The sequence below is a fragment of the Paraburkholderia sp. BR10872 genome (assembly GCF_040965835.1).
GTDB lineage: Bacteria > Pseudomonadota > Gammaproteobacteria > Burkholderiales > Burkholderiaceae > Paraburkholderia > Paraburkholderia nodosa_A.
In genome coordinates this window covers 55,246-102,390 of the sequence record NZ_JBFRCN010000029.1, presented here as the reverse complement: position 1 = coordinate 102,390, position 47,145 = coordinate 55,246, and the positions used below count along the sequence as shown (strand labels likewise).

General features: G+C 66.2%; 39 protein-coding genes and 2 pseudogenes (1 of these 41 only partly in view). 13 read left to right on the top strand and 28 right to left on the bottom strand.

The window, feature by feature from the left end:
- Positions 1–123 precede the first annotated feature (123 nt).
- Both AB4Y43_RS22450 and AB4Y43_RS22445 read left to right on the top strand, forming a co-directional pair.
- A pseudogene (locus AB4Y43_RS22450) lies at positions 124–687 on the top strand (enoyl-CoA hydratase); the annotation flags it as partial.
- Positions 688–690: 3 nt separating this feature from the next.
- Entirely contained in the window at positions 691–1,839 is a 1,149-nt protein-coding gene (locus AB4Y43_RS22445; RefSeq protein ID WP_368728814.1) for an enoyl-CoA hydratase/isomerase family protein, read from the top strand.
- A 4-nt stretch (positions 1,840–1,843) separates the two neighbouring features.
- Here AB4Y43_RS22445 and AB4Y43_RS22440 read toward each other — a convergent pair whose 3' ends face one another.
- Both AB4Y43_RS22440 and AB4Y43_RS22435 read right to left on the bottom strand, forming a co-directional pair.
- On the bottom strand, positions 1,844–3,103 hold the full coding sequence (locus AB4Y43_RS22440) for a chloride channel protein (RefSeq protein ID WP_368728816.1): 1,260 nt from the start codon (positions 3,101–3,103) through the stop codon (positions 1,844–1,846).
- Between the two features lie 316 nt (positions 3,104–3,419).
- Positions 3,420–3,740: a pyrimidine/purine nucleoside phosphorylase gene (locus AB4Y43_RS22435; protein WP_342946715.1), complete on the bottom strand. Its 321-nt coding sequence runs from the start codon at positions 3,738–3,740 to the stop codon at positions 3,420–3,422.
- 235 nt (positions 3,741–3,975) lie between these two features.
- Between AB4Y43_RS22435 and AB4Y43_RS22430 the strand changes: the two genes are divergently transcribed.
- Positions 3,976–6,237 carry a TonB-dependent receptor gene (locus AB4Y43_RS22430; RefSeq protein WP_368728813.1) on the top strand — a complete coding sequence of 754 codons (2,262 nt, stop codon included), beginning with the start codon at positions 3,976–3,978 and terminating at the stop codon, positions 6,235–6,237.
- Between the two features lie 98 nt (positions 6,238–6,335).
- Here AB4Y43_RS22430 and AB4Y43_RS22425 read toward each other — a convergent pair whose 3' ends face one another.
- Both AB4Y43_RS22425 and AB4Y43_RS22420 read right to left on the bottom strand, forming a co-directional pair.
- A complete protein-coding gene (locus AB4Y43_RS22425) occupies positions 6,336–7,136 on the bottom strand; it encodes a family 1 encapsulin nanocompartment shell protein (RefSeq protein ID WP_342946713.1) in 801 nt (266 codons plus the stop codon).
- A complete protein-coding gene (locus tag AB4Y43_RS22420; protein ID WP_342946712.1) occupies positions 7,129–8,214 on the bottom strand; it encodes a Dyp-type peroxidase in 1,086 nt (361 codons plus the stop codon). Before AB4Y43_RS22420 ends, AB4Y43_RS22425 begins: the two co-directional genes overlap by 8 nt.
- A 347-nt stretch (positions 8,215–8,561) precedes the next feature.
- On the opposite strand from AB4Y43_RS22420, the gene AB4Y43_RS22415 reads away from it, so the two are divergent.
- A complete protein-coding gene (locus AB4Y43_RS22415) occupies positions 8,562–8,834 on the top strand; it encodes a hypothetical protein (protein WP_368728812.1) in 273 nt (90 codons plus the stop codon).
- Between the two features lie 16 nt (positions 8,835–8,850).
- Here the strand turns inward: AB4Y43_RS22415 and AB4Y43_RS22410 are convergent, their stop codons facing one another.
- From AB4Y43_RS22410 to AB4Y43_RS22390, 5 genes are all read right to left on the bottom strand, one after another.
- Complete coding sequence (locus AB4Y43_RS22410; RefSeq protein WP_069261747.1) at positions 8,851–10,929, bottom strand: VTT domain-containing protein; 2,079 nt, start codon at positions 10,927–10,929, stop codon at positions 8,851–8,853.
- A gap of 271 nt (positions 10,930–11,200) precedes the next feature.
- Entirely contained in the window at positions 11,201–12,415 is a 1,215-nt protein-coding gene (locus AB4Y43_RS22405; protein ID WP_368728811.1) for a CaiB/BaiF CoA transferase family protein, read from the bottom strand.
- A 57-nt stretch (positions 12,416–12,472) separates the two neighbouring features.
- Entirely contained in the window at positions 12,473–13,609 is a 1,137-nt protein-coding gene (locus AB4Y43_RS22400; protein WP_368728810.1) for an acyl-CoA dehydrogenase family protein, read from the bottom strand.
- 19 nt (positions 13,610–13,628) lie between these two features.
- Positions 13,629–14,825, bottom strand: coding sequence for an acyl-CoA dehydrogenase family protein (locus AB4Y43_RS22395; protein ID WP_368728809.1), 1,197 nt, complete (start codon positions 14,823–14,825; stop codon positions 13,629–13,631).
- A gap of 26 nt (positions 14,826–14,851) precedes the next feature.
- Complete coding sequence (locus AB4Y43_RS22390; RefSeq protein ID WP_368728808.1) at positions 14,852–16,975, bottom strand: 3-hydroxyacyl-CoA dehydrogenase NAD-binding domain-containing protein; 2,124 nt, start codon at positions 16,973–16,975, stop codon at positions 14,852–14,854.
- 147 nt (positions 16,976–17,122) lie between these two features.
- Here AB4Y43_RS22390 and AB4Y43_RS22385 point away from each other — a divergent pair, with 147 nt between their 5' ends.
- A complete protein-coding gene (locus AB4Y43_RS22385) occupies positions 17,123–18,031 on the top strand; it encodes a LysR family transcriptional regulator (protein WP_368728807.1) in 909 nt (302 codons plus the stop codon).
- 52 nt (positions 18,032–18,083) lie between these two features.
- Here AB4Y43_RS22385 and AB4Y43_RS22380 read toward each other — a convergent pair whose 3' ends face one another.
- The 11 genes from AB4Y43_RS22380 to AB4Y43_RS22330 all read right to left on the bottom strand — a co-directional run bounded on the left by AB4Y43_RS22380 (position 18,084) and on the right by AB4Y43_RS22330 (position 30,190).
- Positions 18,084–18,875: a DUF4397 domain-containing protein gene (locus AB4Y43_RS22380; RefSeq protein ID WP_368728806.1), complete on the bottom strand. Its 792-nt coding sequence runs from the start codon at positions 18,873–18,875 to the stop codon at positions 18,084–18,086.
- A gap of 289 nt (positions 18,876–19,164) precedes the next feature.
- The gene (locus tag AB4Y43_RS22375) at positions 19,165–19,557 is read right to left on the bottom strand and encodes a Na+/H+ antiporter subunit G (RefSeq protein ID WP_368728805.1); all 393 of its coding nucleotides are present in this window, start codon (positions 19,555–19,557) and stop codon (positions 19,165–19,167) included.
- A 9-nt stretch (positions 19,558–19,566) separates the two neighbouring features.
- Entirely contained in the window at positions 19,567–19,842 is a 276-nt protein-coding gene (locus tag AB4Y43_RS22370; RefSeq protein ID WP_069261755.1) for a K+/H+ antiporter subunit F, read from the bottom strand.
- A complete protein-coding gene (locus tag AB4Y43_RS22365; protein WP_069261756.1) occupies positions 19,836–20,330 on the bottom strand; it encodes a Na+/H+ antiporter subunit E in 495 nt (164 codons plus the stop codon). Before AB4Y43_RS22365 ends, AB4Y43_RS22370 begins: the two co-directional genes overlap by 7 nt.
- 1 nt (position 20,331) lies before the next feature.
- On the bottom strand, positions 20,332–21,996 hold the full coding sequence (locus AB4Y43_RS22360; protein WP_368728804.1) for a monovalent cation/H+ antiporter subunit D: 1,665 nt from the start codon (positions 21,994–21,996) through the stop codon (positions 20,332–20,334).
- The gene (locus AB4Y43_RS22355) at positions 21,993–22,346 is read right to left on the bottom strand and encodes a Na+/H+ antiporter subunit C (protein WP_342946704.1); all 354 of its coding nucleotides are present in this window, start codon (positions 22,344–22,346) and stop codon (positions 21,993–21,995) included. Before AB4Y43_RS22355 ends, AB4Y43_RS22360 begins: the two co-directional genes overlap by 4 nt.
- A complete protein-coding gene (locus tag AB4Y43_RS22350; protein WP_368728803.1) occupies positions 22,346–25,159 on the bottom strand; it encodes a monovalent cation/H+ antiporter subunit A in 2,814 nt (937 codons plus the stop codon). Before AB4Y43_RS22350 ends, AB4Y43_RS22355 begins: the two co-directional genes overlap by 1 nt.
- Positions 25,160–25,409: 250 nt before the next feature.
- The gene (locus tag AB4Y43_RS22345; protein ID WP_368728802.1) at positions 25,410–27,113 is read right to left on the bottom strand and encodes a lactate permease LctP family transporter; all 1,704 of its coding nucleotides are present in this window, start codon (positions 27,111–27,113) and stop codon (positions 25,410–25,412) included.
- A gap of 91 nt (positions 27,114–27,204) precedes the next feature.
- Positions 27,205–28,671, bottom strand: a complete 1,467-nt coding sequence (locus AB4Y43_RS22340; protein ID WP_368605730.1) for a LutB/LldF family L-lactate oxidation iron-sulfur protein — start codon at positions 28,669–28,671, stop codon at positions 27,205–27,207.
- Positions 28,668–29,387 carry a lactate utilization protein C gene (locus tag AB4Y43_RS22335; RefSeq protein ID WP_368728815.1) on the bottom strand — a complete coding sequence of 240 codons (720 nt, stop codon included), beginning with the start codon at positions 29,385–29,387 and terminating at the stop codon, positions 28,668–28,670. The genes AB4Y43_RS22340 and AB4Y43_RS22335 overlap by 4 nt, the downstream gene beginning before the upstream one ends.
- Before the next feature lie 11 nt (positions 29,388–29,398).
- Complete coding sequence (locus AB4Y43_RS22330) at positions 29,399–30,190, bottom strand: (Fe-S)-binding protein (protein WP_368682550.1); 792 nt, start codon at positions 30,188–30,190, stop codon at positions 29,399–29,401.
- Between the two features lie 207 nt (positions 30,191–30,397).
- Between AB4Y43_RS22330 and AB4Y43_RS22325 the strand changes: the two are divergent.
- The 3 genes and pseudogenes from AB4Y43_RS22325 to ppk2 form a co-directional block, all read left to right on the top strand.
- A pseudogene (locus AB4Y43_RS22325) lies at positions 30,398–31,051 on the top strand (FadR/GntR family transcriptional regulator); the annotation flags it as partial.
- Between the two features lie 240 nt (positions 31,052–31,291).
- Positions 31,292–31,672 (top strand): VOC family protein, encoded by a 381-nt coding sequence (locus AB4Y43_RS22320; protein WP_069261764.1) that lies wholly within the window; start codon positions 31,292–31,294, stop codon positions 31,670–31,672.
- 110 nt (positions 31,673–31,782) lie between these two features.
- Positions 31,783–32,712 carry a polyphosphate kinase 2 gene (gene ppk2 / locus AB4Y43_RS22315; RefSeq protein ID WP_256094475.1) on the top strand — a complete coding sequence of 310 codons (930 nt, stop codon included), beginning with the start codon at positions 31,783–31,785 and terminating at the stop codon, positions 32,710–32,712.
- 178 nt (positions 32,713–32,890) lie between these two features.
- Here the strand turns inward: ppk2 and AB4Y43_RS22310 are convergent, their stop codons facing one another.
- The gene (locus AB4Y43_RS22310; RefSeq protein ID WP_069261766.1) at positions 32,891–34,480 is read right to left on the bottom strand and encodes an inorganic phosphate transporter; all 1,590 of its coding nucleotides are present in this window, start codon (positions 34,478–34,480) and stop codon (positions 32,891–32,893) included.
- Between the two features lie 168 nt (positions 34,481–34,648).
- Between AB4Y43_RS22310 and AB4Y43_RS22305 the strand changes: the two genes are divergently transcribed.
- Positions 34,649–36,274: a diguanylate cyclase gene (locus AB4Y43_RS22305; protein WP_368605726.1), complete on the top strand. Its 1,626-nt coding sequence runs from the start codon at positions 34,649–34,651 to the stop codon at positions 36,272–36,274.
- A 43-nt stretch (positions 36,275–36,317) separates the two neighbouring features.
- Here the strand turns inward: AB4Y43_RS22305 and AB4Y43_RS22300 are convergent, their stop codons facing one another.
- Positions 36,318–36,722 (bottom strand): helix-turn-helix domain-containing protein, encoded by a 405-nt coding sequence (locus AB4Y43_RS22300; protein WP_028202557.1) that lies wholly within the window; start codon positions 36,720–36,722, stop codon positions 36,318–36,320.
- An 804-nt stretch (positions 36,723–37,526) separates the two neighbouring features.
- Here AB4Y43_RS22300 and AB4Y43_RS22295 point away from each other — a divergent pair.
- Complete coding sequence (locus tag AB4Y43_RS22295) at positions 37,527–37,925, top strand: hypothetical protein (RefSeq protein ID WP_069261888.1); 399 nt, start codon at positions 37,527–37,529, stop codon at positions 37,923–37,925.
- 59 nt (positions 37,926–37,984) lie between these two features.
- Positions 37,985–38,599, top strand: coding sequence for a hypothetical protein (locus tag AB4Y43_RS22290; protein ID WP_368728801.1), 615 nt, complete (start codon positions 37,985–37,987; stop codon positions 38,597–38,599).
- Positions 38,600–38,624: 25 nt separating this feature from the next.
- Here AB4Y43_RS22290 and AB4Y43_RS22285 read toward each other — a convergent pair whose 3' ends face one another.
- The 5 genes from AB4Y43_RS22285 to AB4Y43_RS22265 all read right to left on the bottom strand — a co-directional run bounded on the left by AB4Y43_RS22285 (position 38,625) and on the right by AB4Y43_RS22265 (position 44,485).
- The gene (locus AB4Y43_RS22285; protein ID WP_245623541.1) at positions 38,625–38,870 is read right to left on the bottom strand and encodes a DUF2964 family protein; all 246 of its coding nucleotides are present in this window, start codon (positions 38,868–38,870) and stop codon (positions 38,625–38,627) included.
- Between the two features lie 319 nt (positions 38,871–39,189).
- Positions 39,190–40,632, bottom strand: coding sequence for a flagellar filament capping protein FliD (gene fliD / locus AB4Y43_RS22280; RefSeq protein ID WP_368728800.1), 1,443 nt, complete (start codon positions 40,630–40,632; stop codon positions 39,190–39,192).
- A 157-nt stretch (positions 40,633–40,789) separates the two neighbouring features.
- Positions 40,790–41,383: a YigZ family protein gene (locus tag AB4Y43_RS22275; RefSeq protein ID WP_368728799.1), complete on the bottom strand. Its 594-nt coding sequence runs from the start codon at positions 41,381–41,383 to the stop codon at positions 40,790–40,792.
- A gap of 801 nt (positions 41,384–42,184) precedes the next feature.
- The gene (locus AB4Y43_RS22270; RefSeq protein WP_368728798.1) at positions 42,185–42,502 is read right to left on the bottom strand and encodes a hypothetical protein; all 318 of its coding nucleotides are present in this window, start codon (positions 42,500–42,502) and stop codon (positions 42,185–42,187) included.
- A gap of 312 nt (positions 42,503–42,814) precedes the next feature.
- The gene (locus AB4Y43_RS22265) at positions 42,815–44,485 is read right to left on the bottom strand and encodes an acyl-CoA synthetase (RefSeq protein WP_069261773.1); all 1,671 of its coding nucleotides are present in this window, start codon (positions 44,483–44,485) and stop codon (positions 42,815–42,817) included.
- Between the two features lie 173 nt (positions 44,486–44,658).
- Between AB4Y43_RS22265 and AB4Y43_RS22260 the strand changes: the two genes are divergently transcribed.
- Positions 44,659–45,411 (top strand): Crp/Fnr family transcriptional regulator, encoded by a 753-nt coding sequence (locus AB4Y43_RS22260; protein ID WP_342947159.1) that lies wholly within the window; start codon positions 44,659–44,661, stop codon positions 45,409–45,411.
- A gap of 119 nt (positions 45,412–45,530) precedes the next feature.
- Positions 45,531–45,887 (top strand): DUF4148 domain-containing protein, encoded by a 357-nt coding sequence (locus AB4Y43_RS22255; RefSeq protein ID WP_368605752.1) that lies wholly within the window; start codon positions 45,531–45,533, stop codon positions 45,885–45,887.
- An 8-nt stretch (positions 45,888–45,895) separates the two neighbouring features.
- On the opposite strand, the gene AB4Y43_RS22250 is transcribed toward AB4Y43_RS22255, so the two are convergent.
- On the bottom strand, positions 45,896–47,145 hold the 3' portion of the coding sequence (locus AB4Y43_RS22250; RefSeq protein WP_368728797.1) for a peptidoglycan D,D-transpeptidase FtsI family protein. 535 nt of this gene lie beyond the right edge of the window; only the last 1,250 of its 1,785 coding nucleotides appear in the window; its start codon lies beyond the right edge, outside the window — the gene reads right to left on this strand; its stop codon occupies positions 45,896–45,898.

The window sequence follows — 47,145 nt, the reverse complement described above, 5'->3', positions numbered from 1 at the left end:
GCCCGTTTGCTTCGCGGAGAGCGACATGAGAAGGGGTGAGCGCTCGTTCGCAAGCTCGGCCGCCTTTTCCCATTCGCCGACGGCTGCCGCCTGCTCGATGTCTTTCGTGATCTGCCAGATGCGATCGCACGCACGGCGGCGAGCGCGTTCGGCGCGGCATTCGAGGCGCTGCAGAAGGCGCGGCCCGTGGTCATCGCGGCGATCAACGGCTATGCCATGGGCGGCGGCCTGGAGTGCGCGCTTGCGTGCGATATCCGCATTGCCGAAGAGCATGCGCAACTCGCGCTGCCCGAGCCTGCCGTGGGGCTGCTGCCCTCCGGCTGCGGCACGCAGACCTTGCCCTGGCTCGTGGGCGAAGGCTGGGCCAAGCGCATCATCCTCACGGGCGAACGCGTGGACGCGCAAACGGCCCTGCGCATCGGTCTCGTGGAAGAAGTCGTCGCAACCGGCGGCGCGCGCGAGGCCGCGCTCGCCATGGCCGCGCGCGTGGCGGGCTTGAGCCCGCAGGCGGTCACCTTCAGCAAATCGCTGATCCATCAGGCGCGCGACGGCGTGCCGCGCAGCGCCGCGCTCGCCGTCGAGCGCGAGCGCTTCGTCGATCTGTTCGATTCGCCCAACCAGCGCGAGGGCGTCAACGCGTTTCTGGAGAAGCGCAAGCCACGCTGGCACATTGAAACGGAGAACTAGGCAATGAATGCAACACCCGCTTCCGCCCAGGCTGCAACGGAAGCCGAACAGGACGTGCTGTTTCGCGTGGTCAATCGCGTGGCGATCGTCACGCTCAACCGGCCCGCTGCGCTCAATGCGCTTTCGCACGCCATGGTGCGCGAGCTGGCTGTGCTGCTGGAACGCGTGCGCACAGACGACGGCATCGTCGCGCTCGTGCTGGAAGGTGCGGGCCCGAAAGGTTTTTGCGCGGGCGGCGACGTGCGCGCGATCTATCGGCTCGCACGCGAGAAAGCGCGCGAAGGCGCGAATGGCTGGCAACAATTCTTCGTCGACGAATATCGCCTCGACTACGCGTTGCACGCGTTTTCCAAGCCGCTCGTCGCGCTGCTCGACGGCGTGACGATGGGCGGCGGCATGGGTCTAGGCCAGGCGGCGGCGCTGCGGGTGGCGACTTCGCGCACGAAGATCGCGATGCCGGAAACGCGCATCGGGCTCTTGCCCGATGTGGGCGCGACGCACTTCCTCGCGAAGATGCCGGTGGAAATGGCGCTTTACGTGGGCCTGACCGGCGCAATGCTCAGCGGCGCGGACGCGCTGCATTGCGGCCTTGCGGATGCCTGTGTGCCGGGCGAATGGCTCGATGGCTACGAGGCGCGTCTGCTCGCCGCGCAATGGTCGGGCGATGTGCATGCTTCGTTGCGCGAAGTATTCGTCGCGCCGTGTCACGAGGCTAGCGATGGTGCGCTCGCTTCCTTCACGCCGCTCATCGTGCGGCACTTCGACCGCCGTCTGCGTGTCGAGCAGATCGTCGCATCGCTGCGCGCCGACCTCGAACGCGAACACGCGCAAGCCGAACGAGCGTGGCTCGAAGCCACACTCGAAGCGCTCACGCACTATTCGCCGACGATGCTCGAAGTCACGCGCGAAGCGCTGTTGCGAGGCCGCCAGATGACGCTCGCCGAGTGCTTCCGCATGGAGCTTGGCATCGTTGGCCGTGCGATCGAAGAGGGCGACTTCTGCGAAGGCGTGCGCGCGCATCTCGTCGACAAGGATCGCAAGCCGCGCTGGGCGCCCGCCACGCTCGTCGAGGTGCGGCCTGAACGCGTGCAGCATTTTCTTGCGTCGCCGTGGCGCGGCGAGGCGCATCCGCTGGCGGACCTCGGCGCATAACGGTTCAGTCGGAAGACTCGCGCGCCGAAGGCTCGCGCAGGGCGGCGAGGCGCAGTTCACGTTCGGCGCCAACTGCTGGCGTGCCGTGGGAGGGGCCCTGCGCACGCGTCAGCAGCCGCAGCGTGGCGACCGAACCTGCCACGGCGAGCAGCAGCGGGATCGCGAGATCGTGATTCGCGTGCGTGAATTCGAGAATCAGCACGGTCGCGGTGACGGGCATCTGCATTGAGGACGCGAGAAACGCACCCGCGCCGACGATCGCAAATGCACCCGGCGATAGACCCGGCCAAACATGGTTCACCAGCCCGGCGATCACGATGGCGAGCAACGCGCCGTTCGCGAGCCCTGGCGTGAGCAGGCCGCCCTTGGCGCCTGCGCGCAACGTGGTCGTCGTGATGAAGACGCGCAGCACGAGCAGCGTCGCCGCGAGGCCAATGCCGAGATTGTCGTCGAAGCTCAGGCCGGCCGCGCCCTTGCCGTTGCCGGGCAACTGCGGAAACCAGATGGCCAGCAGGCCAATGCCCGCGAAATTGACGAGCGTGTAGAGCGGCAGCCGCCAGTCTTTGGGCGAGGCGTCGCGCGCGCGGCTCGTCAGGCGCGCGAAACCGTGCGCGGCTGCGCCGAACACCGGCCCGCAGAGCACCGACCACACCACGAGCTGCGCATTGATGCCGTAGGCGGGCACGTGGTATTGCTGCGCGTCGCCGAGACCGATCCATGCGATCACGGCCGCAATGGCCGAGGTGCTGATCGCCGGCACCGCCACCGACCAGCCGAACGTGCCGAGCAGCACTTCGAGCACGAACATCGCGCCGCCCAGCGGCACGTTGTAGACAGCCGCGAGCCCCGCGCCCGCGCCGCACGCGATCATCACGCGGCGCTCCGCGGCGGTGAGGCCGGTGCGCTTCGCGAGCCAGCTCGCAAACGCGGCGCCGATCTCGCGCGGCGCGACTTCGCGCCCGAGCGGCGAACCCATCGCGACGGTCACGATCTGCAGCAGCGCGTGCACGGTGGTCGCAAAAATGGGCATGCGCTTGCCGCCCGGCTTGATCGCCGCGCTGATGCTCACGAGCGGGCGCGCGTAGCGATAGAGCGCCCACCATCCCCCTCCGGCGATCAGCCCGCACGCCACGAGTACCGCCACGCGCCGCCAGGGCGCGGTATCGGTCACGCCCTGCAGAAAGCTCTCCTCGCCGATGATGTGCCCCGCGCCGTAGCCGTAGGCGACGTGCTGGATCGCATGCAGCAGCAGCGCGAGCAGCATGCCGGAGAGACCCGCGCCGATGCCGGTGAGCACGGTCACGATCGCCAGCGTGACGAGCGGGCTGCGTGGCGGCGGACGATCGGCGTTGGCGCGAGGGCGCGGCGCGGGTTGGGGCGCGGGTTGGTGCGGGAAGGATGACACGGCGGGAAGACAGGCGTGGGAGTCGCCAGGCGACGGGCTGGCGCCCATTGTAGCGAGGGCATGGGGGCGGCGCGTCGAGCACGTTCGGCGCGCCCGGCACGTCCCCCCCAAGGTTCGGCAAAAGCGAAAACGCCCGCCGCGCGTCACGCGGCGGGCGTTCGAATCGATGCAGCGCTTACAGGTAGCTGCAAACGTAGTCGAGCGTCTCGACCACTTCGATGTCGAAACGGCTCTTGCCCGGCACGGAGAAAGACTCGCCGGCGCCGTAGGTCTTCCACTCGTCGGTGCCTTCGAGGCGGATGCGGCACTGGCCGGCCTGCACTTCCATCAGTTCGGCGGCGTCGGTGCCGAAGTTCAGCGTGCCCGGCAGGATCACGCCGAGCGTCTTGCGTGAGCCGTCGGCGAACAGCACGGTGTGCGACACGCACTTGCCGTCGAAGTAGACGTTGGCGCGTTTGATTACGGAAACCTGGTCGAATTGTGCTGCTGCCGTCATGGCGGTCTTCCTCTGTCGTCGTGAATGGAACCGGGCGCCGGGACGACTTCTCGTCCGGGGCGAGGCCGCCATCATACCGGCAGTCGGGCGCGGCGGGCGCATGGCATCGCCGTACAGCCATTCGGTTTGCGAATTGGATATTTACAAAAAAATGACCAGTTATTACAATCGCTATCACAAATGAGAATCATGCGCATTTGCAACTACGACAATTCGCCGACCAACTCGCCTACTCATGTCCGTCCATTTCCCGACGCGGATGCGCGCCATCGCCTCCGTCGCTGCGCTCTATTGCTCCGGTTTCTTCGCATCGCCGCTCGTTCACGCGCAAACCGCGCCCGCCGCCGATAGTCCTGCCGCCGCGAGTGCAGCGGCAGCAACGCCCGCATCGTCTACTGCGGCCACGGAAAGCACGCTGCCCGCCGTGAAGGTCGTTTCGGCGCCTTCCGAGATGCAGACCAAAACGCTCGGGTCGTACAAGTTCACCGCGCCGCTCATCGACACGCCGCGCTCCATCACGGTGATTCCTGAAGAGGTGCTCAAGCAGAAGAACGTCACGACGTTCCAGGACGCGCTGCGCACGGTGCCCGGCATCACGTTCCTGGGCGGCGACGCGGCGGCGAATCCGTCTGCGGACCGGCCCGTGATTCGCGGCTTCGAGTCGCGCAACTCGATCTTCGTGGACGGCATGCGCGACTCGGGCGTGCAGAACCGCGAAACCTTCGATGTGCAGAACATCAGCGTCATCAAGGGTCCGGACTCGGTGTATGCCGGGCGCGGGTCGGTAGGCGGCAGCATCGACATCACGACGAAAACGCCGCAGGACGACAACTTCATCAACGGCAGCGTGGGGCTTGGCACCGATAGCTACAGGCGCGCCACCATCGACTGGAACCAGACGCTCAACGACACCACGGCGTTCCGCCTGAACGCCATGGGCCACGACGCCGACCAGGCGGGCCGCACCGACGTGTACAGCAAGCGCTGGGGCGTGGCGCCCTCGATCGCGTTCGGCCTGAACACGCCGACCACGGTCACGGTGAGCTACTACCACCTGAACACCTACGACATGCCCGACTTCAGCGTGCCGTTCCGCTCGACGGGCGGCACGCCGGTGTCGTCCAACCGCGGCCAGTTCTACGGCCTGAACTCGCGCGACTACCGCTACGGCCAGACCGATACCGGCGAAGTGAAGGTGGAGCACCGCATCAACGACGCGTGGAAGATCAAGAACACTACGATGTTCGGCCGCTCGACACTCGACTACGTGGCGACCAATCCGCAGCTGACGAACGCGACCTCGAACCTGCTCAGCCTGCAGGCCAAGAGCGGCAAGTACGCGACCAACAGCGTCGCGAACCAGACCGAGGCGAACGGCAAGTTCGATCTCTACGGCATGCGCCACACGTTCACGGCGGGCGTGGAATTCAGCCACGAGCAGGACCTGTACGAGGGCTATCTCGTGACCGATTCGGCGGGCAACAACATCCGCTCGGGCGGCCCGTGCTCGGTTGCGTACAACTGCGCGTCGATCAACAACTGGAACCCGAATAACCCGTGGACGGGCAGCATCGTCCTCAATGGCGACAAGAGCTTCCCGGGACCTGCCACGCATACGCAGACGAATATCGCTTCGGCGTACATGTTCGACAGCGTGCAGCTTTCCGAGCGCTGGATCTTCAACGCGGGCTTGCGTTTCGACCGCTACGACGTGAGCGCGCAGCAGGCGGGCGTGGCCGATCTGTCGAACACGTCGAATCTCTTCAGCTACCAGTTCGGCCTCGTGTTCAAGCCGGTGCCGACCCTGAGCCTTTATGCGTCGTACGGCACCTCGGCGAATCCGCCGGGCTCGAATTCGGGCCTTGGCGGCGGCACGGACCAGATCACGGCCACGAACAAGGACCTCGCGCCCGAGCGCTCGCGCAATATCGAAGTGGGCGCGAAGTGGGACGTGCTCGATCAGCGCCTCTCGCTGACCACCGCGTTGTTCCAGACCGACAAGACGAACGCGCGCGTGAGCGACGGCCTGGGCGGCACGATCAACGCGGGCTCGCAACGCGTGCGCGGCTTCGAGTTCGGTTTCGCGGGCAACGTGACGAACAAGTGGTCCGTGTTCGGCGGCTATTCGTATCTCGATGCGATCACGACCGATGCCGGCCCGGCGAGCCCCACGCTCTCCGGCTTGCCGATGGTGATGGTGCCCAAGCACAACTTCACGCTGTGGACGAGCTACGACGTGCTGCCAAAGCTCACGGTGGGTGCGGGCGCAACGGTTTCGAGCCTGACGTATGCATCGGTTTCGGCGACGTCGCGCAAGTGGACGCCGGGCTATGCGCGCTTCGATGCTGCGGCGACGTGGCGTGTGTCGAAGAAAATCGATCTGCAGCTCAACGTGAACAACATCTTCGACAAGGCGTACTACCAGAGCGCGTATCCGATCTACGCAACCTGGGCGCCGGGCCGCTCGGCGGTGGTGACGGTGAACTTCTATCAGTGATCGCGCACGCCGCTAACGTCGCTTTCGGCGAGGCATGAAAAAAGGGGCGCTCGCAAGGAGACGCCCCTTTTTCGTGGCCTGCGAGAATCAGCGCAGGCTCACTCCGGCTTCACCGCCACCGAAGCCTCGGAGGTCAGCATCATGAACGTGAAACTCTCCTGCAGATACAGCTTCACGCTCTTGTCGTCATGCGACGAATACCCAATCGACACGTCCTGCCCGAGGTGGAACGCGAAATCGCCGCCACGCGTGCTCAGGATCGCGCCGCCCTCGATGGCCGGCGCCCAGATGATCTCGCCATTCACGAGGCGGCGAATGTGCTCGAGAATCGGATAACCCTGGTCGCTCGCTTCGCTCACCGCCGTGTACGCATCGGAGCCGAGCAGCACCGCATACGGGCCGTCCACGCCTTGCAGGCGCAACTGTTCGAGCGCCTTGGCGATGACCGTCGGGTAATCGGCGATATCGGCGGGCATCGGCAGGATCGGGTTCGACGAGCCTTCGCGGATGCCGGTGATCTGCGCGGCCGTGTAGCCGTCGAAAATCGCGCGGTCTTCCGCGAACGCGAGGCGCGTGGCCGCGTCCTTGGCCGGCTGCCAGTCGGAGTCTTCGGCGCCGCGCTCCACGTCGTCGATGGCTTCGCGCGAAAGCTCGAACGGCACGCGCAGTTCCACGATCGCCTTCACTTCGCGCTGGCGCGCGCGGATGCCTTCGAGCGGCGCTTCGATGCCGTTCTGGTGGCCGGTGCCGACCGCCGCGAGCGCGGGGCCGCCGGGGCCCTCGACGTCCACGACGCGGCGGCCCGCGAGCGAGCGCTTGAAGGTGCGCGCAACTTCTTCTTCGATTTGCGACCACGCGGCCGTGGAAATGGGCGCCAGCTCGCGATGGAGGTTATTCATACCGGGGTGCTCCTTTGAGGGATCCGATGGCGAGCGAGCCGTCCGCGCTGGGCGCGGCGGCAGACTCGGTTTCTGTTTCTGATGCGTTGGCGGCGCTCACCTCGATGGTGGGCGCGGCGCCCGGGTCGACTTCGGCGAGCGCTTCGAGCAGCGTCTGCGACGGCACGAAGAAGAGCCCCCCTGTGACGGCGCGGCTGAAGTCGAGCAGCCGGTCGTAGTTGCCGGGCGGCAGGCCGACGAACATGTTTTCGAGCATCTGTTCGATCGGCTCGGGCGAGCGCGCGTAGCCGATGAAGTAGGTGCCGAATTCGGCCGAACCGGGCCGGCCGAACGGCATGTTGTCGCGCAGGATCTTGATCTCGTTGCCCGCGTCGTCTTCGAGCGTGGTGAGCGAGCTGTGCGACCAGCTCGGCTTCACGGCTTCGTCCAGTTCGATGTCCTGGAGCTTGGTGCGGCCGATGATGTGCTCCTGCGCCTCCACGGAAAGCGCGTTCCAGCCTTTCATGTCGTGCATGTACTTTTGCACGAGCACGTAGCTGCCGCCGCAGAATTCGGGATCTTCGTTTTCGCCGATCACCGTGAAATGGACGGCTTCGTTGCCGGTCGGATTCTCGGTGCCGTCGACGAAGCCGATCATTGCGCGCATGTCGAAGTTGCGAAAGCCGTGCACTTCGTCCACGGTCGTGACCGCGCCTTCCAGGCGCGTCATGAGCTGGGTGGCCAGCTCGAAGCACAGGTCGGTTTCGTCGGCGCGAATATGCAGCAGGATGTCGCCGGGCGTGGCGATGGCCTTGCGCTCGCCCGTGCCGAATTCGCGGAACGGGTGCAGCCCGGCCGGGCGCGGCTCGCCGAACAGCTTGTCCCATGCGTCGGACGAAAAGCCGACCACGCACGACAGATTGCCGGCGGGCACGCGCTTGCCGACCGCGCGCACGAGGTTGGCGACGTCGGCGCACCAGGCGCGTACGGTGGCGCGGCTCGCGGCGTCGTCGTTGACGGTCGCGACGATGAAGAAGGCATTGCGCGTGACGGCGCTGGAGACGGACTGCGGTTCCTGCGTGAGAGAGGCCGGCGTCATGATGTGGGGTATCGCTCGTGAGTCCAGAGTCGGTTTGGGTTTTGCTGCGCCCGCATAGTTTAGCCAAACTCGGGGAAAACGGCCGTTTGCAGGCGAGTGGGTGCCGTGCGAGGATATTCACGGTGATATCGACGTGCCCTGATGGGCAGGCCGGAGTAAGCGCTGAAGCACTAACTCCGGGTCGACAGCGTTGCATGGGACGGAGTAAGCGCTGAAGCGCTAACTCCGGATCGACAGCGTTGCATGGGACCGGAGTAAGTGCTGAAGCACTAACTCCGGGTCGACAGCTTTGCATGGGACCGGAGTAAGCGCTAAAGCGCTAACTCCGGATCGACAGGAGACACAGCATGTGGGACCACACCGAGCATGAAGGCTTCGAGATCTGGGTGCTGCCGATTCCGGCGTTCGGGCCGCGCGCGCCCGAGCCGCTGTTCCACTACAGCGGCTACATCTGCCGCCACGGCGCGGACGCCCATGTCGAAGGGCGCAGCGTGCGCTTTCACGACATGATGCGCAACTACACCGGTCCCGACGCCGCGCTCGACGCAGCCTACGCCGACGCCCGCAAGCGCATCGACCGCTTCCACGCGACGGGGAGCTGGGCCGAGAGCACGACCTGAGCCTTCAATTTCCCTTTCAGCGGCCGCCCTGCACGATCAGCTTCACGGGCCGCCCTTCGCAGCTCACCTCGCCCGGCAGCGCGAGCGTACGCCAGCCCGCCGGCTGGCCGGGGGCGCTGAGTTCAGCGACGTCGTCGGGATAGGTCGTGACCACGTTGAACGGCCACGACCCGCGCCGCAGCCGCTCATGGACAAGCGAGCCGACCCAGATCGGCGTGGGCTCCCCGTCGCTCGCATGGCCATCGTCAGTGCCGTTTCCATTGCGCCGCGGCGCGAGCGCATAGCCCGAAGGCCAGAAACGCAGCACGTCGCGGCGGCTGCCCGGCTCGCCCGCGTCGTTCGGCTTCCCGTCGAGGCGCGCGCGGGCGAACACGAGCGGCGAGGGCAGGCCGTTGTTCAGCTTCGGCAGCAGCGGCAGCGACATCACGTCCACGTTCGGTGCGACGAGCGATAGCACGCTCCTCACCGAGATCTGCGGACCTTCGGCCCAGCCGGCGTCACGCAGCGCCGTGCGCAGATCGTCGGCGCTCGCTGCCCACTGGATCGTCATCGGCTCGCGGCGCGCGCCTTTCATGTCGAAGCGATAGCAAGCAAACGTCCTCCACAGCGAATCGCTCCACTGCATTTGCGAGAGGACGACAGGCGGCGCCGCAGCGGTCGTGGGCGGCGCGGGCGTGCGCCTGGCCGGCACCGTCTGCAGCAGAACGGCGCCGACCAGCACGAGCAGCACGATGGGCGGCACATAGGTGCGCTGCGGCGGCCGCTTGGGGTAGCGCCAGAGCGAGGTGAGCACCACGATCGCCACCCAGATGGCGGCGAAGGCCGCGCCGCCGATGGCATCCGAGAACAGGAAGCGGTCGAAATAGAGCCCCGCGAACGCCACCGCCACGATGATCCCGTTGCCGAGCGCGGCGACGAGCGCGGCCTCCAGCATGCTCGCGCGGCGCACGAGCAGGAACATCACGAAGCCGTAGACGATCACCATCGACGACACGCGGTCGCTCGGGAACACATAGGCCTCGACGGCCTGGCCGCCGCCCGGCGACGTATGGTGGATCACGAAGCGCAGGATGAGGATGAGCAACTGCGAAACGGCCGCGGCAATCATCCAGTAAGCGATGGTGCGCCAACGTCGCTCCAGCACCATCCAGATGCCCACCGTCGCGATGAGCGCCGCGAGCGTCCAGGTGCTGCCGAGCGTTTCGACGCGCGCGAGGGCCGCGTCGGCCCACGTGGTGCGGATCGACTGCAGGAACTGGCGCACGGACTGATCGATCTGCACGAGCGGCGCGCCGCGCAGCAAGTTGCCGAGCACATAGGAAAACACGGCCGCGCACACCGGCACGAGGCCCGTGATCACGATGACGGGGCCGAGCGCGGGCTGCGCCGGGTCGAGCAGGCGGGCGATGCGCTTCGAGGCGCGCCCGGGATGCTGCGCTGCCCACTGCGCCGCGCTGCGGCGCGACGCGCCGGCCCAGTTGTCGATGTGCAGTAGCAGCATGCGCACGAAGCGCCAGATGAGCCAGACCGCGAGCGCGACGATGCCGATGACGACCACCAGCCGGAACGACACCGCGCCCGCGAGCTGGAGCGAGGCGCCGAACACGACGCCCGGCACGATATGCGCGGGCGCCCAGACGAGCGCGGAAATCACGTTCATCATGAAGAAGCGCATGGGCTTCATGCCGGCCATGCCCGCGACGATCGGCACCACGGCGCGCAGCGGCGCGATGAAGCGCGCGAGGATCACGCTGCGCGTGCCGTGGCTCACGAAGTAGGCGTGTGCGCGCTCGAGAATGGCGGGGTGGCGGCTGAACGGCCACATCTGGGCCAGCGAGCCGCGGTAGCGATGGCCGATCCAGAAGCTGACGCCGTCGCCGGCCACGGCGCCCACAATCGCGCAGACGAAGAGCCAGCCGAGGTTGATCGTGCCGGTGGCGGCGAACGCGCCGGCAATGAACATCGCCGTGCTGCCGGGAATGAACGTGCCGATGAACGCGAGCGATTCGAGGAAAGCGGCGACCACGACAAAGGCGAGCGTCCACGTCGCGTGCGCGGCGAGCAGGTGCAGCAGATGATCGTAGGCGTGCTCCATGAGCGGGGCGGGTTCGTTTGCTGGGGCTCGCGGGACGGGCGCGAGATCGGGCGGGTGGCGGTCCGCACCGGCCGTGCGCAACTAGCCGCAAGCGGCGTGCGGAACCATCAGGCGCAATATAACCGGGCGCGCGCAACTACGTGCGACACGAGGCCGGGCGGGGCGAAGCGAGGGGGCGAAGGCGGCGGCCGCGTCGCGCGGCGGCGACGCGGAAGGGGGCGCGGCGTATAGCAGGCTGCGCCAGCGAGTCCGGGTACGGCCGTGACGAGGTTCAGATAACGCCCTTCTCCTTCAACGCGGCCAGTTGTTCCGCCGAATAACCGAGCATCGAGTGCAAGACCTCCTGCGTGCCTTCGCCCAGTTGCGGAGGCGCATGCCGCACGGGCAGGCGCTCGCCGTCGAAGCGCCACGGCGGCGCGAGTACCGGCGTCGTGCCGCTTTCGGTATGCGGATGCGGCTGCTGCGTGACGAGCCCGCCAAGCGTTGCGCGTGGCGACAGCAGCGCCTCGCGCAAGCCCGCCACTTCGCCGCACGGGATGCCCGCGCCCGCGAGCCGTTCGAGCAGGAGCTTGCGCGGACGGCTGCCCAGTTCGCGCGTGAGTTCGGGTACGAGCGTCTCGCGGTTCTGTCCGCGCAGGATGTTGGTCTTGTAGCGCGCGTCGTCGGTGAGGTCGGCGCGCTCGATCACCTCGCGGCAAAAGCGCTCGAACTGCGCGTTGTTGCCCACGGTGATGACGAGCGGACCATCGGCTGCATCGAACACGCCATACGGCACGATCGACGGGTGCGCATTGCCGTAACGCGGCGGGTCCTCGCCGATCAGCAGCGCTTCGAGGCCGTAGTAAGCGGTAATCATGAGGCCGCAGTCGAACAGCGCCATCTCGATGTGGCGCCCGCGACCCGTGCGCTCGCGCTCGTAGAGCGCGGCGAGCATCGCCTGTGCGGAATACATGCCCGTGAAAAGATCCACGGCCGCTACACCGAATTTGAGCGGCGGCTGGTGGGCTTCGCCGTTCATCGCCATGAGGCCCGTTTCACCCTGCACGACGAGGTCGTAGCCGGGGCGTGTCGCTTCGGGTCCCGTGCGGTCGTAACCCGAAATCGAGCAATAGATGAGACGCGGATTCTCGGCGCTCAACTGCTCATAGCCGAGCCCGAGCTTTTCCGCGCCGCCGAACTTGAAGTTCTGTACGACGATGTCGCTGGTTTTCGCCAGCTCGCGCACGATCTGCTGGCCTTCGGGCGTTTGCAGATCGAGCGTGATCGAACGCTTGTTGCGATTCACGCTGTTGAAGTACGCAGTCTCCGTCTTGCCGACGCGCACGCCCCAGTCGCGCGTGTCGTCGCCGCGGTCGGGATGCTCGATCTTGACGACTTCCGCGCCGAGGTCGCCGAGCACCATTGCGCTCCACGGCCCGGCCAGCACGCGCGAAAGATCGAGCACGCGCACGCCCGCCAGGGGCAAGCTGCTTTTGTCCGTCTGCATCAACAGGTACTCCTGGTTCGTTGTCGGGGCGACTGTATGCAGTCGCCCCCTCATGGCTCACGCCGCCTCACGCCCCAATGCGATGTAGCGCGCGAGATGATGATCCTCGTCGCCAAGCTGATGATCGATCATCACGAGCCGCTTTGCATAGTGCGCGAGCGGCAATTCCCACGTCATGCCGATGCCGCCGTGCAGCTGGATCGCCTCTTCGGCCACGCGCGCGCCAATACGCCCGATCGTGTACTTGGCGGCCGAAAGCGCACGTTCGCGCTGCGCGCGCGGCGCGTCGAGCGCCGCCACTGCGTTGATGACCGCCGAGCGCGCCTGCTCGATTTCGAGCAGCACGTCCGCCATGCGATGCTGCAGCGCCTGGAAGCTGCCGATGGGCAAACCGAACTGCTTGCGCGTGCGCAGGTAGTCGAGCGTGAAGTCACGCGCGATCTCCATTGCGCCCACGGCTTCCGATGCGAGCGCGATGATGCCGTAACCGCGCGCATGCTCGAGCGTCGCGAAGCCGCTGTCTTGCGCGCCGACGAGCGCATCGGCATGCACCTTTACGTTGTCGAGCGCCACTTCCGCTGCGCGGCCGCCGTCGATCTTGCGGTAGCCACGCAGGCTCACGCCCGCTGCGTCGCGCGGCACGAGGAAGAGGGAGATGCCTGCTTCGGCGAATGCATCGCCGGAAGTACGCGCCGAAACGAGCAGCACGTCGGCATGTTCGGCGAGCTGCACGACGCCCTTCGCGCCCTGCAGCACCCAGCCATCGCCGCTTTTCCCCGCGCGCGTCGCCACGCGTGCGTCCTCGTAGTGCGAACCCGGCTCGTCGTGCGCGAGCGCGGCGATTTGCGAGCCGTCGATGAACGATGCGATGCGCGCGCGCTGCGCCTCGCTGCCCGCGTGGGCGAGCGCGCGGCCGACGATCAGTGTGTCGAGGAACGGCTCGACCACGAGTCCGCGCCCGAGCGCTTCGAACACCACCGCGACATCGAAGCCCGCGCCGCCAAAGCCGCCATCGGCCTCGTCGAACAGCGCGCCGATCACGCCGAGTTCGGCGAAGCGCTGCCACATGTCTGCGCTAAAGCCTTCTTCGGAGCGCGCGATTGTATCGCGGGTATTGAAATCGTATTGCTCCGTGATGAAACGATTGAGCGTATCCGCGAGCATGCGGCGGTCTTCTGTGTGCTGGAAGTCCATGGCGTGCCTCTCAAAGATCTCAAAGACCGAGAATCATCTTGGAGATGATGTTCTTCTGAATTTCGTTGGAGCCGCCAAAGATCGACAGCTTGCGGTTGTTGAAGTACTGCGCGGCGGCGCTGGCGGCCTCAATGGGCCCGATTGCCTCGCCCGCATACCCTTCTTCGAGCGCTTCTTCGACGAACGGCGCGGCATACGGCCCCATCGCACGGCGCAGCAGCGAGGAAATCTCCTGGCGGATCTCGGTGCCGCGAATCTTGAGCATCGAGCTTTCCGCACCGGGCACGCCGCCGCCCGCCACCGCAGCGATCACGCGCAGGTTGGTCGTCTTCATGTTCTCCAGATCGATCTCGACCTTTGCGATGTGCGCCGCAAACTGCGGATCTTCTGCAAGCGGCTTGCCGTTGCGCGTGATCTTCTGCGCGGCGCGCTTCAGGCGAGCGAGCGCCGCCACCGAAAAGCCCACGCCGGCGATATTCGTGCGCTCGCAAGTGAGCAGATATTTCGCGTAAGTCCAGCCGCGGTTTTCTTCTCCAACGAGGTTCGCCACCGGCACGCGCACGTCGGTGAAGAACACTTCGTTGACCTCATGTTCTCCGTCGAGCGTGACGATGGGGCGAACCTCGATGCCCGGCGTGTTCATGTCGATCAGCAGGAAGCTGATGCCTTCCTGCTTGCGCACGTCGGCGGCGGTGCGCACGAGGCAGAAAATCATGTTCGCGTAGTGGCCGAGCGTGGTCCACGTCTTCTGGCCGTTCACCACGTAATGGTCGCCGTCACGAACGGCGGTCGTGCGCAGCGAGGCGAGGTCCGAGCCCGCGCCCGGTTCGGAATAGCCCTGGCACCACCAGTCCGAGCCGTCGAGAATGCGCGGCAGCCAGTAGCGTTTTTGCGCTTCGCTGCCGTACTTGATGAGCACGGGCCCGAGCATATTCACGCCGAACGGCACGATGCGCGGCGCGCCCGCAATCGCGCATTCGTTCTCGAAGATGAACTTCTGTACGGCGCTCCAGCCGGGGCCGCCGTATTCCCGCGGCCAGTGATTCGCGAGCCAGCCTTTTTCGTTCAGGATGGCGTGCCATTGCGCCATGTCGTCGCGCGTGAGGTGCCGCCCATTGCTCACCTTGCTGGCGAGGCGCTGTGGCAGGCGCTCGTTCAGGAACGCGAGCACTTCGCTGCGAAACGCCTCTTCTTCGGCGGTGAATTTCAGGTCCATGTGTGAAAAGCTCCTTCAGGGCACATTCAGGCCGATTGATTGAGGCTCGCGAAGTTCTCGCCGCGCTCGACCAGTTCGACGAGCAGCGGCGAAGGACGCCAGAACAGCGGATCTGCCTTCGCATACTCGCGGATATCGGCGAGCACGTTGGCGAGGCCCACGGTATCGGCGTACTTCATCGGGCCGCCGCGATAGCGCGGGAAGCCGTAGCCGTAAAGCAGCGTGACATCGACATCGAGCGGGCGCAGGGCGATCTTTTCATGCACGACGTTCGCGCCTTCGTTGATCATCGCCGCCATGTAGCGGCGCATGATGGCTTCGTCGCTGAAGCTGCGCGGTTCGATGCCGGCGCGCTCGCGCTCGGCGCGGATGATGGACTCGACTTCGGGATCGGGCGTGCCCGTGCGTGCGCCTTTGGGGTAGAGATAGAAGCCGCGGCCCGTCTTCTGGCCGAACCAGCCCCGCTCGCAGATGCGGTCGGCGATCTGCACGTAGCGCGCCTTCGGGTCGCGCGTGGCGGCGCGGCGCTTGCGCGTGGCCCAGCCGATGTCGCCGCCCGCGAGATCGACCACCTGGTACGGGCCCATCGGAAAACCGAAATCGCGCACTGCCTTGTCGATCTGATAGGGCGAAGCGCCGTCTTCCATCAGATGATCCGCAGCCGTGCGGAACACCGCGAGAATGCGGTTGCCGATGAAGCCGTCGCACACGCCGGCGCGCACCGGCACCTTGCGCAGCTTCTTCGCCAGCTCGAACGCGGTGGCCACGACATCGGCGCTCACCTGCTTCGGCACCACGATTTCCAGCAGCTTCATGATGTTGGCGGGCGAGAAGAAGTGCAGGCCCACCACGTCTTGTGGGCGTTTGATGCTGGCCGCGATGGCGTCGATGTCGAGATACGAGGTGTTGGTCGCGAGCACGGCGCCGGGCTTGCACACGCGGTCGAGTTCGGCGAACACGGCCTGCTTGACGGCCATGTCCTCGAACACGGCTTCGATGACGAGATCGGTGTTCCCGAGCGCGTCGTACGAAGTGCTGCCGCTAAAGCGCGCGAGGATCTGCGCTTTCGCTTCGGGCTTCATGCGGCCCTTGGCGATGAGGCCGTCGTAGACCTTCTCCACATGGGCGCGGCCGCGCGCGAGCGAGGCGTCGTCGCGCTCGATCATCGTCACGGGCAGGCCCGCGTCGAGCACGGCCACGGCAATGCCCGCGCCCATCGTGCCGCCGCCGATCACGCCGACGGTGTCGATCGCGCGCGGCTTCGCGCTCTTCGTTTCTGGGGCCTTCTGCACTTCGCGCTCCGCGAAGAATGCGTGCACGAGACCCGCGCGCTGGGGGCTTTCGAGGCATTCGAGGAACTGCTTGCGCTCGAAGCGCAGGCCTTCGTCGAACGACAGATCGAGCGCGGCCTGCACGCAATCGACGATCTTCAGCGGCGAGAACAGGCCACGCGACTTCTTCGCGGTTTCGGCGCGGGCGGCGTCGATCGCGGCTTGCGCCTGGGCGCGATCGACGAGCGCCTGGGCGTCGCGCGTGCGTCGCACCGGCGCGTGACCCGCGAGCAGTTCCTGCGCGTAGGCGAGGCCTTCGGCGAGTATGTCGTCGCTCGCGCCCACGCGGTCGACGAGGCCCAGCTTGTGCGCTTCCTGCGCGCTCGCGTGACGGCCGCTCAGCATCAGCGAGAGCGCCGCTTCGGCGCCGATCAGGCGCGGCGTGCGTTGCGTGCCGCCGGCACCAGGCAGCAGGCCCAGCTGCACCTCGGGCAGGCCGAGCTTCGCGCCCGCCACGGCGAGCCGGTAGTGCGCCGCGAGCGCCACTTCGAGGCCGCCGCCGAGCGCCGCGCCGTGAATGGCGGCGATCACCGGCTTGTGGCAGGCCTCGATGCGGTTGCACACGTCGGGCAGCGCGGGCGGCTGCGGCGGCTTGCCGAACTCGCGGATGTCCGCGCCGGCAATGAAATTGCGCCCGGCGCCGACGATCAGCACGGCCTGCACGGCGTCGTTCGCCTCGGCATGCTCGATGGCGGCGGCGAGGCCGCGGCGCACGTCCACGCCCAGCGCGTTGACGGGCGGATTGTCCACGGTGACGAGCAGCACCTTGCCGCGCAGTTCATGAGTGACGGGGGAGGCGTTCACGGGATCGGATGCCATGGCGATGCTGTCTCCATAATGAGGGCCGGACTGGCGGGCCAGACGGCAATGTTTCATGTTCGCGTCGATTCTCGGCGTGACAGGGGCAATTGACAATCCCATCGCTCGTTGACAGACTGTCAAGGTATTTTTGACAATGGATGTGCCATGGACGTCAATGCGCTAACCCTGCTCGTCGAAATTCTCGACGCGGGCAACCTCAGCGAGGCGGCGCGCCGGCTCAAGATGAGCCGCGCGAACGTCAGCTACCACCTCAACCATCTGGAGAAGTCGATTGGCCTGCAGCTCGTGCGTCGCACCACGCGCCGTGTCGAGCCGACCGAAATCGGCTTGAAGCTCTACGAGCACGGCCGCGCGATCCAGAACGCGCTGCTCGCCGCGCGCGAATCGGTTTCCACCCTCGGCCAGGGCCTGCAGGGGCGCGTGCGGCTTTCGGTGCCGAGCGGCTACGGGCAGCTCGTGATGTCGGACTGGCTCATCCAGTTCAAGCGGATGTACCCCGGCATCGTGCTCGACGTGATGTTCGAAAACCGCGTGGAAGACCTGCTGCGCGACGAAGTCGATATTGCCGTGCGCGTGATGCACGAGCCGCCGCAGAATCTCGTGGCGCGCGACATGGGGCCGGTGAAGTACATCGCATGTGCCTGTACGGCGTGGGCCGAACAGCACGGCATGCCGCAAACGCTCGAGGATCTGGCGCGTGCGCCCGTCATTACGGCAACGGTGGTGGGGCGGCAATTGCGCCTTGCGGGTTATCTAAACGAGGACCGGCACGAAGTGCTGCTCGAACCCTCGATCATTTCGGAAAACTTTCTATTTCTGCGCCAGTCGATTCTCGCGGGACTCGGCGTGGGTATCGTGCCCGACTACGTGATGCACGACGACATTCGCCAGGGCGCTGCCGTCACGTCGCTCGACGCGTGGCGTTTGAGCATATTCGGCACGCATATGTACATGCTCTATATGCCGAACCGCCACCACACGCGGGCGGCGGCCACCTTCATCGACTACGTGCTGGGCGAGGCCCGCAAAACCGGGCGCGGCGCGGCCGCGTGAGCGGCGCAGGTAGCACGCCGCCACTCGCCGCGCCAGGTGCATGCGCAACCGACTACTGACCCGTGAGCGTGTTGCTGTACTCCACGGCGGGCTGCGAGGTGTTGCCGCCTTGCGCGACGAGCAGGTGAATCTGGCCCGGCAGGAGCTGCGAGAGCGTACCCGAGATCGGCACGGTCGTGATGAGCCAGTCCGCATTGTTCGCGAGGTTGAAAGAGGACGACTCGTAGATCGCCGTCTTGCTGCCCGCTGCCGTGACGATCGCCACGTAGTTGCCGCCGTTCATATAGATCGAGTCCTGTCCGCTTGCGGGCACGGCGCTCTTGTAGCCCACGGCCGGCAAGGTCGGCTGCACGGCGTTGATATCCGTGCCGGGCGCAACGATGTAGATGTCGAGATTCTGCGCATTGACGGTGGCGTTGAACGCGCGCAGGCGTGCGCTGCTGGAAAGCAGGCCCTTGTCGAACGGATCGTCGATCAGGCCGATGTCGCCGCCCGTGAGCGCGGGCAACGCGAGCACGGTGTACTCGTGACCCTTCGCCACGTCGGCGAAGGCGCCGCTTGCAATCGGCGTGGTCGTGCCCGTGCTTGCATACGAGACGTTGGTGTTGCCGGTGTTGATGTTGGCGAAGTTCGTGACCTGCTTGTACGCGATGTTCGTCTGCAGGGCGCTCCCATTCACCAGAAAATCGACATTCGGGCCGCCGGGGAGCGCATGCACGAAATGTATCTCGGGGTTCTGCACGCCGATTTCCTTGCCGACGTCGTTGCTGCTGCTGCCGCCGCCGCATGCCGTGAGCAGGGCTGCCGCGCTCGCAAAGGCGAGCAGGGTGCGTATCGTCTTCATTGTTGACCTCATTCGTTTCGTTCGAGCTGCACGGTGTACGGCCTCGATTGCGGCCGCGCGTTGTTATCGCGCCCCCGCGCGAGCCGGGACGCCGGCGCGATGCTGCATAGGGGCGATCACGATCAGCAATTGGTGTGCCGTGCGTGGCGATTCGACGCGATGCATGCGTGCGCAACGGGATGAGGGGAGGAGAGCGATGGGGGCGGCGCGCGGATGAAGCGTGGCGCGCCCGACTTTTGCGACGTTCGATGGCAGCTTTTACCGGCGGCGCGAAGATCCGCGCCGATATTCAAGCGTCCTGCGCAGAATTGTTGTCCGGGTTCGCGTCTTGCTTGCCGACTGCACTTGCGCCGGCGGCATCCGGCCGTCCGCGTGTGACGGACGAAACGGCGACGCGTTGCTGAATCCCGGCCTTGGAGAGCATATGTGCGCTGATGGGCGCGGTGAGAAACAGGAACGCCGGAATCAGCACTTCGTGCAGGCTCGCGAAATTGTTGTGCGTACTGAAGTACACAACGGAAGCGAGCACGACGCCGCCTACGCCGAGCGTGGTCGATTTAGTCGGCCCGTGCAGGCGCATGTAGAAGTCGGGCAGGCGTGCGAGGCCGATCGCGCCGATCAACGTGAACGCGCTGCCGAGCAGGAGCAGCACGCAGACAATCGCTTCGATGACGGTTTGCATGGCGAAGCCCTAGTTCAGTTCGATGATGTCGCCGCGCTGCAGGTACTTCGTGAACGCGACGGTTGCCACGAACCCCATGACCGCGATGAGCAGCGCGATTTCGAAGAAGACCGTCGAACGCAGCATGATGCCGTAGACGACGATGAGCGCGATCGCGTTGATATTGAGCGTGTCGAGCGCAACGAGCCGGTCGGGCAGCGAAGGCCCGCGCACGAGGCGCACGAGCGTGAGCAGGAACGCGAGCCCGAGGATCGCGAACGAAACCGGAATGACGATGGCTAGCATGCGAAGATCTCCATGAGGGGCGCTTCGTAACGGGACTTGATCAAGGCGACGAGCGCGGCTTCGTCTTCGAGATCGAGCACGTGCACGACGAGGCGCCTGCGGTCGTCGGAAAGCTCGGCGCACAGCGTGCCGGGGCTCAGCGAGACGATGCTGATGAGCGCCGACAGCGCGATTTCGTGGGTGCTGTCGAGCGGCACGTCGATGAAGGCGGGGCGCAGGCGCTTCGTGGGGCCAAGCACGAGCAATGCGACTTCGAGATTCGCCACGAGGATGTCGTAGAGCACATGCCCGAAGAGCCGTACGAGCAGCCACGGCCTGCCGAAGCGCACGGGCGCGAGCCACAGCCCTTCGCCCACGCGGTAGGCGATGGCGGTCCCGAGCACGAAGCCAAGGAGCAGGTTGCCCGGCGACACGTCGTTCATCAGCAAGACCCAGCATACGAGCAGCACGACGGTGAGCCACGGGTGTGGAAAGAGCCTCTTGAGCATGTCAGCTTCCTGCGCCCTGTGACGTTTGCGCGGCCTGCGCGGGCAGGATCGCGTGAACGTAGGCTGTGCGGTCGAGCAACTGCGCGGCGGCGGCGTCGAGATACTGCTTGAGGGGGCCGGCAAACACCGTTGCCGCCACCACGCCCGCGAGCAGCAGCGCACACGCGGCGAGCTTTGCGCGGCTGCCGCGCGGCGCGGTGGCGGGTGCGCCGTCGTAGGCGCGTGCAGCGGGTATCGCCCACAACAGGCGTGTGCCTGTACGGCTGAGCGCGACGATCGACAGCAGCCCCGCGACCAGCACGGCGGGCCAGAGCACGACGGCCTGCGCAAGCGGCGTGGCGGCGAGCACCATGGCCTTGCCGAGAAAGCCCGAGAGCGGCGGCAGGCCGACGGCGCCAACGGCTGCCGCGAGATAGAGCACACCGGCGAGGTTCGAAGGCCAGGGCTTGGGGGCTTTTTCAGGGGCCGTTGCCTTGGGAGCCGTTGCGATCGGCTCGCTGTCCGCTTCGGGTGTGATGGCGGGCGCGGAGGCGTCGTCGAGCGATTCCAGCGAGGCGGGCTCGCGTGTTTCGGCTGCAGCGGCCACGGTCGCCGGCTCGCCTGGTTCCGACTCCAGGGTATCGGCGAGCATGAACAGCGCTCCCGTGCATAGCGTCGTGCTGATGAGGTAGTACAGCAGCGCGCTCCAGGCGAGCACGGTCTGCAGCGTGACAGCCGCAATCAGCAGGCCGACCGAGACCAGCACGAGAAAACCGGTCGTGGTCTTGAGGCTCGATACCGCGAGCGCGCCGAGCGCGCCATAGACGATCGTCGCAATGGCGAGCCACCACGCCCATTGATGCAGGAACGCGTCGAGTACGCCGCCCGCCGCGCCGAACACGAGCGCGTCGCAGCGAAGCATCGCGTAGATGCCCACCTTGGTCATGATCGCGAACAGCGCGGCCACGGGCCCGATTGCGCTTCGATACGCCTGTGGCAACCAGAACGACATGGGGAAGACGGCGGCCTTCAGGCCGAATACGAGCATGAGCGTCGCGCCCGCGAACTGCGCGAGGGGCAGCGACGCGGGGTCCAGGTGCGCGAGCCGCTCGCCCGCATCGGCCATGTTGAGCGTGCCCGTGAGGCCGTACAGCACGCCCAGTGCGATCAGGAAGAACGACGAGCCCACGAGGTTCAACAGCATGTAGTGCAGTCCGTTGCGCACGCGGCGGCGGCCGCCGCCATGCAGCAGCAGCGCGTAGGAGGCGATCAGCAGCAGCTCGAAGAAGACGAACAGGTTGAAGAGATCGCCGGCGAGAAACGCGCCGTTCAGGCCCATCAGCTCGAACTGCACGAGCGCGCGATAGTAGCGCCCGCGCCGGACATCGGCGCTCGTGGTGCCGAGCAGGCAGCAACACGCGAGCAGCGCGGTCAGCACGAGCATGAGTGCGCCGAGCCGGTCGATCTGCAACACGATGCCGAACGGCGCGGGCCACGCGCCGAGCGCATAGCTCGCAACCTGCCCTTGCGAAGCGAATTCGGCGAGCGTCACCGCGATGGGCAGCAGCGCGAGCGTGGCAATCACGTTGATCGCACGCTGCAGGCGCTTCGCGCGCAGCGGCAGCGCGACGATCGCGCCGGCCGCGAACAGCGGAATCAGGATGGGAAGGATGAGAGCGTGATTCATTCGCTGCGCATCTCCAGGCGGCTGCGCTGCGGGTTGTCGCCGTCCACGTGGTCGGTGCCGTCGATCGCGAGCGCGCGCAGCGCGAGCACGACCGTGAAGGCCGTCATGGCGAAGCCGATCACGATCGCGGTGAGCACGAGTGCCTGCGGCACCGGGTCCGCATACTGTGCCCCCGGCGTGATCACGGGGGGCTTGCCGGTGGAGAGCCGGCCCATGCCGAGCAGGAACAGGTTGATCGCATACGAGAACAGCGTAATGCCGAGGATCACCGGCAGCACGCGCGCGCACAGCAGCAGGTAGAGGCCGCTCGCGCAGAGCACGCCGAGCGTAATGGCGAAGGCGGCTTCCATCAGCTTTTCTCCACGGATTGCATGTCCTTGTCGCGCACGCCGAGGTGCGAGACGATCGTGAGCGTCGTGCCGACCACGGCGCCGAGCACGCCGAGGTCGAACAGCATGGCCGTACTTAGTTCGATTTCGCCGATCAGCGGCACGTGCAGATGGCCGAACGCGCTGGTGAGGAACGGGTGGCCGAGCACGATCGCGCCTACGCCCGTCGCGGCCGCGACGAGAATGCCGAGGCCCGCGAGCCCGCGGTAGTTGATGCGGATGCGCGACTCGGTCCACAGCACGCCGCTCGCCACGTATTGCAGCAGCAGCGCAATGGAGATCACGAGCGAGGCGATGAAGCCGCCGCCTGGCAGATTGTGGCCACGCAGAAAGATGAACACGGCAACGAGCAGGGTGAGCGGCAGCATGAGGCGCGCGAGAATGGCGAGCAGCAGCGGATGCGACTGCGACGACCACGGCAGGCCGCCCGGGCCCGTATCGGGCGATTTCAGGCGCAGGCCGCGCAGCAGCGCCTTGACGGCGAGCCCTGCCACCACCAGCACGCTGATCTCGACCATCGTGTCGAAGCCGCGGAAATCCACGAGGATCACGTTCACGACGTTGTGGCCGCCGCTGCCCGGCAGCGCGTTCGCGAGAAAGAACTGGCCGACGCCACCGATGGGGGCGCGCGTCATCACGGCATACGCCACGGCGCCGATCAGCGCGCCGCCCGCGAGTGCGAGCACCGCGTTGCGGGTACGTGCGGCTCGAGGCTCCTGCGCGCGCTGCACGACAGGCAAAAAGTAGATGGCGAGCACGAGAAGCAGCACCGTGACCACTTCCACTGAAATTTGCGTGAGCGCGAGGTCTGGCGCGGAAAAACGCACGAACGCGAGCGTGACGAGCAACCCGCAGGTGCTCAGCATCACGAGCGCATAGAGCGTATTGGCGCGCACGAGCACGACGCCTACCGCCATCAACGCCATCAGCACGAGGCCGACGAGCGTCATCGCATCGAGCGGCGCCGAGCGGTATGCGCCGTCCAGCGAGGTAAGCGCGAGGAGCGCCGAGCCCGGCACGATCAGCATCGCCGCGATCATCCACGCGAGATACGCCGGCAGCGAGCGCGTTTCGAAGAGATCGACCACGACGCCCGCGGCTTTTTCGAGCTGCTGCACGAAGCGGTCGAAGCCTTCGCTCGCGTTCATTTCGGAGAGCACCGAACGATGATGGCGGAACGCGTCGCGGCGATAGAAGAACAGCAGCGCGCCGCCCACGAACGACACGCAGCTCATCAGGAGCGGCAGATTGATGCCATGCCACAAGCTCAGGCTGTACGTGGGCACGCTGCCGCCCAGCGCGAACCATGCCGCGGACTCGAGCATCCTGCCGATGGTCTGCTGCGGCACGAGGCCCACGAGCAGACAGATGACGACGAGAATCTCGACGGGCAGCTTCATGAAACGCGGCGGTTCGTGCGGCGGGTAGTGCGGAAGGTCGTGCGGGGTTTCTCCGTCGAAGAACACGCCCCACACGAAGCGCAGCGAATACGCGACCGAGAGCCCCGCCGCGATGACGGCGAGCGCGGGGATGATCCAGTTGAAGTCGCCGAGGAGTCCTTGTGCGAGCGTTTCGCCGAAGAACATCTCCTTCGAGAGGAAGCCGTTGAGCAGCGGCACGCCCGCCATGGCGAGCGATGCCACGGCGGCTAGCGCGGCGGTATGCGGCATGAAGCGGCGCAAGCCACGCAGGCGGCCCAGGTCGCGCGTGCCCGTCTCATGGTCGATGATGCCCGCCGCCATGAAGAGCGAAGCCTTGAACACCGCGTGATTGAAGGTGTGAAAGAGCGCGGCGACGGTGGAGAGCTGCGTGTCGAGGCCGAACAGCAGCACGATGAGCCCGAGATGGCTGATGGTGGAATACGCGAGCAGTCCCTTGAGATCGCGCTGCACGAGCGCCATGGCCGCACCGCCCGTGAGCGTGACGAGGCCGATCAGGCTCGTCACGTAGAAGAACCAGTCGGTGCCTTCGAGCACGGGGTAAAAGCGCGCGATGAGGAAGATGCCCGCCTTGACCATGGTCGCCGAATGCAGGTATGCGGAAACGGGCGTGGGTGCCGACATCGCATGCGGCAGCCAGAAGTGGAACGGGAACTGCGCCGACTTCGTGCAGGCCGCGAAAAGCACGAGCAGGAGAATTGCGGGATACAGCGGATTGCGCTGTACGAGACCCGCATGCGCGAGCACCACATCGAGGTCGTAGCTGCCGCAGACATGGCCAAGCAGCAGCACGGCGGCCAGCAGCGCGAGACCGCCCGCGCCCGTGATGGTGAGCGCCATGCGCGCGCCGCGCCGCGCTTCGGGGCGCGACGGCCAGAAGCCGATCAGCAGGAACGACACGATGCTCGTGAGTTCCCAGAAGATCACGAGCAGCAGCAGGTTGTCCGACAGCACCACGCCGAGCATCGCGCCCATGAAGAGCAGCAGCAGCGCGTAAAGGCGCGGCAGCGACTCGCTGCCCGCGAGGTAGTAGCGTGCGTAGATAAAAACGAGCAGGCCGATTGCGAGCACGAGCAGCGCAAACATGAACGAAAGACCGTCCAGGCGCAGAGCGAACGAGAGGCCGAGCTGCGGGATCCAGTCGGCCTGCCAGTGCAGTACGCCATGGGTGGCCATGCCTACACGTTCGCTGCCCAGCAGTCCCAGGCCGAAGAGCGCGGCCGCGAATGCGATCCACGTGCCGCAGGGGGACGCCCAGCGTCCGGCGAGCGGCCCCGCGAACGCGACGAGCGCTGCGGCGACGAACGGTAATACGACGAGCCACCCCATTGCCATTCGACACTCCCCGTGGGTCCGACCGGGCGCCGAGTCGCCGCGCCGCAGTTCACGATCATAGCCGCAAACGGGGACGGAGTTCATTCATGTGGCATCGAGGCGGCCACGGCGTGCCACAGGAAATAACCGTGCGTCAGGTCCTCCGGCCTCGGGGCTCGTCGACGATCTTCACGGGCACGTCCGTCGCCCGCGCGCGCGGGCGACGGCCCTCATCACTTTGTTACGGCGCGTTGCACCGCCAACTCCGCCATCACTGCGGAATCATGCCGGTCAGTACATAGGCCTGAATCAGCGTCACCACGCCCACGACAGCCGCGAAGAACAGGCTATGACGCACGGTGAAGCGAAACAGCGACGACTCCTTGCCGACGAGGCCGGTTGCCGCACAGGCCACCGCGATCGACTGCGGCGAAATCATCTTGCCGCTCACGCCGCCCGAGGTGTTGGCCGCGACGAGCAGGGTATCCGACACGTTGATCTGGTGCGCCGTGGTGTGCTGCAGCGAGCAGAACAGCGCGTTCGACGACGTATCGGAGCCCGTGAGGAACACGCCGAGCCAGCCAAGGAACGGCGAGAAGAACGGGAAGGCTGCGCCCGTGCCCGCAAGCGCGAGCGCCAGCGTGGACGACATGCCCGAGTAGTTCGCGACGAACGCGAAGGCGAGCACGAGACCGATGGACAGCACGGGGCGGCGCAGTTCGCCGAGGGTCTCGAAGAACGCGGCCACGGCGGCGCGCGGCCTCATGCGCAGCAGGATCGCGGAGAGGATCGCGGTGATCATGATCGCGGTGCCTACGGCCGAGAGCCAGTCGAGCTTGAACACGGCTTCGTACGGCTTGGGCGACGCGACGATCGGCGCCATGCGCACCACGAGCTGATCGAGGCCCGGTACGTGCAGGCTCAGAATCGTGCCCGCGAGCGGACCTTTCGCTGCGAAGAGCGCCTTGAACGGCTTGACGCTCCACACGGTCACGATGACCGTGAGCAGAATGAACGGCGACCACGCGCGCACGGTCTGCGCGATGCTGTACGGCGACGCCTTGCGGCTCGAAGCCGCCGCACGCGAACCGCCGCCGCCGAAACCGCCCAGCGAAGCGGCGCCGCCGCTCACCTTCACGCTCGTGCCTTGCGTTGCCCGGCGCGGTTGCCACACGTTGAGGAACGCGGCGAGCGCGACGAGGCTCACGAGCGCCGAAGTGATGTCCGGCAACTCGGGCCCGATGTGGTTCGACGTGAAGTACTGCGTAACAGCGAAGCTGCCGCCGGCCACGAGCGCGGCGGGCCACGTTTCCTTCACGCCGCGCTTGCCGTCCATGATGAAGACGAGCCAGAACGGCACGAAGAGCGAGAGCAGCGGCAACTGGCGGCCCGCCATTGCGCCGATCAGGAACGGATCGATGCCCGTCACCTGGCCCGCGACGATGATGGGAATCCCCATCGCGCCGAACGCGACCGGAGCGGTATTGGCGATGAGGCACAGGCCCGCGGCGTAGAGCGGCTCGAAGCCGAGGCCGACGAGCAGCGCCGAGGTGATCGCCACCGGCGCGCCGAAGCCTGCCGCACCTTCGAGGAACGCGCCGAACGAGAAGCCGATCAGCAGCAGCTGCAGGCGCTGGTCGTCGGTGATCGAGAGCACCGAGGCGCGGATGATCTCGAACTGTCCCGTCTTCACGACAATCTTGTAGAGGAACACCGCCGTGACGATGATCCACGCGATCGGCCAGATGCCGTAGGCAAAGCCGAAGCCCGCGGAAATGAGCGCCTGGCGCACGGGCATGCCGTATTCGAAGATCGCCACGGCGAGCGCGAGCAGCAGGGTGATCGCCGCGGCGACATGGCCCTTCATGCGCAGGCCGGCGAGTGCGACGAAGAAGAACAGAATGGGAATGGCGGCCACGAGGGCGGACAGCCACAGACTGCCGAGCGGTGTGTAGATCTGGTACCAGGGTTGCACTACGGTCTCCTCCGATGATGCGGGTAGAAAATTTATGTGATCTCGTCAGGCTTGCTATGAGCGTTATTTCGCAGGCCTGACGACATGAGCGCTATTGCGGCTGATCGCGTTCGCGCAGCAGGTCGTGCAGGCTGCGCGGCGCGGGCTTGAGCGGTGTGCGATGCTGCGTCCAGCCCATTTGCTGCGAGGGCGCGAGGCCGCGTAGACGCGTCACGGCCCAGCGTAGCGCCCGGTAGGCGCGCGGATGCGCGAACGCGCCGCTCCAGAAGCGCCAGATGAACTGCTCGCTCCTGCTGTGATTCGCGCCCTGGCCGCGCAACGGATGCGCAACGCTCTCCTCGGGGTCGCGGTTCGCCTCGGTGCGAAGGCGCACGAGCAGCTGCGGAATCGGAATGCGCACCGGGCAGACTTCGCCGCATGCGCCGCACAGGCTCGACGCGGTGGGCAGCTCCGCTGTCGCGTCGAGCCCGAGCAGATGCGGCGAAATAATCTTGCCGATCGGCCCAGGGTAGGTCGTGCCGTACGCATGCCCGCCGATGCGCGTGTACACCGGGCAGTGGTTCATGCACGCGCCGCAGCGGATGCATTGCAGCGTGGCGCGCAATTGCTCGTCGGCGTAGGCCTGGCTGCGGCCGTTGTCGAGCAGGACGAGATGCACCTCGCGCGGGCCGTCTTTCTCGCCTTCGCGGCGCGGGCTGCTGATCAGGTTGAAATACGTCGTGATGGGCTGGCCCGTGGCCGAGCGCGTGAGCAGGCTCGAAAGCGGCACGATGTGCTCGAGCTTTGCCACCACCTTTTCCATGCCCATGATCGCGATATGCACGTCGGGCACCGTGGTGGAAAGGCGGCCGTTGCCTTCGTTTTCCACGAGCCAGAGCGTGCCCGTGTCGGCGGCGGCGAAGTTCACGCCGGAGAGGCCGATCTGCGCATCCACGAAGGCGCGGCGCAGCGCGCGGCGGCCCGTTTGAATGAGCGTGTCCACGTCTTCCGTAAAGGGCGTATCGGGAATGTGCGCTTCGAACAAGTGCCCGATATCCCCCTTCGTCTTGTGGATGGCGGGCATCACGATGTGCGAGGGTTTCTCGCCCGCGAGCTGCACGATGTACTCGCCCATGTCCGACTCGATGCAGTCGACGCCGTGCTCGGCGAGGTAATGGTTGAGCTCGATTTCCTCGCTCGCCATCGACTTGCCCTTGATCACGCGTGTCGCCGCGTGACGCTGCGCGATGGCGTGGACGATGCGGTTCGCCTCGTCGGCGGTCTCGGCCCAATGCACCTGAATGCCGTTCGCGCGCAGCTTCGTTTCCAGTTGCTCGAGGAGTTCGGGCAGGCGCGCGAGCGCATGCTGGCGCACGGCTTCGCCGAGGTCGCGCAGGGCTTCGAGTTCGTCCGCCTCGGGGAACTGCGCGGCGCGCTTGCCTTGCAGGAAGTCCATCGCGCCGCGAAAGCTCTTGCGCAGTTGCGGGTCGTCGAGCGCCGTGCGCGCGCGCTGGCGGAATTCCGCAGTCGGGACGAAATGGAGCGTGTTTTCCTGAGAGTTCTGCGTGGTCGTGCTCATTCGGCGGCTCCGTGCTGCGTGCCCGTTGCGCGATCCTCATCGGTCACGAGGACGACCCATAGAGCGCGGGGACCATGCGCGCCATAGGCGGTGGTCTGCTGGATATCCGAGGTCTTCGAAGGACCCGAGATCATCACGAGATTGGTGGGCATGCCGTCACGCCAGCGCTCCGCCGCCACGGCGGCGTGCAGGTCGGCGTGCAGCGTACGCGCGTGGATCAGCGCGACGTGCAGCGGCGGTACGAGCGAGACCGTGCGCGGCGCGTTCGCGTCGGGGACGACCACGAGCGTGCCCGTCGCCGCGAGACCCGAGCGCGCGACAGTGAAGCCCGCGTCGACGGTGTCGAAGAGTTCGGCCTTCCACTGCTCGATCGGCTGCGCGTAACTGCGCGCCTGCACAACGGACGGGAGTGCCGCCTCGAGCGCCTGGCCTTCGGCGCAGGCGGTGTCGAGCAGCAGGCTGCGCACGCCCGCCGCCGCGAGGCGGTCGGCGAGATCGGCGGCCCACGTTGCGGCGCTCGCGCAGATCACTTCTGCGTGCGCGGCTTCGAGCATGCGCTGGAACTGGGCGATGCGTTCGTTCAAGGCAAGCGGGGCGAGCGCCCGGCGCCCGGTGAAATGCGCGTCGATGCGCGCGTCGAGCGCTTCGAGCGTGGTGGAGGGTGCTGCAGGGGCATGGCCACGCAGGCGTTGCAGCATGCGCGCACGCGCGCTCATCGTATCGACGTTCATGCGGCCTCCCCGCCCGTGCGGCGCCAGAGGAACGAGGCGAGGTGCTCCACGGCGAGCGGCGCGCCCTTGTGCGCTGCCGCGTGGCCGATGTTGAGCAGGCAGCCGCAGTCGGCGGAAACCAGGCGCTCGCAGCCCGTGGCGCAGGCGGAGGCGATCTTGTCGGCGACCATCGCGCCGGAGATGTCCGGGTGCTTGAGCGAGAACGTGCCGCCGAAGCCGCAGCATTCCGATTCGCGTTCGTGCTCGATGCGAGTGACGCCCGGCAGCGCATCGACGACTTCGACGCCGTGCACGCGCGTGCCCATCTCGCGCCGCGCGCCGCACGAGGTGTGCAGTACGACGCGCTCGTCGGGCTGGCGGACGGCACCCTGTGCGCCATACGCGTCGAAGTCGACGTTCAGCACGCGCACGAGGAATTCGGTGAGTTCGTACACGCGCTCCGAGAGTCCCTCGGCGCGCGCGGCGTTGGAGGCGTCGCCGTCGAACAACGCGGGCCAGTGGTGGCGCATCATGCCCGCGCACGAACCCGAAGGGACGATTACGGGCCAGGGTTTTTCGAAGAGTCCGAGTTGCGCGAGCGCGACCTCGCGCGCCTGGCGCGGGTTGCCGCTGCTGTATGCAGGCTGGCCGCAACAGCTCTGGCTGCGCGGGAAATGGACCGTGAGGCCTTCGCGTTCGAGCAGCTTCACCGCGTCGAGGCCGGCTTGCGGCACGAACAGGTCGACGAGGCAGGTGGCGAACAGATAGACGTCGGTGGGGCGCTCGGTGGGGTATTGCCGTGGCTTCATGTCTCGCTCGGTGTCTTGGCGCGCTTTCGTGCTCCTTCCCCGCGGACCCGAGGCCGGGCGGGTTGAGGACGAGCGCTGGTTTGGGCGCATAATTCCCGCTTCGGGCGAACGGTTCAAACTGGTTGGACCACTTGCCACAAGATAAAACGAGATTCGGGTATGACAATGAGGGACAGGGCAGTCGCGCGCGGGCGCGTGGAGACCGTGATGCGTCAGATGGAGACGTCGCTGCTCGACGGCACCTGGCGCGCGGGAGCGAAGCTGCCTTCCGAGCGCGTGCTCGCGATGGAATACGGCGTGGCGCGCAACACCGTGCGCGAGGCGATCCAGCGCCTGGCCGCGCGCGGCCTCGTGCAGAGCCGGCCGGGCGCGGGCGTATTCGTCACTGACCAGTTGCGCACGGGCTTTGCTTCACCGTGGGGGCAGCTCGTGGCCGATCATCCGGCCTTGCGTGAAGACATCCTCGAATTTCGCCGCGTGCTGGAAGGCGCGACGGCGTATTTTGCGGCGCTGCGCGCGAGCGACGAGGATCTCGAGCGTATTCGCGCGCTCATGCAGGAACTGGAGCGCACGCGCGAAGTGGACGACAAAGCCGCCGAAGCCGATACCGATGCGAAGCTGCACGAAGTGATCGCGCAGGCCTCGCACAACGCGATGTTTCTGCACTTGCACACGAGCGTGCTGGGCGTGCTGCGCGAGCACATCACGATCAACGGCACGGGGCTGCGCGTGCAGAACGAAGACGCGCCGGACCAGTTGCTGCTGCAGCACCGCACGCTGTGCGACGCGATCGTTGCGCGGCGTCCCGAGGAGGCGCGCACGGCGATGCAGACGCACATCGACTTCGTGCGCACGCGGGTGGGAGAGGAGATCGGCTGGCAGGAAATTGGTCCAACCAGTGACGATGCGCCGCGCGCCGCGCCAGCGGCTGCGCAGGCGGCCAAGCCGGCGCGCAAAGCCGCGCGCAAGGTGGCGGGCGGCACAGAGAAAACGCCAGTGGGCCGTGCCGGGCGCGCGAACGCTGCTAAAGTCGGCTGATCGGGCCGACGGGCCTCATTCCGGGCCGCAGGCAGTCCCTGGCCGCATGAGCAGGAGGAGCAGATGAACGAACGCGCCGCGCAAATCGTAGCGTTGAGCGCCGTGACGCTGACCGTCAGCGACATCGCGCGGTCGGTGCCCTTTTACGAGGCACTCGGCTTCGAGCGGAGAGACGGGCCGGCGGTGCCGGGCTTCGCGTCGTTCGAACTGGGCGGCGCGGCCGGCGTTTGCTATCTGAACCTGCTGGAGGGACCGCACGGCGCCGTGAACGGCTGGGGCCGCGTGGTCCTCCACGTCGCTGACGTGGACGCGTTCTACGCCCATGCACTGGCCGCGGGCGCGAAGCCCGAATTCGCACCGCGCGACGCGCCATGGGGCGAGCGCTATTTCCATCTCGTCGATCCGGACGGCCACGAGCTGAGCTTCGCCAGGCCGCTTACCTGAGCCGCCGCAATGCATTTGAAATATTCGTGACACTCGCTGCGCCGATAGTGGCGCGAGTTGACAGCATATCGACCAAGGAGAGAGTCGCCATGAATGAACTGGACCGCACGATGGATGCCGAACAACGGGATGCGCAAGAGCAGGAGGCCGAACTGCATCGTCGTCGGCGTCTGGATGAAGAGCTCATCGACGCCTATGACGAAGAGCTCGAGATGGAGGTCGACGACCGGCTGCAGGAAAGCGGTCTGCAGATCAGCGACGAGGCGCGTGCGCTGCGCCGCGTCTATTTCCGCGAGCTGATCCGCCTGCAGGGCGAACTCGTGAAGATGCAGGACTGGATCGTGAGCACGGGGCACCGGCTCGTCGTGATCTTCGAGGGACGCGACGCGGCGGGCAAGGGCGGTGTCATCAAGCGCATCACGCAGCGGCTGAACCCGCGCATGTGCCGCGTGGCGGCGCTGCCTGCGCCGAACAACCGCGAGCGCACGCAATGGTATTTCCAGCGCTACGCGCAGCATCTGCCCGCGGGCGGCGAGATGGTGCTGTTCGATCGCAGCTGGTACAACCGCGCAGGCGTGGAACGCGTGATGAACTTCTGCACCGACGACGAATACGAAGAGTTCTTTCGCTCCGTGCCCGAGTTCGAAAAGATGCTCGTGAGGAGTGGCATCCAGATCGTCAAGTACTGGTTCTCGATCACCGACGACGAGCAGGAAGTGCGCTTCCAGAGCCGCATCGACGATCCGCTCAAGCAGTGGAAGCTCTCGCCGATGGACCTCGAAAGCCGCCGCCGCTGGGAGGCCTACACGCACGTGAAGGAAGTGATGCTGCAGCGCTCGCACATTCCCGAGGCGCCGTGGTGGGTCGTGCAGGGCGTGGACAAGAAGCGCGCGCGCCTGAACTGTATTCACCACTTGCTGAGCCAGGTGCCGTATCACGAGATCGAGCACCCGCAGGTCACGCTGCCGGCGCGCGTGCATCATCCGGATTACATTCGCCAGCCGGTGCCGCAGGACATGATCATTCCGGAAATTTATTGAGGGGTTGGCCGCTTTCGATCTGATCGAGGGCAAGCGCGACGATTTTGGGATGCCCCTGGCGCAGTAACAGCGTGCGGCAAGACGCTGAAAATCTCGATCGTCTGAACGAAGGCGCACGACGCAACAAAAAGCCGCGCTCCCCTCGCAGGGAGCGCGGCTTTTCTCTGGCCTTTCGTACTCAGAACACGTGCTTGAACACCCAATAGAGCGCGCCAGCCAGCACGATCGAAGCGGGCAGCGTGAGCACCCATGCCATCACGAGGCTGCGCACCGTATTCCATTGCAGGCCCGAGCCGTTCGCGGCCATCGTGCCCGCCACGCCCGAGGAGAGCACGTGCGTGGTCGAGACCGGCAGACCGTACACGTCCGCCGCGCCGATCGTCACCATCGCCACGACCTCCGCGCAGCCGCCCTGGCCGTAGGTCAGGTGCTGTTTGCCGATGCGCTCGCCCACCGTCACCACGATGCGCTTCCAGCCCACCATCGTGCCGAGCCCCAGCGCGATCGCCACGGCCACCTTCACCCATGTCGGGATGAATTTCGTCGCGTGGTCGATCTGGCTGCGGAAGTTGTTGATGGACTTCAGGTCGTCGGCCGAGAAGGGCACCGCCTTCTGTTTGTCGAGCAGGCGGATCGCCTCGGAAATCACGTACATGTTGTTGCGCACGTTATCGACGACCGATTGCGGCACTGCCGCGAGCGAGCCGTAACCGCGCACCTGTTCGGTCACCTGGTTCGACAGCGCGGCAAGCGCGGGCACCGTCGTGCTCGACAGGGCGCGGCGGCCGATGAAGCGTTCCACTTCGGCGCGCGGATCGGCGGGCGCGGCCACGCCGTTCGTATAGCGCTCGAGCGCGCGCGTGGCGTCGTGCGCGACGGCGATGAAAGTCTGCGTCTGTTCGGCCGTGACGGCGCGGTTCAGCGCGTAGGCCGTGGGCACCGTGCCGATCAGGATCAGCATGATGAGGCCCATGCCCTTCTGGCCGTCGTTGGAGCCGTGCGCGAACGACACGCCCGTGCACGTGAGGATCAGCAGCGCGCGGATCCAGAACGGCGGCGGCTCCTTGCCCTTCGGCTCCGCGTAGAGCTCGGGCACGCGCACGACGGCCTTGAGGATGAGCAGCAGCAGGCCGGCCAGCAAAAAGCCGACGATCGGCGAAAACAGCAGCGACTTGCCCACGCCGAGCGCCTGGCTCCAGTCCACGCCGCTCGTGCCATTCGCGCCGTGCATGAGCTGGTTCATGAGGCCCACGCCGATGATCGAGCCGATCAGCGTATGTGAGCTCGACGAAGGCAGGCCGAAGTACCACGTGCCCAGGTTCCAGATGATCGCGGCAATGAGCAAAGCGAACACCATGGCGAAGCCCGCGCTGCTGCCCACCTGCAGGATCAGCTCCACAGGCAGCAGTTGCAGGATGCCGAAGGCCACCGCGCCGGTGGAGGTGAGCACGCCGAGGAAATTCCACGCGCCCGACCACATCACGGCGATATTGGGCGAAAGCGAGTGCGTATAGATGACGGTTGCGACCGCATTCGCGGTATCGTGGAAGCCGTTCACGAACTCGAAGCCGAGCGCGATCAGGAGCGCGATGCCGAGCAGGATCCAGGGCATCGCCGAGCTTTCGCGCACCGGCGAGAGGTCGTCGGCGAGATGCATCCCCACGTACACGGCGCCTGCGGCGATGACGACGAGGAAGGCGAGCAGGCTGGCGTTGCGCCCGCGTGCGGGGGCGGTGCCCGGTTGCGGTGACAGGGAAAATTCTGGCATGGCAGGCGGGCTCCTGGGGGAGGGAGTGGGCAAAGGTTTCGCCTCCGATCGTGAACTGCCCAGGTGTCCGTTTGATGACGGATTCGTGCCAGCCATGCCCGATGCATGCCCGACAGACCGGCGCTCCTTCGAATCGCGCCGTCAGCAGTCAGCAAGAGGATTGCGCAGATGCCAAAACGGGTTCTTTCGCTGCGTCTTCTGGTGCACCGCTGGGCCCACGGGCGGGCGAAGGCGGCGACGCGCCTGATCGGCAACTATCCCTTCTTCGCGGGGCTTTCCGGCACGCTCGTCGCGACGGTGATGGCGATCCTCACCTACGCGGCGCTCTACGAGGGCCGTGCCGAGGAGTTGCGCCACGCGCAGGAGAATTCGCGCAACCTCGTGCAGCTCATCAGCAACGACATTGCGCGCAACGTCGAGATCTACGACCTGTCGCTACAGGCCGTGGTCCAGGCGGCGCAGCAGCCGCAGACCTGGAGCATGCCCGAGGCGCTGCGCCAGCGCGTGCTGTTCGACCGGGCGACGGCGGCGTCGAGGCTGGGCGGCGCCTATGTGATCGACGCCAAGGGCCATGTGATAGCCTCGCACAGCAACGCCTTCGACGTTTCACCCGCCGGCATTTCGTTCGCCGACCGCGATTACTTCATCGCGCAACAGCGCGACCCGCATGCGGGCCTGTTCTTTTCGAAGCCGTTCCATTCCCGCCTGCGCGGCGGCGCGCTCACGATCGGCCTCACGCGCCGCATCAACGCGCCCGACGGCTCGTTCGCGGGCGTCGCGCTGCTCGGTGTGCGCCTCGACTATCTCGAGCAACTGCTCGAGCACATCGACCTGGGCCCCGGCGGCCATCTCTTCATTCTGATGCGCGACGGCACGTTGCTCGCGAGCAAGCCGCCCTCGATGCGCGGCGCCGGCTGGAGCTACGCGGACCTGCCGAATTTCGCGTTCTTTTCGCGTCGCGACGCCGGCACCTACACGTCGCACTCGGCAATCGACGGGGTCGAGCGCATCTACACCTTTGCGCATGTAGGCAACTCGCCGTTCATCGTCGTCGTGGCGCCCGCCGTGGGGGACGTGCTCGCCGGCTGGCGGCGGCGCAGCTATATCGCCCTCGTGATGACGACGGTGTTCGGCGGCGCGTGGGTCGCGGTGTCGTGGATGCTCGCCTTCGCGCTGCGCGACAAGGTGGTGGCCGAGGGCAAGCTCGTGCGTCTCGCGGTGACCGACCCGCTCACGGGTCTTGCGAACCGCCGCGCGCTCGACAGCCGTCTCGCGGAGGAATGGCATCACGCGGTGCGCGAACGCACGCCGCTTTCCGTGCTGTTTTTCGACATCGACCACTTCAAGCTCTTCAACGACACCTACGGGCACGCCGCCGGCGACGAGGTGCTGGTGTTCGTGGCCGGGCGCATCGCTGCAGGATCGCGGCGCGCAACCGATCTCGCCGCACGCTTTGGCGGCGAAGAGTTCGCGGTGGTGCTGCCGGGCACGGCGCTCGACGCCGCGACGCGCATGGCGGAAAAGATCCGCAAACGCATCGAGTCGGACAATCTCACGCTGAGTGGTACGCACCATGGGTGCGTGACGGTGAGCGCGGGGTGCGCGAGCTGCAATCCGCCGGAGGGCGGCAGCGGCGCGAAGCTGCTGGCCGCCGCCGACCGCCTGCTCTACGAGGCCAAGGAAGCGGGCCGCAATCAGGTCCGGTCGCAGCAATGCACGGGCGATGGGGCACAGCCGCTGGTGGATTCCGAAGCCGGAAGCCGAGGCCGCGATGCACCCGCAACGCGAGGCTGAGGCGCGCCGGCTTTCGTGCGGCGCGCGACGCCCGCCATGCCGTTCAGCGCGCGGACTTCGACAGCCGGTGGCCGAGGCCGAGGTTCGAGACGATCTGCCAGGTATAGACGCGCGAATAGTGCACGCCAAACTGGCGGCCGATCAGCTCGCGCACGCGGCTGTTGGTCCACGCATCGCTCGCAAAGCCGTGCTCTCGCGCGGAGCCGTGCAGGGCGCTCGCGATCCAGCCTAGCGCGGCCTGATCGAGCACTGAAGGCCGGCCGCCCACGCTCATCTGCTGGAGCGCTGCAAGGCCGCCGTCCTCGACGATGGACTTGTATCGCCTCACCGTCTGGGCGGAAAGGTGGAGTGAGTCGGCGACGCTATTCACGGTCGCGCCTTCCATCAACATCTGGCCGGCGGCCATTCTTCTCGCGACGCTCGGCAGGTTCTCGGTTCGGGTAAGCATGTGTTCACTCGTCGACGAAAGATTCCGGACACGCGGCATTGCGGATGTGCCGCTCCTGTAACCCTTCCTGCAAGCGGGTCTTGTCGCTTGCCATGGACCCGGCGCCGGTGCGGTGACGCGGGGGTCATGACGGACGGCGAAATCGACGCCCGGTGAAGGGCGCTTGTTGCGAAACGCCTCGGTGTTCCGCAGCGGATATTAATAATTGTTTTTGTAGGGAATGTGTATAGCTAGCGGAAAAATAGTCTGCTTGACTTGTGGATAATCCTGAACTAATGGAAAAAACAACCGACTCGCGTGTGTCAACAATGGGTGCCGCCATTTCGCACGGACTCCGCAATGCGAAGTTTGCTCCCATTGCAGCCAGTTAACCTGACTTAATTGCTCAAACATTGGAAAGCAACACTTTTCCTTGTTTTGTATGACTAAATCGGTATTCAGCATATATTGAGTTGAAACGGTTTTATCCAAAATGAATTAATAGCGACGATCGCACCTTTAGATGTTTGTTAGCGTTTTTGAGGTGCGCGGCAAACAATGGCATGGTCCAGCGCGGGTGATGACGGCTATGGGGCAATTTCAGGGAGTGATTTCGCTTTTTTGTGCAGAATGGTTTTCGCAAACATTTCGAATCGATTGCAATGCAGATTGGATTCGAATGAACGAATGCAGAATGCCGGATTCGCCGCGCAGCGTATCGCGTGGCGAAACGGGTCCCTGAATCCCTCGGGCCGCCAAATGCGTCCGTGCGTTTCGTCAAACGACGCGCGGCCTGGGCGGCGGCCCGCTTTCTGGCCGCTGCGGATGAACCAAGAACTCGACGAAAAGGTAGGTCGTTTGTTGCGCCGCGCTGCGAGCCGGCGCTCGCTCGTGCCGTACGGTGCGTTTCATGCCCTGTTCGCGGGCGACGTGCCGTTGCGGGTGCGTTACGAAAAGCTCGAGGCGGCCGCGGCCGCGTTGTGCGCGCCGCACGAGGCCGACTATGCCTCGCTGCTCTCGACCGATTCGGGCCTGCCCGGCCCGGACTTCTATACGCGCTTCAAGCGCTTGCATACCGAGCGCTATTACGAAACGCTCGGCGCGGACCGGCACCGCATGCTGCGGCTTGCCGAAAAGCGCCAGCTCGCCAACGAGGAACGTGAGCGTGTGTATGCCCATTACCTGCGCTGTGCGGCCGAAGAAGCCTGCATGAACAGCGCTTGATGCGTGCGAGCGGCGCCATGCCGCTCTCTTGCCATTCACGATCCACACAAGGAGGCTTCATGTCCACGCGCTACCATTCGTCCGCGCCGCTGCTCGGCGCCATACTCGTGCTTGCCCTCGGCGTGTCGCCGCATGTACCGCTGTTTGCGCAGACGGCGTCCGATGCCGCGTCCGGGAGTGCGCCCAACGCCGCGCTGCAGATCGGCGAGGTGCAGACCACGGCGACCGTCGTGAGCATCGACGCGGCCACCAACTCGGTCACGCTGCGTGGCGCGCGCCGCAACCTGGTGACGGTCGCCGTCGATCCCGCAGTCGGCGATGTGAGCAAGCTCAAGCCCGGCGATCATGTGAACATCCTCTACAAGGAGGCGTTGCTGCTGCGTGCCGAAAAGCTGGCTACGAGGGGCATCCGCTCGCGCGTCGATACGGTCGCGACCACGCCCGCTTCCGGTGGCATGACGGCGACGGCGCGTAGCGTGCAGGTGATCGCGACGGTGGAGAAGATCGACCGCAAGAGCCGCAAGGTAGCGCTGCGCGGACCGAACCGCACGGTCGTGGTGGTGGCGCCGCCGGACGTGCCGCTCGAATCGATCAAGGTGGGCGACAGCATTCGCGCCGACTACGTGGGCGCGACCGCCGTGCATGTCACGCGCGACGGCCGGAACCTGCAGTGAGGCAGCGACGCCCGGGCGGCGTGCGTTAGTCGGCGCGATTGCGGTCGCGCACGAGGATCGACACGTAGATCGCCGTGCAGACGATGATGACGGCCACGCCGGCAATCACCTTCTGGTGGTCGAAGTTGATGAGCCCGACCACTGCGATGGCGATGCCAGCGGCAGAGCCGAGCGTGCCCATTGCGGCCACGAAAATGCGCACCTTGCTCCAGACGCGATGGCGCCGCTCGGGACCTGCGCCTTCCATAAACCGATGCAGTCGATCAAACATGGCGGCTCTTCCGGGTTGGGTAGAAGACGGTCATGCGGGCGCGAATGACTGCGCGGCGCGGACCAGATCAAGTATAGCCAGCCCATTATTACGCGTTCTTTCCATTGCCTGCGCGCTCACGCGCCGGAATTCCCGATCGTTTTTTGCGCGCGTTTAAGTTTGTCTTAATTTTGGCTCGCCATGATGGAGCGGTCGGGTCGATTCGATAGTTCGATTCGCGGTTGTTCTTCACGTCCCCTGTTGGCCGCCGATTCACTCGGCGGCCTTTTTTTCGTCTGCCGTCGACGTTTGCTAGCGTCGATCACCGCGCATTCAAGCCTTATTTGTGATTCGTCGCGAGGGCGCCCGCGCTGTTTGCACCGCCAAAGAGCTGTGTCAGATATTGCTGGTTGTTGTTCATGATCGACATGAGGTTATTGAGCGCGGTGAACTGGCGGTTGAATTTCGCAGTGAGCTGGGTTGCGCGCACATCGAGCATCGACGACTGCTTTTTGATGTCGTCGAGCTCCTTGTTGATGGCCGTGCTGCGTCGCTCGATGATGCCGCTCGACTGCACGTAAGGCGTAATGGCGCTGTTGAGCTTCGTGGTCAGGCCGCCGCTGCCGAACAGCGCCGCAATCGCGCTGTTGCCCGGTTGCAGCGCCTTCTTGAACGTCTCGTCGTCGATCTCGAGCTTCCCGCTCTTGTCGAGCTTGATGCCGATCTCGCCCAGCGAATGGGTCACGCCGTCGCTGCCCTTCACGCCCGCCGAAACGAGCGCCGGCAGACTCGCCGCGAGGGTGCGCGCGATCGAGTCGCCGAGCAGCGCGCCTGCTTGCGCGCTCGTCGAACCGGTTGCGGCCGTATAGGAGGTCAGCCCGTTCAGGGCATCGACGTAACTGTTGTACGCCTTCACGAAGTCGCGGATGGATGTGCCCGTCGCTTCGGTGTCGGGAGCGACGGTGAGCGTTTGCTTCGTGCCCACCGAGGCGCTTGCAAGCTTGATCGTGATGTCGCTCACCACGCCCTCGAGGGTGTTGCTCGCGCTCGTGACGCGCGTGCCGTCGATGCGCAGCTCGGCGTCGCCGGCTGCCTCGACTTCGCGCATCTGCGAGGAAGCGAGCCGCGTGTCGACGCCCGCGCCCGCCTGCACGTCGATCGCGTTGGCCGCTCCGGTCTTGTTCGCGGTCAGCACGAGGTGCTGGCCGTCGGCGCCGTTGACGATCGACGCCGTGACGCCTGGGTTGTCCTTCGCCCGGTTGATCGCCGCGACGACGTCGGTGAGCTTGTTGCTGCCCGCAGCGATCGTCAGATGCATGGACTTGCCGCCCATCGCGATGTCGAGGCTGCCTTCCCCGAGCGTCTCGCCCGTGTCGAAGCTGTCCGAGGCGAGCTTATGCGCTGTCGCGAGGCGATCGACTTCGACCGTGAAGCTGCTCGCCACGGCGTTCTTGCCGGCCACCGCGCTCAAGCCCTTGTCCTTCTCGCTCGTCGTGACGGTGAAGCGCTGCAGCGCGGCGCCGTCCTTGAACGGCTCGAGCGCGGTCTGGAGCGAAGCGAGCGCCGACTTCAGCGTGCCGAGCGCCGACAGCGTCGTGTTGCTGGCGGTCTGCTTCGCACTGAGGATGGCGCTCGGCCCCGCGATCTTCGCGTTGACGAGCGCCTTGACGAGCTGGTTGACGTCAAGTGCGGAGTTGGTCGCGCCGCTGATGATCGACTGGGCGGCGTCGCTCAGCGCGCTGTTCGCGCTGGCGGTCGTGGTGTTCGTGATCGTGCTTGCCATGAAAGAAGTCCGTTCGTTCTGGTGCGTCGAGTCGACGGAACGCGCGAATGCGCGGCCATGCTTTCATTACGGCAAGCTTTCATGAAACTTTATGAAAGAAATGAAAAGATTTTGAAAAGTGCGCGATCGGCATTGCGGCGGCAGCCAGCCGCCCGCCTCAGACGGGCTCGGGGAAGCCCGAGCGGCCTTGCGTGAGATCGGTGAGCGTGGTGCGCGCGGCGTCCACGGCGGTGGCGGGCAACTGGATCGTGAGGCGGACCGTCATGGTGTACTGGCTTTGCACGAGCGTGAACTGCTCCTGGTCGATCCAGTGGCGCACGCGGGTTTCGTCGGGATAGCCGAGTTCGACGGTGAGGCGCGCCTGCGCAATGCGCTCGACGCGCTCGGCCCCCTGCAGGGCGCTGGCAATGGCGTCGGTATAGGCGCGCACGAGGCCGCCCGCGCCGAGCTTCACACCGCCGTAATAGCGCACCACGGCGGCGAGCACGCCGTCCAGGTCGCGATGGCGCAGCACTTCGAGGATCGGGCGTCCGGCGGTTCCGGAGGGTTCGCCATCGTCGGACATGCCGGACTGGCCGCCCGCGAGCAGCGCCCAGCAAACGTGCGTGGCGGTGGGGTGTTCGTCGCGCAGACGGCGGATTTCGGCCATGGCCGCTTCGCGGTCGGCAACGGGAATGGCGTGCGCGATGAAGCGGCTCTTGCGGACATCGAGTGCCGCGGTGACGGGATGGGCGAGGGTGAAAGTTGGCACAAGCGGGGTGGCACTGCTGGCGAAACCCCCATGTTAACCGATGCTCATGGGCCGGCTTTCGACGTCCGTCCCCATATCTTGCCAGTTTGCGTAATGGTTCTTTGCGCCGGATGCTAGTGACGCCCCGGCCTTCAGCCCGGATAATGCACGGCATGACGGATCTAGCTCTGGCTGGAGCGAAGCCGAACTCCTCATTCGGTGATCCGTCATCGTTCCTTCTCTCGCGGCGCCGCTGCATGTTCCGGCAGACGCGATTCTCCAAAGCACAGAAGCCAAAAAAATCCCCGGTCGGACTGTGTCACGACCGGGGGTCACAAGGCTCGCCTGTTCTCAAGAGGCAATCCCACCTTACGTCCGCAAAATTGCGGCCGCAATCGGAAAAAAAACCTGGTGCGCGTGACACCCGAAGGGCGCTAGTGTTCTCATTCGCGCGCAAAAAAATCCCGGCCATCGCTGGCCGGGCAATGAGAATACACCGTGCGCTCCGGGGAACGAAACGCCCATCAACGTTACCCGCGCGCCGTGCGGCCGGCAACACTTCCGCATTACCTGCAATTACTGACATCTGCCTTTCCGGCCGCAGCCGGCGCGCGGCACGGCAGCCCGGATACGCCGTGTGGCGGGCATCGTGCTCACATTGTTTCGCATGCCGAACGATATCCATGCGTTCGCACACGCGTGCTGAAGTAAGGCGCCGAAATGCGCCGAGGCCGGTCTCCCTTGAGGGAAGACCGGCCTCGGTGTGCCGCTTCAGGGGCCTCCAGAGAAGGCGGCCCCTGGATCACGCGCGCATCACGCGCATCAGTAACGCGGCGGGGGCGGCGGACGATGGTCGTCCTCGCGGTAGCGCGGGGGACCCGGATCGTGCGGGTGATGGTGCATCCACTCGTCGTGTTCCCAATAGCGGTGGCCGTCGTAATAACGGTTCTCGTGCCAGCCGATCGAGACGTGCGCGTCCACCGGCATCATGTGCGGTTGACCGTATTGCGGCGCCGATTCGGCACGCAGCCCATACGGTGCGGACTGAGCGAAGGCGCTCGATGCGCCCATCAATGCGCCGCCGGCGAGCAGTGCTGCGGCGATGGCGCGGGCGGGGGTCTTCCAGCTCTTCGTGTTCATGAGTTACCTCCTCGTTGGTTGCGTCGTCAGTCACGCGGCATCGGGATGCCTTTGTGTTGCGACCACGGTTCAAAGCTTATCGGCCCGAAGCGGAGGAAAACGTGACCACTTGTAAGCTTTCGTTTCATACGATTCTTCATGCGAGAAAGGCTGCTTTGACAGTTGGCCCTTGATGCAGAAAGGATTAAGCGACGCACCTGACAATCGCGACCGAGCCACAGGGGGTCGGGGTGTCAACTGACGTTACATTCAGGCCGCGCGGGCCGCCTGAATGCGTCACGTCTACCGGCCAAGCAGGCCCCGATGTCGTTCTTACCGAGGTGTTTTCGGCGCGGGTGTTGCACCAGCCACGTCGATCGCGCTTTGCGAACCTAGTTGCGCGCGCAACTCATATTTTTGGATCTTGCCCGTGGCCGTGCGCGGCAGTTCGCCGAATCGCACGGCGCGTGGCACCTTGAAGTGCGCGAGAAAGAGCCGGCAGTGCGCGATGATTTCCTCGGCCGTGGCGCTCGCGCCGGGCCGCAGTTCGACGAACGCGCAAGGCACTTCGCCCCACTTCGGATCGGGCATCGCCACGACGGCGGCGAGCGCGACGGCCGGATGGCGATACAGCGTGTCTTCCACCTCGATGCTCGAAATATTCTCGCCGCCGGAGATGATGATGTCCTTGCTGCGGTCGGTAATGCGCACGTAGCCGTCGGGCGTCATCACGCCGAGGTCGCCCGTATGGAACCAGCCGCCGCGGAACGCCTCTTCCGTCGCGCGCTCGTTCTTCAAATAGCCCTTCATGCAGATGTTGCCGCGGAACATGATCTCGCCGAGCGTTTCGCCGTCGGCGGGTACGGGCTCCATCGTCTGCGCATTGCGCACGCTGACGCCGCTTTGGAGGTGATAGCGCACACCCTGGCGTGCGGCGAGGCGCGCCTGCTCCTCGTCGGGCAGCGTCTGCCAGCCCGCCTGCACCGCGCACACGGCAGCGGGGCCGTACACCTCGGTCAGACCATAGACATGCGTGAGTTCGATGCCGATCGCCTTCATCTTCGCGATCACGGCCGGCGCGGGCGGCGCGCCTGCCACCATCGTGCACACCGTGTGAGCGATGCCTTCGCGGTACTCTGCGGGTGCGTCGGCGAGCGCGCCCTGCACGATGGGCGCGCCGCAATAGTGCGTGACGCGCTCGCTGCGAATGAGGTCGAACACGAGCTTCGCGTCGAACTTGCGCAGGCACACGTTCACGCCCGCGCGCGCGGCGACGGTCCACGCAAAGCACCAGCCGTTGCAATGAAAGAGCGGCAGCGTCCAGAGATACACGGCGTGCTTGGGCATGTCCCATTCGAGGATATTGCTCACCGCGTTGAGATACGCGCCGCGATGGTGATAGACCACGCCCTTGGGGTCGCCCGTCGTGCCCGACGTGTAGTTCAGCGCAATGGCGTCCCATTCGTTGCGCGGCGGCTCCCAGGCGAACTCGGGATCGCCTTGCTCGAGGAACGCCTCGTAGTCGGTGGCGCGCGGGAAGTACTCGGGGTCCGCGGGCGCGATGTCGGCCACGCTGATGATCCTGAGGTTGGGGAATTCGAGCGCCGCGCGCTGCGCGAGCGCCGCAAATTCGGTATCGACGATCAACGCCTTCGCTTCGCCATGGCGCAGCATGAACAGCATGGTTGCGACATCGAGTCGCGTGTTGAGCGTGTTGAGCACCGCGCCGAGCATGGGCACGCCGAAGTGCGCCTCGACCATCGCGGGGATGTTGGGCAGCAGCACCGCCACGGTGTCGCCGCGGCCGATGCCCGCCTGCCCGAGCGCGCTTGCGAGTCGCCGCGTGCGCGCATAGGTTTCGCGCCAGTTGCGGCGGACGTCGCCGTGGACCACAGCCAGGCGCTCGCCATAGACCTCGGCGGCGCGGGCGATGAAATCGACCGGCGTGAGCGGCACATAATTGGCTTCGCGTTGCGCGAGCCCTTCTTCGTAGGGGTGCAACATGGCGGTGTCTCCGAACGGTTATTGGTGTGTCGATAGGATTCGCGCTACCGTAGCAGGGCCGCGCATGACAGTCTGTCGCCGGCGCGACAGAGCGGGCCGCGACGCACGGTCCGCCCGACAAGATCGACCCAAAGATTGACCTAACCCAGGAAAGCGCGATGTCGCAATCCATTATGCCCCCGGACGGGACACCGGCCGCCCGCGATTCTTGGCGCGAAGGCGAGCGCATCGACGCCGCCAACGCCGCGCGTCTTGCCTCGCTGTTCGAGCGCTACGCGTGGTTCCGCGGGCTCGCGCCCGAGCATCGCGAATGGGTGCTGGCGTCGTCGCATGCGCAGGGCTATGCCGCGGGCGCGATCGTCGCCGCGCGCGAAGCGCCCTCCGACTGGTGGCTCGGCGTGAGTTCCGGCCTCGTGAAGCTGGCGATCTTCAATGCATCGGGGCGCGGCTGCACGTTTTCGGGCGTGCCGCACGGCGGCTGGTTCGGCGAGGGCAGCGTGATCAAGCGCGAGCCGCGCAAGTATGACGTGATCGCGCTGCAGCCGTCGCTCGTCATGGCCGTCGCCACCGAGACGTTCCACCGGCTCATGGACTGCAGCCTGCCGTTCAGCCGCTTCGTGATCCATCAGCTCAACAACCGCATGGGCGAGTTCATCGCGTTGATCCAGAACAGCCGCTTGCTCGACGTCGATGCGCGCGTCGCGCAGTCGCTCGCGCAGATGTTCAATCCCGATCTTTATCCCGAGACGGGGCGGGCGCTCGACATCTCGCAGGAGGAGATCGGCATGCTGGCGGGCGCGTCGCGTCAACGGATCAATCAGGCCCTGCAGACGCTCGAGCGGCAGGGGCTCGTCGCGCTCTCGTATAACCGCGTGGACGTGCTCGATCTCGACGGGCTGCGCGCATTTGGCCGCGACCAGATCTGAGGACCGCAGAACTCCTTATCAATCTTGCGAGGAATGGAAGACTCTCTCCCTCGCTAGCCGGTTTTTGTGCGTGGCCGCGCTGCGTAGACTTTGCTCATCGAATTCATACGGAGAGCATGGTGAAAAACGCAATGCTGCGCGCGGCGCTGGTGTCGATGATGGCGATCGTTCCGGCGGTCTCGTTCGGTCAATCCACCGGCACGCACAACGGTCCGGTGACGCGGGCCCAGGTGCTGCAGGAATTGGTCGATCTGGAGTCGGTGGGCTACAACCCGGCTTCGGCGAACGATGCCACGTATCCGGAAGATGTGCAGAGCGCCATGCGCCGGCTCGCCGAAAAGCGCGCCAACGAAGCGCGTCTGGCGCAGGAGCAGGTCGCGCAATCGGGTTACGGCGCGCCGCCCGCACCCAATGCAGAAGCGGGGGCGCCCGCCGTGTCGGGCAGCGAGCCGCCGCCCGCGTATCGCCACCATTGATTGCGGCGCTAACCGCGCCCTGAGCCGGCCCGGGTGCCGCTGGCACCCTTGGCGCTCTCGGGGCCGGCCGCGACATCGGGCGGCACGCCGAGCAACTGGAGTGTGCCGGCCGTCACACCCGAAAATACCGGCCCCGCAACCGTGCCGCCATAAAATGCCTTGCCCGCCGGATCGTCGATCATGACCGCGACGATCACGCGCGGCGCGCTCATCGGCGCCATGCCGACGAACAGCGCCCGATAGCGGTTCTTCGCATAGCCCGCGCCGATCTGCTTGCGCGCGGTGCCGGTCTTGCCGCCCACCCGATAGCCTTCCACATTCGCGGCGCGCCCCGTGCCGCCGTCGCTCGTCGCCATCTCCAGCATCTTGCGCATGGCGGCGGCCGTGGCCGGCGTCGTGACCGCGCGCGCCTCCGACGCGGAGGCACCGCCCGCGCCGGCCGGCGCTTCGCGCAGGAGTGCGGCCGGATGCAGCGTGCCGTCGCCGGCGTAGGCCGTGTAGATCTGCGCCATCTGCAAAAGCGAGGTGGACAGGCCGTAGCCATAGGCCATCGTCGCCTGCTCGATGGGGCGCCAGCGCGCCCACGGCCGCACGCGGCCAGGCGCCGCGCCCGGGAACGTGACGCCGGGCCGCTGCCCGAGCCCGTACTCCTGATACTTGTCCCAGATCGTTTGCGCGGGCAGGTTCAGCGCGAGCTTGGCGAGCGCGACGTTGCTCGACTTCTGGATGGCCTCCGCCACGGTCATGCGGCCGTGATTCGAGGTGTCGTGAATCGTCGCGGGGCCGATGCGGTACGTGCCCGGCGCGGTGTCGATGAGGGTGTTCGCGTTGACCTTGTGCAGGTCCATTGCCAGCGAAACGACCACGGGCTTGATGGTCGAGCCGGGCTCGAACGTGTCGACCACGGCGCGGTTGCGCAACTGCTTGCCCGTGAGCCGCGCGCGGTCGTTCGGGTCGAACGACGGCCAGTTTGCGAGCGCGAGGATTTCGCCGTTCTGCGCGTCGAGCACGACGACGCTGCCCGCTTCCGCATGATTCTTCGCCACGGCCGCCTTGAGCTGCGTGTACGCGAGCTGTTGCACGCGGCGGTCGATGGTGAGCTGCACGGTGTCGCCGTTGCGTGGCTGCACGCGCTCGCTCGGCTCCGAAACGACGCGCCCGAGCCGGTCGCGGATCACCTCGCGCTGGCCCGGCGTGCCGCGCAGGCGCGCGTTCGCGGCGAGTTCCACGCCTTCCTGGCCGGCGTCTTCGATGTCGG

Coding starts and splice junctions, on each gene's coding strand:
- AB4Y43_RS22445 (WP_368728814.1), top strand. CDS start 691: ATGAATGCAACACCCGCTTCCGCCCAGGCTGCAACGGAAGCCGAACAG.
- AB4Y43_RS22440 (WP_368728816.1), bottom strand. CDS start 3,103: ATGCTGCTCGCGCTGCTGCTGCATGCGATCCAGCACGTCGCCTACGGC.
- AB4Y43_RS22435 (WP_342946715.1), bottom strand. CDS start 3,740: ATGACGGCAGCAGCACAATTCGACCAGGTTTCCGTAATCAAACGCGCC.
- AB4Y43_RS22430 (WP_368728813.1), top strand. CDS start 3,976: ATGTCCGTCCATTTCCCGACGCGGATGCGCGCCATCGCCTCCGTCGCT.
- AB4Y43_RS22425 (WP_342946713.1), bottom strand. CDS start 7,136: ATGAATAACCTCCATCGCGAGCTGGCGCCCATTTCCACGGCCGCGTGG.
- AB4Y43_RS22420 (WP_342946712.1), bottom strand. CDS start 8,214: ATGACGCCGGCCTCTCTCACGCAGGAACCGCAGTCCGTCTCCAGCGCC.
- AB4Y43_RS22415 (WP_368728812.1), top strand. CDS start 8,562: ATGTGGGACCACACCGAGCATGAAGGCTTCGAGATCTGGGTGCTGCCG.
- AB4Y43_RS22410 (WP_069261747.1), bottom strand. CDS start 10,929: ATGGAGCACGCCTACGATCATCTGCTGCACCTGCTCGCCGCGCACGCG.
- AB4Y43_RS22405 (WP_368728811.1), bottom strand. CDS start 12,415: ATGCAGACGGACAAAAGCAGCTTGCCCCTGGCGGGCGTGCGCGTGCTC.
- AB4Y43_RS22400 (WP_368728810.1), bottom strand. CDS start 13,609: ATGGACTTCCAGCACACAGAAGACCGCCGCATGCTCGCGGATACGCTC.
- AB4Y43_RS22395 (WP_368728809.1), bottom strand. CDS start 14,825: ATGGACCTGAAATTCACCGCCGAAGAAGAGGCGTTTCGCAGCGAAGTG.
- AB4Y43_RS22390 (WP_368728808.1), bottom strand. CDS start 16,975: ATGGCATCCGATCCCGTGAACGCCTCCCCCGTCACTCATGAACTGCGC.
- AB4Y43_RS22385 (WP_368728807.1), top strand. CDS start 17,123: ATGGACGTCAATGCGCTAACCCTGCTCGTCGAAATTCTCGACGCGGGC.
- AB4Y43_RS22380 (WP_368728806.1), bottom strand. CDS start 18,875: ATGAAGACGATACGCACCCTGCTCGCCTTTGCGAGCGCGGCAGCCCTG.
- AB4Y43_RS22375 (WP_368728805.1), bottom strand. CDS start 19,557: ATGCAAACCGTCATCGAAGCGATTGTCTGCGTGCTGCTCCTGCTCGGC.
- AB4Y43_RS22370 (WP_069261755.1), bottom strand. CDS start 19,842: ATGCTAGCCATCGTCATTCCGGTTTCGTTCGCGATCCTCGGGCTCGCG.
- AB4Y43_RS22365 (WP_069261756.1), bottom strand. CDS start 20,330: ATGCTCAAGAGGCTCTTTCCACACCCGTGGCTCACCGTCGTGCTGCTC.
- AB4Y43_RS22360 (WP_368728804.1), bottom strand. CDS start 21,996: ATGAATCACGCTCTCATCCTTCCCATCCTGATTCCGCTGTTCGCGGCC.
- AB4Y43_RS22355 (WP_342946704.1), bottom strand. CDS start 22,346: ATGGAAGCCGCCTTCGCCATTACGCTCGGCGTGCTCTGCGCGAGCGGC.
- AB4Y43_RS22350 (WP_368728803.1), bottom strand. CDS start 25,159: ATGGCAATGGGGTGGCTCGTCGTATTACCGTTCGTCGCCGCAGCGCTC.
- AB4Y43_RS22340 (WP_368605730.1), bottom strand. CDS start 28,671: ATGAGCACGACCACGCAGAACTCTCAGGAAAACACGCTCCATTTCGTC.
- AB4Y43_RS22335 (WP_368728815.1), bottom strand. CDS start 29,387: ATGAGCGCGCGTGCGCGCATGCTGCAACGCCTGCGTGGCCATGCCCCT.
- AB4Y43_RS22330 (WP_368682550.1), bottom strand. CDS start 30,190: ATGAAGCCACGGCAATACCCCACCGAGCGCCCCACCGACGTCTATCTG.
- AB4Y43_RS22320 (WP_069261764.1), top strand. CDS start 31,292: ATGAACGAACGCGCCGCGCAAATCGTAGCGTTGAGCGCCGTGACGCTG.
- ppk2 (WP_256094475.1), top strand. CDS start 31,783: ATGGATGCCGAACAACGGGATGCGCAAGAGCAGGAGGCCGAACTGCAT.
- AB4Y43_RS22310 (WP_069261766.1), bottom strand. CDS start 34,480: ATGCCAGAATTTTCCCTGTCACCGCAACCGGGCACCGCCCCCGCACGC.
- AB4Y43_RS22305 (WP_368605726.1), top strand. CDS start 34,649: ATGCCAAAACGGGTTCTTTCGCTGCGTCTTCTGGTGCACCGCTGGGCC.
- AB4Y43_RS22300 (WP_028202557.1), bottom strand. CDS start 36,722: ATGCTTACCCGAACCGAGAACCTGCCGAGCGTCGCGAGAAGAATGGCC.
- AB4Y43_RS22295 (WP_069261888.1), top strand. CDS start 37,527: ATGAACCAAGAACTCGACGAAAAGGTAGGTCGTTTGTTGCGCCGCGCT.
- AB4Y43_RS22290 (WP_368728801.1), top strand. CDS start 37,985: ATGTCCACGCGCTACCATTCGTCCGCGCCGCTGCTCGGCGCCATACTC.
- AB4Y43_RS22285 (WP_245623541.1), bottom strand. CDS start 38,870: ATGTTTGATCGACTGCATCGGTTTATGGAAGGCGCAGGTCCCGAGCGG.
- fliD (WP_368728800.1), bottom strand. CDS start 40,632: ATGGCAAGCACGATCACGAACACCACGACCGCCAGCGCGAACAGCGCG.
- AB4Y43_RS22270 (WP_368728798.1), bottom strand. CDS start 42,502: ATGAACACGAAGAGCTGGAAGACCCCCGCCCGCGCCATCGCCGCAGCA.
- AB4Y43_RS22265 (WP_069261773.1), bottom strand. CDS start 44,485: ATGTTGCACCCCTACGAAGAAGGGCTCGCGCAACGCGAAGCCAATTAT.
- AB4Y43_RS22260 (WP_342947159.1), top strand. CDS start 44,659: ATGCCCCCGGACGGGACACCGGCCGCCCGCGATTCTTGGCGCGAAGGC.